The following is a 57671-nucleotide window of genomic DNA, read 5'->3' as shown; positions in this document are numbered from 1 at the left end:
GAAGCTGGAAGCTGTAGGTGAATGAAAAAAGCCAGTGATCCCTGACGTAACGAAGACTTCCGGCGAAAAGAAATAGGGTCAGTAAAACAGAAAAAATGCAGGTTAGCCGTGTTTTCATCAATCATTCCGAGCCGCAGCGACAAGCGACTGTTGTTAACATGGGGTATGCATGGGCACAATCACGGGCGGAGGAAGTGAAGCGTCTGATTCGTCAGCTGAAGACCCGATGTCATGGCATGAGAACGACAGTGGCCTAAATAATGCTCTGTGAGGGTGGAATTACGGCCGTATTGTGGTGTTCCCTCTTGCCAAAGGTTGGGATATTTTGCGATCAAACAATTATGCGTGAATTCGATTGGCGCATATTGGCCAGGACTTTTTGGGATGGAGTTGTCTTGGATCAAATAGCAGTGGGAGGAATCATGCGATTTTCGGCACATTTAGCGCAGAGGATGGTGTAGCGGTGAGCGAACACGTAACAAATAATCATGCGTCGGGTGAACCCACTCGTCGCGATTTTCTTTATCTAGCAACTGGTATGGCGGGTGTTGTCGGGGCTGCGGCTGTTGCATGGCCGTTCATCGACCAGATGCGTCCAGATGCATCGACGTTGGCTCTTGCTTCTATTGATGTTGATGTTTCCAGCCTCGAACCCGGCATGTCGCTCACTGTAAAGTGGCGTGGCAAGCCTGTGTTCATCCGTAACCGTACAGAAAAGGAAATCGAAGAGGCAAAGGCCGTTGCGCTTGCTGACCTCAAGGATCCTGTTGCGCGTAATGCCAACGTTGCTGCCGACGCGCAGGCAACGGATGTTGACCGCTCTGCTGGTGAAGGAAAGGAAAACTGGATCGTGATGATCGGTTCCTGTACCCATCTTGGTTGCGTTCCGCTCGGTCAGGCTGGCGATTTCGGCGGGTGGTTCTGTCCCTGCCATGGTTCTCATTACGATACGGCGGGCCGTATTCGTAAAGGCCCAGCGCCTGAGAACCTGCATATTCCGACGTTTGCTTTTGCATCCGATACCGTCATCAAGATCGGATAAAGGGACAGAATATTATGAGTGGTCATTCCAGTTATCAGCCGTCCACCGGCTTAGAAAGATGGATCGATTCCCGGCTGCCGCTGCCGCGCTTGATCTATGACAGCTTTGTCGCCTATCCGGTTCCGCGCAACCTGAACTATGCCTACACTTTCGGTGCTATGCTTTCGGTTATGCTGATCGTGCAGATCCTGACCGGCGTTGTGCTGGCCATGCATTATGCCGCCGAAACAACGGTTGCCTTTAACTCCGTCGAGAAGATCATGCGTGACGTCAACCACGGTTGGCTGTTGCGTTACATGCACGCCAACGGCGCGTCGTTCTTCTTCATTGCCGTTTATCTCCATATTGCCCGTGGTCTCTACTACGGCTCCTACAAGGCGCCACGCGAAATCCTCTGGATCCTCGGCTGTGTCATCTACCTCCTGATGATGGCAACCGGCTTCATGGGTTACGTTCTGCCTTGGGGTCAGATGTCCTTCTGGGGCGCTACGGTTATCACCGGCTTCTTCACAGCCTTCCCGCTGATCGGTGAATGGTTGCAGCAGTTCCTGCTTGGCGGCTTTGCCGTTGACCAGCCAACGCTGAACCGCTTCTTTGCGCTGCACTATCTGCTGCCGTTCATGATTGCAGGTGTTGTCATTCTGCACGTATGGGCACTGCACGTCACCGGCCAGACCAACCCGACCGGTGTTGAAGTCAAGAGCAAGACCGATACGGTTCCGTTTACACCTTATGCAACGCTCAAGGATGCATTCGGCGTTTCCGTCTTCCTGATCGTCTATGCCTGGTTCATCTTCTACATGCCGAACTATCTCGGCCATCCGGACAACTACATTCCCGCTGATGCCCTGAAGACCCCGGCACACATCGTTCCAGAATGGTACTACCTACCGTTCTACGCCATGCTGCGTGCTATCACCTTCAATGTCGGCCCGATCGATTCCAAGCTCGGTGGCGTTCTGGTGATGTTCGGTGCGATCATCGTTCTGTTCTTCCTGCCCTGGTTGGATACATCGAAGGTTCGTTCGGCTGTGTACCGTCCATGGTACAAGATGCTTTTCTGGGTCTTCGTCGTAAACGCAATCTTCCTTGGCTGGCTCGGTTCGCAGCCTGCTGAAGGCAGCGGCTTGATCGGTCTGATCTTCGGTGGCGATCTGAAGGGCAACTATGTTGGCTTCTCTCAGCTGGGTACCCTTTATTATTTCGGTTTCTTCCTGGTGATCATGCCGGTTCTGGGCCTCGTGGAAAAACCACGGCGTATTCCGAATTCGATTACGGAAGCAGTGTTGGAAAAGAGTGGCAAAACCGCTTCCGCTCCAGCGTCTGCCCAGGCGTAACGGTGGCGACAGAGAGGAATTGAAATTATGAAAAAGCTTGTATCAAGCGTTCTGTCGTTGACCTTGGCTATCGGACTTGGCGTCGGTGCAGCATTTGCTGCAGAAGAAGGTCATGAAGAGGGTGGAACTCCGCATTACCCGATCCATAAGCCGAAGAATCTCGAGTGGAGCTTTGCCGGTCCATTCGGCAAATACGACAAGGGGCAGCTTCAGCGTGGCCTCAAGGTTTACAAGGAAGTCTGTTCGGCCTGTCATTCGATGAGCCTCGTTTCCTTCCGCACACTGGAAGATCTGGGCTACTCGGATGATCAGATAAAGGCATTTGCTGCCGAGTATGAAGTGCAGGACGGGCCTAACGGTGACGGTGAAATGTTCACCCGCAAGGCTGTTCCATCCGACCACTTCCCATCGCCATACCCGAACCACGAAGCTGCTGCTGCATCGAACAATGGTGCCGCACCGCCTGATATGTCGCTGCTTGCCAAGGCACGCGGTATAACTCGTGGCTTCCCGCTGTTCGTGTTCGACATTTTCACGCAGTATCAGGAAGGTGGCCCGGATTACATCTACTCGCTGCTGACTGGATATGTTGACCCGCCGGAAGGCGTGGAAGTGGCTGAAGGCACCCACTACAACCCATACTTTGCCAATGCTGCTGCCCTTGCCATGGCGCCACCGATCTCTGACGATCAGGTGACCTACGATGATGGTTCGCCGCAGACGCTCGACCAGTATTCCAAGGATGTTTCGGCCTTCCTGATGTGGGCTGCAGAGCCGCATCTGGAAGAACGCAAGCGCACCGGCTTTATGGTCATGGTGTTCCTGGCGATCTTTACCGCGCTGATTTACCTGACGAAGAAGTCGGTCTACGCACGCAAAGAACACTAAGCTGCAATAGCTGAGGTTTGGAAATCAAAGCCCCCACGGTCACGCAGACTGCGGGGGCTTTTTGTATTCACCGTTAGTTCATTGGATTTTCATCCGGAATCGGGCAGGGCTTTGCGGGACGATTTTCGAGGAGGTTCAACATGGCAATAACGTTTCTTGGCGGTTGTCTTTGTGGTGCGGTTCGGTTTGAAGCGCTGGGAGAACCACAAAACCCGCACACATGCTCCTGCGAGTGGTGCCAGCGTCAATCCGGCGCAACGAGCCTGACATGGGTGGAGTTTGCCAAGAACGATGTCCGCTGGACAGGTGAGGCGGGCGAGCCAGTCCTTTACCGTTCTTCGGATTATTCTTCCCGTGCATTTTGCGGCCAATGTGGCAGCACTCTTGGTGCCATTGATGATGCGCCGACCGTGGCACTGGTGTTCGGCGTCTTCGATAACAAGAGCGATCCTGTCTTGCAGCCGACTGCACATTCCTTTGAAGATCTTTGTCCTGCTTGGGCCAAGGTGCAGGGCATGGCTGCTGAATGAACCGTCTGCAGGGTACCGCTGCTGTTGCAACCCTTTTTAGTTGGTTCAGCCGTTCTGACTTGATAATGTACGAAAAGCTTTTCGATCAATCTCCCATTCAATTGGACATATCATGACTGCTATCGCTTCGGAGCTTTCCGCTGCCATTCGTTCCATTCCCGACTATCCGAAGCCGGGCATCATTTTCCGCGACATTACCACGCTCTTGGGCAATCCGCGGGCTTTCCGTCGTGCTGTAGACGAACTGGTTCAGCCTTATGCCGGCACAAAGATCGACAAGATTGCCGGCATGGAAGCACGCGGTTTTATTCTGGGTGGTGCCGTTGCCCACCAACTGTCTGCCGGGTTCGTGCCGATCCGTAAAAAGGGTAAGCTGCCGCACACGACTGTGCGTGTGGCCTACAGCCTGGAATACGGCGTCGATGAAATGGAAATGCACGTGGATGCAGTGCAGCCCGGCGAAAAGGTCATTCTGGTGGATGATCTGATTGCCACCGGCGGTACGGCTGAAGGCGCGGTCAAGCTGCTGCGCCAAATGGGTGCTGAAATTGTCTCGGCCTGCTTCGTGATCGACCTGCCGGATCTCGGTGGTCGCAAGAAACTCGAAGACCTCGGCGTTGATGTTCGCACACTGGTCGAGTTTTCGGGACACTGATACTCTTGCTGCGACTGACCCGTTATATTGATGGGTCAGTCATTTGGAAGGCGAGCCATGTCCAGTTTACACCGAGCGCCCTGTTGCCGACCTGAATGGACCCCGTCTCAACACGCCTCAACAGGCTGAACCCGCACTGCTTGGCTCGCTCAATCGTTTCATCCGGGCAGATAGAAAACACCGGCCGATCTAGAGGCGCTGGTCCATGGCGAAGTGACATGACCATCTTGCCACCTGAGGCGGCCATCCTGCCAAGGCTTTGCATGGCAAGCTGACGATCGCGGTCTTCAATATGCTGCCAGACGCCACATAGAGTTATCAGGTCAAAACGCCCATAGTTCTGCGCCTTTTTCAGCGTTGGCATTTTATCGTCAAGCCACTCTATGTTGGGTGAAATGTGTCCGCGCATACCGGACTCGCGCAGTTCTTTCACGGGCTCGACGGCAAGCACTCTATGTCCTGCCGCCGCAAACCATGCGGCGTCTCGTCCTGTGCCTGCACCAATATCTGCAATACGGACAGGCGTTTGCGGCAGAAGGTCAAGCAAGGGTGCATAGACCTCCGCACAATCCAGCTCATTGTAACGTGCGATGAACTCCGGCGTCGCGGACTTTGCGTAACCTTCCAAAATGTCGCTCATCTGTCCATGTCGCTGATGTTGCCCGGCGCGGTGGTTCTTCTATCAATAAACCTGCCGCTATTCGAACTCCAGTACATTGCTCTCAAACGATATGACTGTTTCGCCCTTCTGGTTCACGCCTTCATTGAAGGTGGTGTTGAGCAAAAGTCCGGGCCGCGAGGCAAGGGGGCGGGTTTCCAGCAATGTGACATAATAGGTTATGTCGTCGCCAGCATAGACCGGGCGTATCCATTTCAGCTTTCGGAAGCCCGGTGAGGGGCCGAGTTTTGGGGGGGCTATTCCCTCTGACTTAAGGCGAATGGTTTCCTTCATCCAGAATGACAGGAATGACTTCATCCAGCTGGAGCCGGTGTGCCAACCCGATGCACAAAGACCTCCAAGCACGGAGTGGTGTGCGGCTTCCGCATCCAGATGAAACGGCTGCGGATCGAATTTCGATGCAAAGCGAATAATATCGTCGGCGGAAAAGTGTAACGTTTCAAGGGTGATGCGCGTGCCGATGGGGGAAAGTTCAGCCAGCCTCATGCCACAATGCTCCCTTGATCGCGCATGGCAAACATCACGACATGTTCACCCTGACAGACGATTTCGCCACGCTGGTTGGTCAGCTCATTGCGGAATTTGACAAGACCAATGCCCGGGCGAGATGCCAGCGGTCGGTTTTCAACCACCTTGGAATGGCCGGACAGGGTATCTCCCGCCAGAACCGGACGCTTCCAGTCCAGAAACTCGATGCCGGGTGAACCCTGTGATGTGGAGTTGGAAATATAGCTGTCGCACATCATGCGCATCGACAAGGCGCAGGTATGCCATCCGGAGGCGGCAAGCCCGCCAAGAATGCTGGCACGCCCGGCTTCTTCCGATAGGTGCATGGGCTGTGGATCAAATTCTGACGCGAATTCGATAATGTCCTCGGCAGTCACCGTAACCGGGGCAAAGGGGAAAACGCGCTGCGGTGTAAAATCTTCGTAAGTGTAGATCACCTTTAAAACCTCCCATTCTCGCTTCGATCATAAAGATATTATTCCGTTTACGTAAAGGTGAATTTGTCGCCTTTGGAGATGGGGCGGGATGCTCTGGATTGTCACAGGCGAATGCAATAGAGCTTGCAACACTAGGGGAGGGTAAAAATGGGAATCAGCCTAGAAGGCTGATGCTCATTGTTCGATCCCACTCGATATACAAACATTCAGGGTGTACAGTGAACGAGCAAGTTCTCTCAGGTCTCAAGCAGGCCGCAAGCGATGGCATTATCTCTGATGCACAGGCCGATAAGCTTTTGCAATATCTCGTGGCAAAACCCGATGTCAGTACGGTCTTCCGTGATGGTGGCGAGGCTGATAGTCCAGCACATTCGGATACTGAAACACCACGGTTCGTGCGTGGTTTCCACGATATCCTGATTACAATCGGTGTTGTGGTTGTTCTGGCTGGTCTGTGGGGCGTGGCAACGGTCTTTGCCGTGTTGCCTGCGATCATTGTGCTTGCCGAAATTCTCGTGCGTCGCCAACGGCTTGCCCTGCCAGCCGTGACACTGACCATAGCGACAGCGATCGCCATGGGTGGCGTGAATGAGTATATCTACAATGCCTTCGTGGCCAATATTCCTGGAGAGGCTGCGCAAGTCTTTCTGATGGTGTTTTTGCTGCCACCGGTCATGGCGATATTCTACTGGCGATACAGGGTGCCGCTGGCACTGGCTGGTCTGTTTGTGGCTGCGGCACTGCTTGCATTGACGGGCATCTTTGTGGTGATGGAGCAGATTACTGGCTCGGCAGATGTGTTGGTTGAATATCGCCTGCTGTCGCTGATGATTTTCCTGATTGCGGCGCTCAGCCTGTTTGCCCTTGCAATGCGCTACGACCTGTCGGACCGCTACCGCGTGACGCGGCGCTCAGACATCGCCTTCTGGCTTCATCTGGCGACGGCGCCTGCCTTGCTCTATGCGCTGCTGGCATTTGTGTTCATCGGCGCCGGCGGCAGTCTATTCAGTGCAGAGGAAAGCGGGCTCTACGGCAGTGCCGTTCTGGTCATCTGCGTTGTGGTGATGCTGATGTTGATCGGCATCATTATTGATCGCAGAGCCTTCGTTACCTCGGGTCTTGTGTCGCTGATTGCCACTGTGGTGGCTGTGTTGCGGCAGGGTGAGATCAGTGGCGGTAATGCTGTGTTTGTCGCATTGTTGGCCGTTGGTGTCTTTGTCCTGATCATCGGTATTGGCTGGTCTTCGTTGCGACGTGTCGTCGTCGCGCAATTGCCAGTGGGCCTGCAGGAAAAATTGCCGCCGGTCATCTGATCCAATATCAGCGACATGAAAAAAGCCCGGACCTGTGAGGTACCTGGCTTTCTATTTATGGGACCGAATTCTGTGTTGCCTCAGGTGTTGAAGCGGAAGTGAATCACGTCGCCGTCGTTGACGACATATTCCTTGCCTTCGTCACGGCCCTTGCCAGCTTCCTTGGCGCCGACTTCGCCCTTGAATGCGACATAGTCGTCATAAGCAATGGTGAAGGCGCGGATAAAGCCACGTTCGAAATCCGTGTGAATGACGCCCGCTGCCTGTGGAGCCTTGGTGCCACGAACGATTGTCCAGGCGCGGCATTCCTTCGGACCAACGGTGAAGTAGGTGATCAGGTCGAGCAGGTGGTAACCGGCGCGGATCAGGCGGTCGAGGCCGGCTTCTTCAAGACCAAGTGCCGAGAGGAATTCGTTGGCTTCTTCTTCTGGAAGCTGTGCGACTTCGGATTCGATTGCGGCGGAAATGATGACGCATTCTGCGCCCTGTGCCTTTGCCATTTCGGCAACTGCCTTGGTGTGCTCGTTGCCGTCAACCGCGTCGGATTCAGCGACGTTGCAGACGTAGAGAACCGGATGCGAGGTCAGCAGGTTGAGGCTCTTCAACACTTCGATTTCATCAGCGGCAAGTGTCTTGAGCAGCAGACGGGCAGGCTTGCCGTCGGTCAAAAGCTTGATGACAGCTTCCATGACCGGCAGCTGCGCCAGCGAATCCTTGTCCTTCAGCGTGGCGCGTTTGCGTGTCTGCTCAACGCGGCGCTCAAGGCTTTCAAGGTCAGCCAGCATGAGTTCGGTTTCAATCGTGTCGGCATCGCCAACCGGATTGATACGGCCTTCAACGTGGGTGATGTCGTCGTCTTCGAAACAACGCAGAACATGCACCACAGCATCCACTTCGCGGATGTTGGCCAGGAACTTGTTGCCAAGGCCTTCGCCCTTCGAGGCGCCACGCACCAGACCGGCAATGTCTACGAAAGAGATACGGGTGGGGATGATTTCCTTGGAGCCGGCAATATCAGCCAGTACCTTCATGCGTGCATCCGGTACAGCAACTTCACCGGTGTTCGGCTCGATGGTGCAGAAAGGATAGTTGGCTGCCTGAGCGGCGGCTGTTTTTGTCAGAGCATTGAAGAGGGTGGACTTACCGACATTTGGCAATCCAACAATACCGCATTTAAAGCCCATGGCTTGAACCTGTCTCTTTAAGAATTCCGTTGTCAGCCTTTTGCTGAAACGACAGCGCAAGGTCAAGCCTTGTTGCCGCAAACAGGTGAAAGGGCGCTGAATTAGGTTGCGTTAGCAGAGGTTGAGCATCACTGCCGCACCATATGTCGGCAAGTTAGTCTTTCTTGCCGCCGAACATCTTTTTCAGCATTTCCGCCATCGGGCCGGTTTCCGGCAGCTTCATCGGTTGGGCGTGGTTGCGCGCCTGACGAATGTGCGATTTGGCGGCAGGCTTTGCCGGTTTAACTTGTTTCTCTGGTTCTGCCTTGGCTCCGGTTGCCAAGGCCAGCTTGTTCATCAACTGCGAATCTTCGCCTTTGACCAGCATGCTGGCATTGTCGGCAATGGCTTCGATGAGGGGCTCGAGCCAAACCTTGTCAGTCTTGGCAAAATCCCCCAGCACGTGACCATGCACACGGTCCTTGTCGCCGGGATGACCAATGCCAAGCCGCAGGCGTCGGTAATCCTTGCCGCAATGGGCATCAAGTGACTTCAGGCCGTTGTGGCCGCCATGGCCGCCCGCAGTTTTGATGCGCACGCGACCGGCCGGCAGATCGAGTTCATCATGAATGGCGATGATGTTGGATGCGCCAAGCTTGTAAAAGCGCATGGCTTCGCCAACTGCTTCGCCCGACAGGTTCATATAGGTCAGCGGCTTCATCAGCAGGACTTTTTCGCCGGCAATTTCACCTTCGGAAATTTCCGATTTGAATTTTCTGGACCAGGGCGAAAAGGACGGCAGGCGCTGTAATGCGTCGACAGCCATGAAGCCGATATTGTGCCGGTTTCCAGCATATTGGCTGCCGGGGTTACCAAGGCCAGCGATGATAATCATTGTCGTCTCATATTCCGATGATCACAGGCGACATTTGTGGCCTGAGAAATTAACGCGCTGCGCAACGTCTTAGGGCGTATGCGCAGGAAGATGAAGATCGTTATGAATAATCAGGCCATATTTTTCAAATATCTTGCGCTGCGTCCCATCGGCGATCAGATCATCCAGCCGTTTTTGCATGCGGGCGATGATACTATCAGGTACGGATTTGTTACAGGCTACGCCGAGGATCTGGTCAGACAGCGTGAACACTTTTTCGAAATTTGTCGTGCCCTTGGCGATTTTGATGAATGTGCTTTCCGACATGGGCATCATGTCGATGCGTCCGGCAAACAGCTTGTTGAGCGTTAGATTGAAATCGGCGCTCAGTTCGATATTGGGAAAACCGATCTGGCGAAGAACGGTTTCGGTGTAATCGTTGCGTTGCGTACCGATGGTGTATCCGAAACTGTCAGTGATTTTTCCGATACGGATTTTTTTGGCTTTTAGGGCAATCAACACATTACGGTCGGTGTGTAGAGGCACGACCCATTTAAACTTGTGCTCACGTTCTGCGGTTCTGGCCGTGGCGAACACGCAGTGCATGGACTGGGTTTCCGCAAGGGCCAAGGCCCGCGCCCATGGCATGACCGTAACCTTGTAATCCAGTTTTTCCTTTTCCATCATGATTTCCAGCTGTTCCATATATACGCCTCTGGCGTTGCCACTGGCGTCGGTAAAGCTGTAAGGCGGATAGTCTTCGGTGGAAAAGGTGAGGGTATGTGCGTGGGCGTACGTGGAAGAGACGATTAAAAACAAACTGACAAGGATATGTTTCATACCGTTTCCCCCATGCTGATTTTCAGGCCTCAGCACCAATTGCTGGCTTCATAAACGCGTTCTGCGCTGCGAACATCGGCATCAACTGGGCAATTGGCTGCGGTTTGGCAAACAGGTAACCCTGTCCGCAATCCACGCCGATTTCCATCAATAACTCCTGCTGTTCCAGTGTCTCAATGCCCTCGGCGATGACAGAACAGCTCATCTTGTGTGAGATTGCACTGATGCCCTCGATCAGCATGTGGCTCTTCTGGCTGATGTCGGACACCGGATCCATGATCGACTTGGTAAACGACTGGTCGATCTTGACGATGTCTACCGGGAAGCGGTTCAGGTAGCTTAGCGACGAATAACCGGTTCCAAAGTCGTCGAGCGCAATACGGCAGCCGAAGTCGTGGATGGTGTTGAGAATGGTTCTGATCTGCGGGTCGTCATTCATTAACACGGCCTCGGTGATTTCAATCACCAGACGGCTGGCCTGAATATTGTAACGGTAGAGAAGGCCGGCAATCCGCGTCGGCAAGCCGGGCTCAAACTGCTGGGCCGAGAAGTTCACCGCGACATAACAATTCGACAGATGCGGAAGCGCGGAAATCTCTGCCAGATTGGCAAGCGAGTGCTCCAGGATCAGGTTGCCAATACGATTTATGGTGCCGGTTTCCTCTGCCACATTGATGATATTGGCGGGAGGAAGAATGCCCTTTGTCGGGTGGTTGAGGCGCATCAACGCTTCAAAGCCGATGGTCTCGCCGCTTTCCAGCCGGACGATTGGCTGCAGATAGGCATCGAACCAGTCATTGGCGATTGCCTGTTCGATATCACTTTCCGTCTCGGCGCGTTCGCGTGCCTTGTCGGTGATGGAAGGGTCAAACATCTGTGCGCCGTTTTTGCCGCCACGCTTGCGCGTATACATCGCCATGTCCGAGTTTTGCAGCAGCTCTGCCGCATTCGAGGCATGGGTTGGATATAGCGCAAGGCCGATGCTGGCGCTAAGGCGCACGATATTGCCGTGGGTGACAAATGGCTGATTGAAGATGTCACTGATCTTTTCACAGAACACTGTCGCACGTTGTTCGGTGTTGTCGCCGGCCAGCAGGATGGCAAACTCGTCGCCACCAAGACGCGAAGCACTGTCGCTGCCTTCCAGCAGCGGCTTGATGCGGTCCACAAACTCCTGCAGCACCTCGTCGCCAGCGGCGTGGCCCAGACTGTCATTAATGGTCTTGAAGCGATCAAGGTCGATGAACAGGCAGGCGAGTTCCGTCCGATTTTCATCGGCTTCGCGGATTTTTTCATCGAGCATGGCTTCAAAGCCCTGGCGATTGAGAAGGCCGGTAAGGTGGTCGGAAATAGCCTGATGTTTGTTGCGCTTTTCTGATTGGCGCAGTTCGGTCACATCGGTCATAACGCTGAGCGATGCCGTGTGACGGCCAGCCTCAATGGAGCTGAGTGCCTTTTCCTGAATGAGCACGTCCATCGTTTTTCCATCCGCACATTTGAAGCGGATGGTAATGTCGGAGGCGCTCTCAGTGCTTGAACCGGAGAATTTGCGCAGGATGAAGGTCTTGCGGTCCTCATCGGCAACAAGATCGGAAAAATGCGTGCCGATGATGTTTTCACGGTCGTAACCGGTTCTCTGGCTCCAGTAGTCACTGACTGCCGAGATACGGTCTGCCTTGTCGAGTGAAAATAGCATGGCGGGCGTCAGATTGTAGATTTCCGTCGTCCGTTTATGCGCCTTCTTGATCTCGCGCTCTTCCCGCTCAAGCTGGATCTGCATTTCGTTGAAGCTTTTTGCAAGCCGGCCCATTTCATCGCTGGACCGCCAGTCGACGTGGTGACGGGAGCCAAGCTGGCGTGTTGCCTCAATGGCCGCCGTCAGCCGCAACAACGGTTTTATGATCATCAAACGGTTGCCAACGATTGCGGTGACAAAGACCGTGAAGATGGCAAGAATGAAGATCGAGATGAAGGCGACTTCGATGCGGCTGAGCGACGAGAAGATGTTAATCGACGCGTAATAGATCGTGACGCTGCCAACCGTCTCCATGCCGTTCAGCGTTTTATAGCTAATGGTGCGGGTAACGGTCTGTGGCTCTTCGGGAACCCCGGTGCCTGCTGTCTGCACCAGATCAAGTTGTCCCGACGTGTCCTTGACGCGTACCATGCGGATAACAGGATCGGAGACCAGTGTTCCGGTGATCTGGTTGATGGTGTCGTCATCCATGTCCCATAATGGACGGCTGAGCGCCTGGGAATTGGCGGCCAGCAGGATTTCAATATGATCACGCTGGTTTTTTATCGCTTCCTGATAGGAAAGGGCGAGCAGTAAAGTAAAAAGCGGCGCGACGACAGCGAGCAACGCTCCCGATACAATCGCGATAAAACGACTTTCTACCGAATGGGTCATGTCAATATATCCAGCCCCCGCAACCCCTTGTAAAACCAGCGTCCCCCACGCCGATCGTTCGTAAGATATAAATAGTCACCAAGCATATGCTTAAAAAAGTCTTTCCATCCTCAAGCAATCGCTATGGTGGTCAATTAGTATCTCCAAATATTCAATCATAATTCCACATAATCATTAAATGATGCTGAAATAACTATATTAAAGGTTGATTGAACGCGCTCTGATTGTTTGTTTTTTTATGAGCAATATTGGCGTGTATTAGTATTGGGCGCATACGAAAACACCCTGCCTTCGAGTGAAAGCAGGGTGTTCAATCTGTCAGAAACAGATGCGGCCGATTATTCTTCGGATGCAGCTTCTTCTTCAGCAATGCCAGCAGCAGGAGCAACGATCGTTGCAATCGTGAAGTCACGATCAGCAATAACCGTAGTTGCGCCCTTTGGAAGCTTCACAGCAGAGATGTGCAGGCTGTCGCCAACCTTGGCGCCAGCGAGGTCAACCGTGAGGAATTCCGGAATGTCGTTGGCAGGAACGTGCAGTTCAACTTCGTGACGAACGATGTTGAGAACAGCGCCGGTCTTGATCGCGGACTTGTCTTCGTTGATGAAGTGAACCGGAACCTGAACGTTGACGGCAGTGTTGCCAGAAACGCGCAGGAAGTCGACATGCATGGTGAAGTCGCGGACCGGATCAAGCTGGTAAACCTTAGGGAGAACCTTGATCTTCTTGCCATCGACGTCGATGGTTGCAATCGTCGTCATGAAGCCGCCAGCGTGAATACGCTTGGTTACTTCGTTGGTCGAGAGCGCGATAGAAATTGGGGCCTGCTTGTCACCATAGATGACAGCTGGGATCAAACCGTTGCGGCGAAGTTCACGGGAGGACCCCTTACCGACCCGTTCGCGCGCCTCGGCCTTGAGCTCGTAAGTTTCCTTGCTCATGGCTATTCCTTTCGAGGTTGTATGGAGAGTTTCAGTCCACCATTGCAGTCTGAAACTGGAAACATCATAAATGTTTCATCCGCGTTGCCTCCAAGGGTGTCTACACGGACAGCGCGCCTATAGTACAAAGCATGGGGAAACGCAAGCGAAGTGCGGGTTTATTGCGGATTGCCACATATGTTCGCACAGTACAGATGACGTTTGTGTTATAAGATGTATTTTAGCGTTGAAACATAGTTTCCCTGCATGCACCATTCAAAAAAGCTTTGGGAGGAGCGGACAATGCAAAATGCCACAGCTCACGCAGACAGGGTTTATGAAAGTGCGCGCCAGCGTTCTGCGGCGGCAAGTTCACCCATCGTCGCCTCCTGGCGCCGGTGCATGACCATGCACCGGTTAGCGCCGGAAGAAGCCCATAAACCACTGTTCCTTATGGATTCGGAATTTCAGCAAGCGCGTCTGACCTCTGCCGATCTGTTGGTGGAAAGCGCTGACGAGCTCGATCGGATCTTCCAGGCGGTCGGCAAGGCGGGCTGCTGCCTGATGTTAACAGATGCTAAGGGCGTTGCCCTAGAGCGGCGCGGTGCAGCCGGTGACGACAAGGAGTTTCGTGAACTGGGCCTGTGGTCCGGTGCGATCTGGAGCGAAGCCAGTGTTGGCACCAACGGTATAGGTACTGCGCTGGCCGATGAGCGTGCGGTTGTCGTTTACCGCGACCAGCATTTCTTCACGTCAAATATCGGCCTTTCCTGCACAACGGCGCCCATTCGCGACCATATGGGGCATATTGCCGGTGCCCTTGATATCTCGACCTGCCGGGATGACGTCAATGAACTGACGGTGTCCATTCTGACGCAGACCGTTCGCGACGCCGCGCAGCGTATCGAGGGTAATCTTTTTCGCCGTGCATTCCCGGAAGCGAGAATCATCATGGTGCCAAATGCCGGTTCGGCGGCGCTTTCACTGATTGCCGTCGATCATGACGACATCATTCTCGGTGCCACTCGTGCGGCACGGCAAATCTTGCGGCTTGATGATGCGCTGATTGCGCAGGGTGTTCCAGCTGTTGATGCTTTGCAGGAACAACGCGGCGATATGCGGTCAGATTTGCTGGAGGCGGAGAGGGCGGCTGTGCGCCGTGTTCTGTCGCGCGCCAATGGTAATGTGTCTCATGCAGCCAATCTGCTTGGTATCAGCCGCGCCACCTTGCATCGCAAGCTGAAGAAGCTTGAAATTCACTGAGGCATTCGTCTTGCACAGGCGCTAGTTTTTGGTTGTCTGGTGTTGGGCGGGAGGTCGCTGTTTGTATCTTTCTAAGGCTCGTGTGTTTGTGAGCCGTTGAATAACTTTGGCCAGCACCGGCTTTGTTTGCCGGGTTCAAACCGGTTTGAATGGCATGAATGCCGTCGCTGCCAACCATTCGATTTCCGAACACATTTGGTACAATCCAGCATCTGCTATTGTAGCAGATATGAAACAGTGTGCGGTGCCATACGCCGCCTGCACCCTATCGTGCTATGATTTTCAGGCCCATTCTCTCCGCATCGGTTTGTGAGAACCGCTTTCATCAGGGAGGATGAACTCAATGAATATTCAGATTCAAAAGATCGCCGACAGCCCGTTTAAAGCAAAATACGGCAACTACGTCGGTGGAAAATGGGTTGAACCCCAATCCGGAAAATACATGGACAATCTCTCGCCCGTCACAGGGCAGAAGATTTGCGAGGTTGCCCGCTCGAATGCTGCGGATATTGAAGTGGCACTTGATGCGGCCCATAAGGCGCGTGCCGCCTGGGGCCGGACAAGTGTTGCCGAGCGTTCCAACATTCTGCTGAAAATTGCACAGCGCATTGAAGACAATCTCGACAAGATTGCTCGCGCTGAAACTTGGGACAACGGCAAGCCGCTTCGTGAAACGATGAATGCCGATATTCCACTGACCATCGACCATTTCCGCTATTTTGCGGGCTGCATTCGGGCGCAGGAAGGCTCAATCGGCCAGATCGACAATGACACGGTTGCCTATCATTTCCATGAGCCACTTGGCGTGGTTGGCCAGATCATTCCATGGAACTTCCCTATCCTGATGGCGGCATGGAAACTTGCTCCGGCATTGGCCGCAGGTAACTGCGTGGTGCTCAAGCCAGCAGAGCAGACACCAGCTTCTATTCTGGTGGTGATGGAGCTCATCGAAGATCTGCTGCCACCGGGTGTGATCAACATCGTCAATGGCCTGGGTACGGAAGCTGGCAAGCCGCTGGCCCAAAGCAATCGCATCGCCAAAATCGCATTTACCGGTTCCACCTCGGTGGGCAAGGAAATCATGCGTTATGCGGCTGACAACGTCACCAACATCACACTCGAACTGGGTGGCAAGTCACCAAATATCTTCTTCGCCGATGTGATGAATGAAGACGATGCGTTCCTCGACAAGGCGCTGGAAGGTTTTGCGTTCTTCGCGCTCAATCAGGGCGAAGTCTGCACATGCCCATCCCGCGCTCTGGTGCATGAATCAATCTATGACCGCTTCATGGAAAAAGCCGTCAAACGCGTTGAGGCCATCAGCCAGAACGACCCGCTTGACCCATCGACGATGATCGGTGCGCAGGCGTCTCAGGAGCAGTTCGACAAGATCATGAGTTATCTCGAGATCGGCCGTAAGGAAGGCGCCAAGGTGCTGACCGGTGGTGACAAGAAGTCTCTGCCTGGCAACCTCAAGGATGGCTATTACATTCAGCCAACGATCTTTGAAGGCAACAACAAGATGCGGGTGTTCCAGGAAGAAATCTTCGGACCGGTCGTATCGGTGACCACCTTCAAGACTGTGGAAGAGGCAATCGAGATTGCCAATGACACAGTCTATGGTCTGGGTGCCGGTGTGTGGAGCCGTGATACCAATCTCGCATACCGCGCTGGCCGTGGCATCGAGGCTGGCCGCGTCTGGACCAATTGCTACCATGCCTATCCGGCAGGTGCGGCATTTGGTGGCTACAAGCAATCCGGTATCGGTCGTGAAACCCACAAGATGATGCTCGACCACTATCAGCAGACCAAGAACCTTCTGGTCTCCTACAGCCCGAACAAGCTTGGGTTCTTCTAAGACCCGAAGACCAGAAGCACGTTGCGTCGCCTTAAGGTTACGCAACCTGCAGAATATCCTCCCCGGAAGCCGGTGGTGTCCCTGCCGGCGTGCTGCCGGAGATTGCGGTCTCCGGCAGCCCGGTCCAGAAGACGTTTCGCCCTTTGCAAGGCGCGATCTGGAATGAGGGCAAAAATGACGCCTGAAACAAAAAGGCCGGAGTGGAAGCTCCGGCCTTTCTCATTCTTGATCTTTGTTATTGCTTACGCAGCGTAGCGGTTTTCCGCCTGTATCTGGCGACGCACCGAGAACTGGCTGATCTGGGCGTTGAGGCTGTCTGCCTCACTGGCCAGAGCAAAGGCGGCGGCAGTGGTTTCCTCGACCATTGCCGCGTTCTGTTGGGTGACCTGGTCCAGCGAGTTGACCGATGCATTGATCTCACCAAGACGCAGCGACTGGTCACGTGATGCGGTGGCAATGGCGCCAATATGATCGTTGACGGAGCGAATGCGGCCCTGAATGTGCTCCAGGCTTTCACCGGTTTTCAGAACCAGCGCTACACCACCTTCAACGTCCTGCGCGGAGGCTGCAATTAATTGCGAGATATCGCGTGCTGCAGCCGCTGATTTCTGCGCCAGTTCACGCACTTCTTGGGCAACGACCGCAAAGCCCTTGCCCGCTTCACCGGCGCGCGCGGCCTCCACACCGGCATTGAGGGCCAGAAGGTTGGTCTGGAAAGCGATCTGGTCGATCACATCAATGATCTGACGGATCTTAGACGACGAGGATTCGATGCGTTCCATCGCGACGATGGCTTCACGGACCACCTCGGTCGACTTCTGCGCGCCATCCATCGTTTCTGCGGTTGCCTGAACGGCAATGTTGCAACGGCTCAGCGCGTCATTGACGGTCTGGGTCATATCACCCAGTGCAGCAGCGGCTTCTTCCAGGGCTGCTGCCTGACGTTCTGTTCTGTGCGACAAGTCCTGTGAAGCGCTTTTCAACTCGCCGGAACCTGCGTGAATGGTGTTTGCGCTGCTGCCGATATTGGCAATGGTCGCTTCCAGCCCTGCAACCGAGTTGTTGAAGTCAACACGCAGGTGGTCGAGAGACGGAACGAACGGGCGGTCGATACGCAGATCGAGTTTGCCGTTGGAGAGGTTTGCAAGACCGGTGGCCAGAGCCGACACCGCGTCTTCCAATTCCTTGGCGCTGCGTGCCTTTTCCGTTTCGCGCTGCTGGCGCTCTTCATCCAGCTCTTCGCTCTTGCGCGCGGAATCTTCTTCCATGCGTTCTTTTTCGATCAGGCCCTGGCGGAAAGATTCCAGTGCTTTGGCCATGACGCCGATTTCATCGCCACGGGAAACCGCTTTGATGTCAATGGACTTGTCGCCTTCGTTCAGGCGGTTCATCAGCTTTGCCAGTTCCGTTAGCGGCTTGGTCAGGCCCGAGGACACTAGAATGCCGATCAGGGTCATGATGCCGAGCACGGCAAGCGTGGCAATGAACGCTGAGAAGGCGAGGTTGTTGGCAGATGCCAGTACCTTGCTTTCAGCCTGGCCGGTGGCAAGCAGATGCTTCTCACCAAAAATCGTAACCGGAGCGTATGCAAAGAAGGTGCGGTTGCTGCCGCTGTCGGCAAAAACTGAACCGGTCTGGCCACTTGCGGCGGCGGCGATTAGTTCCTGTGGCACCGGCGCGTTTGCACCACCGGAGACAACGCCGGAGCGGAAGGCGCCCTTTTCATTCAGCAGGAATGCATCGTCAATCGATGTGCCGATGCCCTCTGGCGTGACGACAGAGGCAACGCGGTCTGCCGATACGCGGATGATGATGACGCCTTTGCGCAGCACCTGGCCCCAGGACGAAATGGCAAGTGGCATCCCGATGTAAGTGGAGGCCTCTGCACCTGTGCCGTTGAATGTGCCTCTGTGGACAACACCGTCCTGTCCGGCAGCGATACGGTCATGCAATTCCTTAATCGCTTCATTCCCTGGTTCGGAAATATTGGTCAGAAAGTTGCTTTCCTTGGCGACGGAGTAGATGATGAGGCCATTCTTGTCGACGACGTAGATGTCGCTGACACGGGCATTGCGCCAGTTGCTGGCAATTGTTCCGTTGATGGTGGCGTGCTGAATGCCGTAGAGCAGCTTCAGCTTTTCACCATCGAATGCGACGCGCTGTTCGACAGGAATATCGGTGCGGCGGAAGGATTTGATGACTTCATCACGCTCGGTGGCGATGATGTTGGTCATTGTTTCTGTTGCCTGGGCAAGGGCACTGTTCTGTGCAATCTCGGCCAGGGTCTGCTCCACGCGGTCTGTGTAGGCCGAAAGCTGCTTTGCCTGATTTTGCTCAACGGTTTCAAGGCGCAATTTGCTTGCGTCAATCAGACCGGCCTTGCCTGTTTGATAGGACAACAGGCCGACAGAAAGGCATGAAACCAGCGTTGCTCCCGTTACCAAAGCCGCAAATTTTGTCTTGATAGACAAGGAACTGCGCTTGGCAACCTCCCGCGATGTGCCAACAGGCATGAACTTACCCCCTCCAGTGAGAACACGATTGGGGAAAGTCTTCGCAGCAATTGCTTTCGAGGGCGTTAAATATCGCTATATTGTATGATAATTATTCGCTTTTTACGGGAAGGTGCGCGTATTACGCGCACCTTCCTGAGGTCGGATAGACCAACCGCTTTTGCGAATATCAGTCAAACAGACCGGATACGGACTGTTCCTGTGCGGTTCTGTTGATAGCTTCACCCAACAGGTTGGCCGTCGACACAACACGAATGTTGTGAGCGGACTGCACGGACGTGGTTGGCTGAATGCTATCAGTTATGACGAGCTCACGCAGTTTGGAAGATGCGATACGCGCCACTGCGCCGCCTGATAGAACGCCGTGCGTGATGTAAGCTGTAACGCTTGTTGCACCGTTCTTGAGAAGAGCTTCAGCGGCGTTGCACAGCGTGCCGCCGGAATCAACGATGTCGTCGATGAGGATGCAATCCTTGCCATTGACGTCACCAATAACGTTCATGACTTCGGATTCACCTGGACGGTCACGGCGCTTGTCAACGATTGCCAGCAGACAGTCGAGACGTTTGGCCAGAGAGCGGGCACGAACAACGCCGCCAACGTCTGGAGATACGACCATGACGTTTTTCAGGTCATAGTGTTCTTTCACATCGCGAGCGAGGATTGGAACAGCAAACAGATTGTCCGTCGGTATATCGAAGAAGCCCTGAATCTGACCAGCGTGCAGGTCCAGCGTCAAAACGCGGTCGGCGCCAGCCTCGGTGATGAGGTTTGCCACCAGCTTTGCCGAGATCGGTGTGCGGGGCCCCGCTTTACGATCCTGACGCGCATAGCCGAAGTAGGGGAGAACGGCAGTGATGCGCTTTGCGGAGGACCGGCGCATCGCGTCGATCATGATCAGCAGTTCCATCAGGTGATCGTTCGCCGGGAACGATGTCGACTGAACGATGAACACGTCTTCACCGCGAACATTCTCGCTGATTTCGACGAAAATTTCCTGGTCAGCAAACCGCCTTACAGTGGCATTTCCGAGAGGAACATTAAGATACTTGCAGATCGCTTCGGCGAGATGCCGGTTCGAATTGCCTGCGAAAACCTTCATTGCGGCCCGCCTGTTACCATGCCATCGCGTGAGAGATCATAAGGATATACCTCGTGACCGGTGCGTTATTCAAGGGAAGGGACACCCGGCTCTAAAACGCCGCCGGACATGCCTTATTGCCATGCGCGCCTTAATAGCGCCGTTGGTCGTGAATGCAAGGGGTGAAGCGGATTTGCTCACGTTTTTCATGAATTCTTTTTGACAAAACTCACCCAGCGTTCGCATTGCGCCATGCCATGTACTCGTTAAGCGTTCTATTGGCGATGGATTCCATCGCGGCTGGTGTTACCGCCGCCCAAGGATCACTGCCTCTGCCAGACACACTTTCCTGTCCCTGCAGACGGTGCAGACGCGCGCCATTGTTATCCAGCACATCCCACACAAAGACGATCGTCACTTTGCCGCCATCCGGGAAGGCGGAGAAGTAACCTTTGAGAATATGGTCGCTTGCCGTGTCGTTGGAACTGCGGATCGTCAAGCCTTTGGCGCGGGCTTCTGCACCGAGTTGCCGTGACAGCGGTGTGACGGCCTGAACTGGCGCGCCGATGATGGGCAAAAATCGAATGCTGCCGGACGATGACGCGGGTGCCAGCGACGCGCTCTGCTGCTGTTGCTCCTGTTGTGGTGGTGGTGGTTGCAACTGCTGTTGTTGCTGAACAGGCGGCTGTGACGCTACCGGCTGCTGATAGTCCTGATATTGCCCGGCACCGTTAGACAGGGCTTGCGCCTGCGCATCCAGCGTGTTTTGTGGACGGTAGGTCTGCCGTTGCGGCGGCTGGTAAGCCGTCTGGGTGTCTGCGGCAGCAGAGGCGCGATCAAGATCGTTTTGCGTCAAGGGAGTGGACGATGGCTGCAGGCCTTCGCCAATACCAACTTGTGGCGTGAGTGCATCGGACGTGTTGCAGGCTGCAAGAGCGAATGTAAGGCCGGGAATGGCCAACATGGTCGTCAGCCGCCTCATACGCGGTTTTTCCTCATCGTCAGTCTCCGTCATCTTTGCCTTGCCGGATATCGGTGAGGATATCGTAACGAAGCACATCTGCCCGGCGGCAATGTATGGGCGTCAAGCCGGTTATGTCAAATCAACGGTTCTCTCATACTGCAATCAGATCCAGCGCATGGCGCGACAGCGAGACGGGGGCATCCGTTGTCGTCAGATAGGTCTGGCCGAGGGTCATGGCGATGCCGCTATCGGAATCCATGATGATCATATGCACGAACAGGGTCATGTCAGGCAGGATTTCCTGGGTGTTGCCGGCATGGAACATCTGGTGTTCCATCCACGAGGGCGAAAAACGTGCGCCGAGCGAATAACCGCAAGCGTTGAGGCGGTGCCGTGTCAGTCCACGCTCATCCATGATCCGGGCATGAGTATCGAACACATCGCCAAATGTCTTGCCCGGCCTCAGGACCTCTTCGATGGCAATGATATTCTCGTGGGAGGCGTTGTAGAGCTCCTTCTGTCGGAAGTCTGGTGTGCCGATGACGACGGTGCGCATCATCGCTGCGTGGTAATGTGCGCTTACTCCGGCCCATTCCAGTGTCAGCTGGTCTTTTTCCTCCAGAGTACGGCGGCCGGCCTTGTAACGGCAAAGAAGGGCGTCCTGTCCGGACCCGATAATGAACTCGTTGGCGGGGTAATCGCCGCCGCCGGCAAAGACGGCACCCTGCATGGCAGCCAGAATATCGGCCTCGCTACCACCGGCGCGGATCAGCGGAAGGGCAGCATCCAGCGCATCATCCGCCAGTTCGCCAGCGCGTTTGGCGTACACAATTTCCTCGGCGCTTTTGACAAGACGCAGTGCGCTGACCAGATAGGACGCGTCGCTGATCTGGCAGAAGGTGGCCAGCTGGTTATCAAGCAGCTTTGCGACGCGGCCGGTCATGCCATGGGTGTCATATTCAATGCCAACCTTGGCGCCGAGCAGATCCATTTCGCTCAGCAGGTTTTTCAGGTCCAGCGTCGGATCGGCGTTCAGCCTGTCCACCCATATGGTAATGTTCTCAATATTGGAGGTTTGACGGGCCTGCCGCAGATCCGCAGAGCGCGTCAACAGCGTCATGGTTCCATCGGACTTCACAATCAGTGTCTGGAAAAAGCAGTAGCCGAATGTGTCATAGCCGGTCAGCCAATACATGCTTTCCTGCGCAAACAACAAAAGCGCATCGAGATTTTCCGCTTTCATCCGCTCGATCAGGCGGGTGCGGCGGCTTTCGAATTCTCCTGTCGTGAAGTGCAGTGCCATGATTAGCTCTCCGTGATTGCAATTGCGGAAATCTGCCGACCGTAATCCGGCTCGGCGGCATGTGTTGTGCGGCGATAGGAGAAGAACAGCTCCGTATCGGGGTAGGTGCAGATGCCGAGGGAGTGCGCCTTTACGCCAGCGTTCAACAACCGGTCTACCGTCAGTCGCTGCAGGTCGAACATCGCGTGGCCGGGTTTGTCGGAGGCGTTGAAATAGGTCTGGTAGGCGGGATCGTAGCTCAGGAAACGATCAATGAATTCTGGCCCGACCTCATAGTTTTTCTGGCTGATCGACGGGCCAAGGCAGGCGATGATGTGTTCACGCCGTGCACCAAGGTCGACCATGGCTTCGATGGTGTTTTCCAGCACGCCGCCAAGTGCACCTTTCCAGCCAGCGTGAGCCGCGCCGATAACGCCAGCTTCGGGATCGGAAAACAGGATAGGGCCACAATCGGCGCTCAATACACCAAGCACGATACCAGGTGTTCTGGTTACCAGCGCGTCGCATTGCGGACGTTCGCCATCGAAATGGCTGTCGACGGTTGTCACATCTGGGGAGTGAACCTGATGGACGGTTGCAAGCCGTTCCAGTGGCAGGCCAAACCAGTTTGCGACACGAGTACGGTTTTCAATCACGGCTTCCTGATCGTCCTGCGAGCCGAGTCCGACATTCAATCCGCGATAGATACCGTGTGAAACCCCGCCTTGCCGGGTGAAAAAACCATGGCGTATGGCGCCATTTGAACCTGATGAGAGCAGGGTGCTTTCTATCGGCAGAGGCATGTGCTCATCCTGCATGATATCGGGTTTCCTTGATTGAATGCGATTGAAACGGGACGGGATGACCCCGTGATGACAAAACTCCCTGAATTCACCCTGGCGGGTGCCCGTGCAGTTTTACTGCTTCGTTTTGACGATGTTGAACAGCGTGAGCGTTCCCTGTCAATCCACCGCGCGGAATGGAAGCAGATGAAGGTTCGGACTTGAAATGGCAAGCACCTTGAACAGTTCCCCCATTCGTCCTGCACCTTCACCGGCCAGACGCGATACGGATTCCGTGATTGCCTTGGCCTGTTCGGGTGTTGCATTGCGGGCGAGGGCCGAGGCGCGTTCCGCTAATCCAAGCCCGTACAGAAAGTCACCCTGGTGCAGGCAGCCATTGATATGTACGCCGAGATCGCGCGCCGTTTGTGCAAGATGCTGGAAATCGACATGGCTTGTCAGGTCGGCTTCGCCAGGGTGATCAAGCGGCGGATCGAACTCATGCATGCGCAGCGCCTGCAATGTGTCGCCAAAACCGGTCACAAGGTGGCCGTAGTCGATGATCAGTGCAGTGCCGTTTTCGCTTTTTAACCGCTCGCAGATGGTAATCATCACGCTTTCGCGCGCAGGCGAGTATTCGAAAATCGTGCCGACAGGCTCTTTCTCCGGTGCAGGCGGTAGCAGGTCCGGATCAATGCCCGCTGCACCTGTGGTGAATGCCAGATTGTCGTCAGCATCCAGCCCGACAAGTCTTTCGCGGAAGCCGTGGCCTGTCTTAATGAACTGTCGGATCGGAATGGCGTCGAACAATTCATTAGCTGCAATCAACGTGAAGCCCGCCGGTACTTCATCAAAACTGCTGTGCCAGCTGACCTTGCCACCATGGGCCTGCAACGTCTGTTGCTGGATTTCGGTCAGCCTTGGGCTGGTTTCCACCAGGTGCACGGTGCAGGTTTCGTAAAGCGGCGGGGCGATGCGGGAGATCACGCGCAACATATCTGCCATCATGGTGCCGCGTCCGGGACCGATTTCAATCAGCCGCGTATTGGCAGGTGTTCCATGCCGCTGCCAGGCATGCACCATAAAGACGCCGAGCATTTCTCCAAAAAGCTGGCTGATCTCCGGGGCGGTGACGAAGTCGCCGGTCGGACCAAACGGCTCACGGGTCTTGTAATAGCCGTACTGCGGGTCGGCCAGGCACAGCGAAAAATAATCCGTTACACTCAACGGGCCGCTTATGCGGATCATGGACTTCAGGCGCTCTGCGAGTTGCGTCATCAGTTATGCCTTTCCGCTTCACACGTTGGCCGGTGCCAGACGTGCGCGCAAGATGGCCCAGATGCCGAGTGCCACCATGGGTGTGGAAAGAACCATGCCCATGGTCAACCAGTTCCCTGCGAGATAACCGAGTTGTGCATCTGGCTCGCGGAAGAACTCCACGAGGATACGCGATAGGCCGTAACCGGTGACAAAGATGCCTGTGACAATGCCAGGTCGTTTAAGGGCTTTGAAAACGTGGATGGCAACCACCAGCACGATAAACAGCACCAGCCCCTCCAGCGCCGCTTCATAAAGCTGGCTTGGATGGCGTGCAAAGGGTCCGCCGGTTGGGAAAACGACGGCCCAGGGAGCGTCGCTCAACCGGCCCCACAATTCGCCATTGATAAAGTTAGCGATGCGTCCGAAGAACAGTCCGATCGGTGCCGCAGCTGCAATAATGTCAAACATGCTCCAGACCGGGATTTTGTTGCGCCGTGCAAACAGGAACATGGCAATGGTTGTGCCGGTCAGGCCGCCATGGAAGGACATGCCGCCATTCCATATCTCGAAAGCGCGTAAGGGATTGGCTGCAACTGACGGAAAATCATAGACCAATATGTATCCGAGGCGTCCGCCAAGCACGATGCCCGCCGTTGCCCAGACGATGAAGTCATCAAGGTGGGCGACGGTGATGGGCGAGGTTTCGCCGGGCCACAAGGTGTTTTTCCGGGTGAGGTGACGCGCATAAAGCCAGCCAAGCATGATGCCGACGACATAAGCCAGTCCATACCAATGAATGGCCAAAGGCCCGAGGGAGATGGCAATCGGATCGATTTGCGGAAAAGGCATGATCGAAAGTGATGTCGCGGCTGGATACAAACTCATGTCCCATCAATTTGTTATTGTGCGGCAGATTTCCTGCATAGAAGTGCATTTATCCGCCGGGAGCCGGAAGATGGCGATTGAATAGGAACGGGTCAAGGCGATTTTTGGGCACAATTTTTCCCTGATATGCAACCGTGCCGCTGCTTTCGATTTTACTTGCATAGAGGCATGGGAGTGCCTACCTGAAATTCATGGTTTTTGCTGGCCGTTACGGCCCGGAAGGAAGGATGTTTCGTCATGAGTACAGGACCGAATCGTATTGTGGATGAATTCGCCAAGCTGGTGACGGATGCGGCAGGTGCCGCACAGAGCGTGCGCAAGGAAGTCGAGACCGCGTTTCACGCACAGGCAGACCGCTGGTTGAGTGGTCTTGATCTGGTCAAGCGCGAAGAGTTTGAGGTCGTGCGCGAGATGGCGATCAAGGCGCGCGACGAAAATGACGCTTTGCAGGCGCGCATCGAGGCGCTTGAGGCGAAAATCGCAGAGCTGTCCAAATAATCCTGTCGGGTCATTACCCGTTGATTCTGTTGAATGCCGGGCCGGTTTGGTCCGGCATTTTTGATTCCTGGGCCTCGTGCGGAGATGTCCACAGGCCGGTTTGGGCATTCGAATCTGTTATTTGGCGTCAATAGATAAAAAAATCTGAAAATTTTCCGGTCTGTGGACATTGGCGAAAAGTTCAATCGCCAGAGTCGGTTATGACTCTGAACTGATATCGCGTCACAACTTCTATCCACTGCCTATTCCGCAAATTAGCAAAGGAGGGGGTGGCAGCCGGACTCGGTCGTTATACACTGATTTTAAATGATGATTCGAAACGAACCTGGTAAGCTCCAGACAGGGTGACTGCGTTATTCTGGCGGCTCGGGCAATCGTCCCAAATGTTGTGTCGGGTGTATGTGTGAGTTTTGTTCCTTGTGTACGAAACTGCGCAATCCATTCCGGTTGAGAAGGTGCCGTATGAGCCTAGTGGAAATTGAAGCTGAACGTCAGACGAACCCGGTTGATATGATCGAGTTCGTCGCCTCCTTGAACGACTGGTCGTTCGAGCGATCCGGTGAAGACGAGATTGCCATGACGGTGGAAGGACGCTGGACTGATTATCACGTCTCGTTCTCGTGGATGGAACAGTTTGAAGCGCTGCATCTTGCCTGCGCTTTCGACATCAAGGTGCCAGAGAGACGGATCAACGAAGTCATTCGTTTGCTGTCGCTCGTCAACGGACAAACGTTGATGGGGCACTTTGATCTGTGGCGTCAGGAAGATGTCGTGATCTTCCGTCAGTCACTGTTGCTTGCCGGCGGTGCAGAGCCAACCAACCAGCAGGTTGAAGTGCTGCTTTCCAGCGCACTCGACGCTTGCGAAGCCTACTTCCAGGCATTCCAGTTTGTTGTGTGGTCCGGCATGGACGCAAAACAGGCCATGGATGTTGCGCTGTTCGAGACGGTTGGAGAAGCCTGATATGGTCACGACGGCAGGCAGGCCTCTCGTTCTTGTTGGAGCTGGCAACATGGGTGGCGCTATGCTGTCCGGCTGGCTCAAGAAGGGTGTCGCTGGCGCGTCCGTCGTTGTTCTCGATCCCAACCCATCCGACGCCATGAAACGGATGATTGCCGAGGCGGGTGCGACCCACTCGGTTACCCCACCGGATGGCATGACGGCTGGTATCGTGTTTCTTGCTGTCAAGCCGCAGCTGATGGATACGGTTCTGCCATCGATCAAGAAGCTGGTTGGCAGCGACACGGTTATCGTGTCGATCGCGGCCGGTAAAACTCTGAGCTATCTTGAGACGCAACTGGGTGCCGCCGCCATGGTGCGTGCCATGCCCAATACACCAGCCATGGTTGGTCGCGGCGTCACAGGCGCTTATGCCAACGCCGCCGTCAGCGAAGAGCAGCGCACTCAGGTTCACAATCTTCTCAAAGTCAGTGGCCCTGTTGAATGGGTTGCTGGCGAGGGCGATATCGATGCCGTCACCGCCGTCTCCGGCAGTGGTCCGGCCTATGTCTTTTATCTCGTGGAATGCATGGCGGAGGCTGGTCGAAAACTTGGCCTGCCTGCGGACCTCGCTATGCGACTTGCGCGAGAGACTGTCGCGGGGGCTGGTGAACTGCTTCATCAGTCCCCCGAAGACGCGTCTCGCCTAAGACAGAATGTGACATCGCCCGGCGGTACGACCGCCGCCGCCTTGTCGGTGCTGATGGCGCCGGAGGGCATGCAGCCGCTTTTTGACGAAGCTATCGCTGCGGCCCGTAAACGGGCAGAAGAACTGGCCAACTGAAGCGGGGCCCTTGCCCTGTCATTTTCGGGTTGGGGTTGCTTCATTTCACTGCGCAGAATTGTGGGTAGGATTTCATGTCTCAAGAGATAAACTACGCTGACTTTGAAAAGGTCGATATCCGCGTTGGAACGATCATTGAGGCAGAGCCTTTCCCTGAAGCACGCAAACCAGCTTTCAAACTCAAGATAGATTTTGGTGCCGAGATCGGCGTCAAGAAATCATCGGCACAGATCACCGTGCATTATACTCTTGAGAACCTTGTCGGCCGACAGGTGTTGGCGGTTGTGAATTTCCCACCGCGTCAGATCGGTCCTGTGCGTTCCGAAGTTCTGACGCTCGGCTTTGCCGATGCCAATGGGGACATCGTTCTGGCGGCGGTTGAGCAGCCTGTGTCGAATGGCCAGAAGATGTGCTGAGACGCACGTCTGACCTGACAAAGCTCTTATCCGTCCCGTGCCCAAGATCGCATACTGCTGTGTGTGTTAAGCTGGGATTCTGACGACAACACGAAGTCCGCCGAGCGGGCTGTTATCCAGCGTCACCTCACCACCATGGCTGATGGCAATATCCTTGACGATTGACAGACCAAGGCCGGTTCCTGATGAATTGAGGTTGCGGGCCTCATCCAGCCGGAAGAAGGGCTTGAACACGTCTTCGCGCAGTTCTTCCGGAATACCGGGACCATCATCATCAAATGTCAGAATAACGGATTTGGGTGCGTGGCGCACATCGACATGTAGCGTATTGGCATAACGCTGGGCATTGCCGGCAATGTTGCCGATAAGCCTTGCAAAGGCGTTGGGCCGGGCTGCGATCACATCACTTCCGTAGATATTGTAGGTCATGACCTTGTCGTGCAAATCGAAATCAATACGCAGTTTTTCCAGAACCTGTGAGATGGCCAGTTTGCCTATATCTTCTTCTGCGCCATCCCGGGCGAAGGTGAGGTAGGCTTCCAGCATCGACTGCATGTCATCGACATCACGGTCCAGTTCTTCGAGCCCGGCACTTTCGCCTGCCAGCGCCAATTGCAGCTTAAAGCGCGTCAGAATGGTGCGAAGGTCATGACTGACGCCATTCAGCATCGCCGTTCGTTGCTCAAGCTGTCTTTCAATACGTTCCCGCATCAGAATGAAGGCCAGACCGGCGCGGCGTACCTCATCGGCACCGCGTGGTGTGTACTGCATGATCTTCTGCCCCTTGCCGAAGCTTTCTGCAGCCTGCGCCAGCGACAGGATCGGCCGAATTTGACCACGCAGGAACAGGACGGAAATGCCGACCAGAACCAGGGAGGCGCCAACCATCCAGACAATGAAGATATGGGTGTTGGAGGCGTAGGCCTGGTTGCGGCGGGTGAAGACACGCAAGGTGTGGTCTTCAAGCTGGATACGGATTTCGACCAGTGAGCCGTTGCCATAGGTGTCGATCCAGAACGGCTTGCCGATCTGCAATGTGATCTGGTCTTCCAGAATATTGTCGAGAATGGAGAAGTATTGCCGGGGAAGCGGGGCGGGTAGTTCCTGTTTCGGTTCGATGTAGATGCTGAGATCCAGCTTCTCACGGGCAATCCGCACGATGCGTGCCTCATCGGCCTCGTCTTCTTCCGTCTCCAGAATTTCGATAATGGCGGCGATGTCGCGCGTGACCCCGGCAGACAGGCGCTCGGTTACCATTTGCCAGTGACGTTCCATCACAAGGGTGACGACAACAGCCTGCAGCAAGATCATTGGCAAGATGATGATCAGCAGAGAACGGGTGTAAAGCCCTGTCGGTAGCCAGTGCCGCAGCCAGCGGGCTGCAAAACGCCACCACGACCAGATGTTGCTGTTCTGAATCTTGTTCATGAAATCAAGGCTCGCCATGGTCGTCATAACCTTTCCGGCGTTCAGATAGTGCCTGCGTTTTGGGCTGGCTGGTTATATCAATCGATGCTCAAACGGTAACCAATGCCGCGTACCGTCTGCAAATAGACAGGATTTGCCGGGTCATCCTCGATCTTGCGGCGCAGACGGTTGATCTGCACGTCGATCGTGCGTTCCCCAACATCGGCATCGGTGTCTACCAACTCGTGGCGTGGAATGGTTTCTCCAGACCGCAGGGCAAACAGCAGCATGATGTCCTGCTCACGATCGGTAAGCCTTATCGTCTCAGGTCCCTTGCGCAGTTCCTTTCGCGGAATGGAGAAGCTGTAAGGACCAAACATCACCTGTTCGATTTTGGGTGTGTCTGGCGATGCATTGCGGCGCAGGATGTTGTTGATACGCAGCACCAGTTCGCGCGGGTCAAATGGCTTTGCAAGGTAATCGTCCGCGCCGGCCTCAAGTCCGGCAATACGAGCGTCCGCCTCAGACCGTGCGGTAAGAAGGATTACCGGCACGGATTTGTTTTCGTTGAGCGAGCGGGTGAGGGACAGGCCGTTTTCACCCGGCATCATCACGTCGAGGATCAACAGGTCGAAACGAATGCCTTCCATCTTGCGACGGGCTTCGGCCGCATCCGCCGCAACGGTGACGCGGTATCCCTTTTCGCCAAGGAAACGCTGGAGCAGTTCACGAATGCGGGCGTCATCATCGACAATCAGCAAATGTGCTGCATCGTCGGCTGCTGGTTGCTGCTTCTGCTCAGCCTTCGGCATGTCATTCCTCCGCTGCTGTCGGCGCTGGTGTCCGCATGCGTTTTAGAAACTCACGTATGAAGGTGCGTGCTTCCGGTTTCATACCATCAAGCGCATGGTCAATGCGACGGGATTGTGGTTCGCTGAGTGCCAGGGCAAGTTCGCGCCCGGTCAGTGTCGGATAAAGCCTGCGCTGGCGACGGTCTTCCGGACCCGTCATCTGACGAATGTAACCATCATCGATCAATTGCTTGAGAACACGCGCCAGGCTCTGTTTGGTGATTTGCAAGGTGTCGAGAAGGTCTGCCACGGTCATGCCCGGATGGCGGCTGACGAAATATACGACACGGTGATGGGCGCGTCCGTAATCCAGCTTTTCCAGAATAGCGTCAGGGTCAGACACGAAGTCCCTGTAGGCAAAAAACAAAGCCTCGATTGTTTCAAAATCGATTTTGCCTTCATCCACACTTGGAAGTTTATGAAGTTCCTTGGCGGCTTTTTTCAGCGACTGCGGTGGCACCGTATTTCCTTACATGTCCGGTCTTTCGAATCCCGGCAGATACTAACTGAAATTCGATGTTTGCGGGAGGATGCAATCAATCATTTTGTGTTGCCGTGCATAATATGCGGTAGCAACCACATCAATCTGTAAAGACAACTTTCAGTGACGGTTTCTGTGAGATGCCAGCCTTCTAGGTCCTATGGTTAAATGGAAAAAAGAGCGCGATCTCTCGCGCTCCATTTCCAGCCAGAAATGCCGTGGCGTTTATTGATAAATATAAACGATGCGGCGGCTTTCAGGCTCTACCAGTACGGGTACATTGTTTACGCGCACATAACGGTACTGGTAATCCGGGATGGCGATCAGCGGTGCTTCGGCCGGAACCGCGCTGCCGATGACAACGTCACCTTGGACCTCAACTTCCTGCGCAGGGTTCTGGTCGATGTAGGTGATGATGTTTTCTGGTGGTGTTATCGCATCGATATCCTCGACGCGACCCAGCTTCTCGTCACCTGGACCTGGCTGTGGCACGTTAATGCTGCTAGTTTTCTCAAAAGCGACAACTGGAACATCCAGTTCGGACATATGCTGCTCCAGAACGACTGGTGAACCTTCGTACATTACGTTGAGCTGTTCAGCGTATACCCAGCCGCGCATGCCGTTAATGTCCATGCGGCACCAGCTACTGCCTTCGAGGCATCCGTCAAGAACGCCGCTGCTGCCACGGGTGGCAAGGCCAACTTCTTCATATTCTTCGCCGGGGCCGGAACGCACCGAAATATCATCGGCGGTGGTGGCAACCATTGCGGCACTGGCTCCACCTGCCATCAGCGCCAAAAAGCTGCCGGCGATGAGTAGTTTGAGCTTATGCGTCATCATTATCACTCCGTTTATGACTGGGAATAGAACGCCTTTCCGCTGGGCCTGTTCCTGAAACTCGCGCATTTTTTCAGTAAGTTTCTGTTTTAGCGGCATTCTTTTTGTCTACTCAAAAGAGCTTGATGGTGGTTGTTGCAGCTACTGGATTGTGTGCTGGAGCGACCCTCCGTATACAAAGGCACCACCTGACCCAGAACCTTTGGAGATGATCATGGGAAAACTTCAGGCCGGGATTATTCCGGTGACGCCGTTTCAGCAAAACTGCACCATTCTGTTTGATGAGGACACCAAAGAGGGCGTGATTGTCGATCCGGGTGGTGATGTTGACGTTATTGTTCAGACCATCGAAGAAAACGGCATCAAGCTCAAGGAAATCTGGCTGACACATGGTCATCTCGATCATGCTGGTGGTGCCAAGGAGCTGAAAGAAAAACTGTCGCTCGATATTGTCGGTCCCCACAAGGACGATCTTCCGCTGCTCGAGCGCATTGAAACGCAGGCCGAGAAATACGGCATTGAAGGCCTGCAGAATGTCATCCCTGATCGCTGGCTGGAAGAGGGGCAGACTGTTTCGTTCGGCGAGCATGTATTTGAGGTCTACCACACGCCGGGCCACGCGCCGGGGCATGTGATTTATTACAACCGTGCGCAGGGCTTTGCCCATGTGGGTGATGTGCTGTTTGCCGGTTCTGTCGGACGCACCGATTTGCCCGGTGGCAACCATGATCAGTTGATGGCATCCATTCGTGACAAGCTGTTTCCGCTGGGCGATGAGGTCGGCTTTATCTGTGGCCACGGACCAGGTGGCCGTATCGGTGAAGAGCGCCGTACAAACCCTTACCTGCGCGGTCTTTGAAACACCCCATCACGCTTTCCGAAAACCGGTTGCGGTTTTCGGAAAGCGGCTGCTGAACAGGGGCGTTATAGGACACTGATGTCTGCGTAGAGGTTAAAGCGCAGGTCGCCAAATGCTCGCATAAAAAAACCCGGCATTCCTGCCGGGCTTCAACTGGACGGGAAAGTCGTCCTTTGGCTCAGCCAGCAATCTGAAGATTGACTGCTTTTGGGCCTTTGCCGCGACGATCAGGTTCCGTGTCGAAGCTCACTTTCTGGTTTTCTGAAAGACCGGACAGGCCGGAAGCCTGTACAGCAGAGATGTGTACAAAGATATCAGCGCCACCATTGTCTGGCTTGATGAAGCCGAAGCCTTTGTCTGTGTTGAAGAATTTTACGGTGCCAGTCTCGGCCATGCATCAGGTCCTTTTCGCTCTGCCTGTGTTCAGCGTCAGGCAGCATTTCAGTTTTGCCCAAAGGGCGTACGGCAGGCAGTTCTTGAATGGTGAGAAAAGGGACCTCCTTACTCACGAGAAATATATTTGAAGGTTTTCGTCCTTTAATTATTCCCCGTCCGGAGTTTTGGCGCCTCCGGTTCGCATATTATTTAGGTCTTCCCATGCTCGCAAATTGCCCGAACCGCAACAGAGTGCTGTGTTTATAGAAAATTGGCAAGCAAAAGTTTTTATCCGTTGTTTATTCGGATAGCTGTCATCTTATGGCTATGAATCACCGTGTGAGGCTTTTTTTCTATGTTTACGCTAACATCGGAAAAAGCATCGCGCCGTTCGGGATTTTTTATTATTTTACGCGCAAAAAGCGTAGTTTTTGGCGAAAAATCGAAAAAAATTAAAAATACACTTTTATTGCGTGTATACCGCCGACCTTTGTCGGGTGAACTCCGGTACAAGCTCCACAAGCAGTATGGTTACGAAGATCAGCGCGCATCCAATGTAACCAATGCCGCTCAAGGTTTCACCCAAAAACGCTGCTGCAAACATGGCGGCAAACAGTGCTTCTGATGACAGGAAGATCGCGGCCTGCGGAGCCGTCGTATAACGCTGTCCGATAACCTGCAGCACAAAGGCAAGGCCTGACGATACCAGGCCGACATAGAGGATTTCACGCCATGCGTTGGAAATGGCGTTGAGCGAGAAGGGCTCCATAACGGTTGCCATCAAGCAGCATAATATGGAGCACACGGCAAACTGGACGCAGGAGAGGGCAAGCGGTCGATTGCTCGTAGTGACGAACCGTCCTGCCAGCGTGATCTGGATTGCCCAGAAGAAGGCGCAGATAATCGAGAAGATATCGCCGCCATTCAACTTGCTGAAGGTGCCGCCGGATAACAGGAAAATCCCGCCCAACATCATCAGCGCGCCGGGCCAGACAATCCAGTGCGGAAAACGGCGATAGACAACAACAGCGATCACCGGAACGAAGATCACGTAAAGACCGGTCAGAAAGCCACTATTGGTAACCGTTGTTGTCACAAGGCCAATCTGCTGTGTAATGGCGCCACCGAGCAATGCGAGACCGACCAGGCCGAAGCCGGAAAGCTCCTTGCCGGTTGGCAGGCTTTTCATCTTGCGAGCTTCCATCAACGCAAACGGCAGCACAGCCAGCGCCGCAATGCCAAACCGCAGGCCGACGAACCAGAAAGGTCCGATATTCTGCATGGCAGTTGATTGTGCAACAAAACCGCCACCCCAGATGGCAGCCGCAAGAAGCAGAATAAGATTGGCCTGAACGCGCGTCATGATTGCCCAAACGATCCATAAGTGCGGGGAACCTGATAACGGTATTCAGCACATATATATTGCAGATCTGTGATTGTGATGGCTTGGCTCTATCAGGTCACAGAACGTCCGGCAAGCTGCCCTGATCGCTTTGATTTGGGGGCTTTCAACACGTTGCGTTTAATTGTGACACGCAACGTGCTGATTATTCTCAAAGCTCAGGAGGCGTTGGCGCGTGATACTCTTAAAAGAGAACCGTTGCTGTCATCGGTTAAGATGAGAAGCGCGCCATCGGGGGCAACGATAACGTCTCGCATACGGCCGTAATCGCCTTTCAGCATACGTTCTTCCGAGGCTACCTTGCCGCTGTCATCTCGCTCCAGCCGCACAAGCAATTGATATTTCAATGCGGTGACAAACAGGCTGCCATCCCATTCCGGGAACATGGCGCCGTGATAAACGGCAATGGCGCCGGGTGCGATCGAGGGATCCCAATAATAGTCAGGCTGTATCATACCTTCCTGTGAGGTCCCTCCAGGGAAGTCCTGACCGGAATAATGTTTGCCATAGGAAATGACAGGCCAACCGAAATTGCCACCGGGTTGCGGTATGTTGATTTCATCGCCGCCGCGGGCGCCGTGTTCTACCGTGAACAGTGTGCCGTCTTTGCTGTCCAAAGCCAATCCTTGCGGGTTGCGATGGCCAATGGACCAGACCTCCGGCGCACCTTCACCATTTACAGCATAAGGGTTGTCTGCGGGGACCTTACCATCTGTCTCGATGCGCAAGATCTTGCCAGCATGGTCCTTGGGGTCCTGAGCGCGATCACCATCACCCCGGTCGCCAATGCCGAAGAACAATTTGCCATCGCTGGAGATTGCGATCCGTGAACCAAAATGCTGGCCGGTGCCGGTAAAGCGGTTCATTGCAAATAGACGTTCAGCGCCTTCAAGGCGTGAATTGTCTGGCGACAGTTTTGCGCGGAACACAGCCGTGCCGCGTCCGCCATCACCATTGATGGAGGCTGTGAAATAAAGCGTTCTGTTTTCAGCAAATTTCGGATCAAGCGCGATGTCGAGCAATCCACCTTGGCCGCCAGCCGATATCGCCGGCAGGCCAGCAAGTGGTGCAGACGGTTTGCCGTCCTTGATGATCCTCATGCGACCGGCACGTTCAGTGACGATATAAGAGCCATCCGGCAACACTTCGACCGACCAGGGATTTTCCAGACCGGATGCCACAATCTGTACCGCAATGTCGGCTTTTTCGGTTTTTTCCTGTCTTACATCGTCAGCCGCATAAGAAAAGATGGGCAGCAGCAGGGAGGCGCTCGCAATCAGAGCAGCCAGAGGGAGGTGGTGCGCTGCGAATTTACCCAGTGTCGCGGAGGGGCGATGGCGGCTTTCCGTCATGGATTATCTCCGTTCAGAGCGTAACCCGTGGCAGGCATATAAGGACCGGCCAAGATTATGCATCAAAGTAAAATCTGGAGCGCCGGTCTTTCGTTCGATAATTCGAATTGCGCCCTGTGGTGTGGTGCCGGGCTAAATGTGCATTGCTTGTAAAAGGTTTCAACCTTTTGGTGTTCACGACTTGCTGATCGACAGAGTTTTTAGATCAGGTGCGGCCATTGACATGGTCTTTGGCAACGTCCTTCAGGCTTCTGCGTGCCAAGGCTGCCGTTCCGCTCATCATCAGCAGGAAAGAAGCAACAAGACATGCCATCAGCACAACACGGTCATTGAGGCCCTCAGACAGCGCCACTGCGCTTGATGGAACGGACTGCATGACCATCGATATTTCGGAGGCGTGGGCAGAGGTGGCAAGGCCAGCTGCCATGGTGACGATAACCGTCAGGGCTGCAATTGCCATCCACAACGAAAACAATGTTCTGCGTGTTCTTACGCGCTGTGCTGTCTGTTGATCTTCAATGAACATGTTTCGATTCCCTCTGTCTTATGAAGGGAATAAAGGCTGTGATGTGGACTGCTTGGCGACCGAATTTGGACTTTAACCCGCAATTATCATGGTCATATTGTGGCAAGCGGATTTTGCCCGCAAAATGCGGTCAATTCTTGCGTTTTCCAAAGGCCCTGGTAGGTCGCAGAATGCGACTTTCCACAGGTGTAACGTCCCGGTAGAGGTGCTGCTGAACCTGGTCGACACCGGAGTAGATGATCCGGCCGTGTTCATCGAGTTCGGGGAAACGCTCGTCAAAGGTGGTTGGTGCGAGTTCGGGGCGGGCCAGTGCATATCCCTGCATTAAGTTTACGCCGAGATCACCACAGAGTTCGACTTGCCAGTTTTCTTCCAATGCTTCGAAAACCGGCTCTATGCCGTCGTCCATGAACTGTCTGACGATGACCCGCAGCAGTGCGGCACCCGCCGAGTTGCTCATGAAGTCGCGCACCCAACTGGCTTCAAACTTCACATAGTCCGGCTTGACCAGTTTCACGCGCTCAATATCGGAATCGCCAGCGCCATAATCATCAATGGCAACGCGAAAACCAATAGCATGCATATGACTGGCGAAATCGGCGATCAGCTGGGTGTCCTCAGCCTTCTTGTCGGAGAACTCGCACACGATGCGATCAGGCGTCATGCCAGCCTCATGGGCGGCAAGGCGCATGCGTTCTACTTCCTGACGCATCTTTCCCGGTGTGCGGAAAAGGCCGGGATGAAAGTTGACGAAGATACGCGCCTTGCTGCGATCAAGATATCCTGTGTTGAGGATGTGCAGGGTCCGCAGCAGACTGTCGATCGCTTCAATATCAACCGGGTTCACCGAGGGGAAAAACTCGGCAGGCGATACCGCTTCGTCAGCCTTGTAGGGACGCACAAGACCCTCAAAGGAATCGATGTTCAATCGCCCGTTCCCCAACCGCCGGAAAATTGGCTGGAGCGCGGATTTCAGCACGAAGGGACCGTAGACTGTTGTCCAGGTGCCATCCGGTTCTTTGGCAAGATTCGAGAAAATGCTCTTTGGGGTCATCGGCCGCTACAATATCAGTTAATATTCGCTTCCGCGCTGGATCGTATATACGATATCGCTAAAGCGTTACCTGGCCGTTAAGCATCCAAAAAACAGCGATGCCATTATGGGCCAAGGGACCGAAAAATGACGTCAACCTGTCATATTGCGGTGCTTTTGCGCTTGAAAGCAGGGCAGTCTTTCGACATAGAACATGCCGCAGACGGTGACTTGAAGAGCCTCTGCCGATGTCAACTTCAATAGGACCGATAAAAATGGCCTTCCTTGCCGACATTCTCTCCCGTGTAAAGCCATCCGCAACCATCGCAGTTTCTCAGAAAGCCCGTGAGCTTAAAGCTCAGGGTCGCGACGTTATTGGTCTTGGCGCAGGCGAGCCGGATTTCGATACGCCCGACAATATCAAGGAAGCTGCCATCGACGCGATTAAACGCGGCGAAACCAAATACACGCCAGTTTCGGGTATTCCTGAACTGCGCAAGGCAATTGCCGAAAAGTTCAAGCGCGAAAACGGTCTTGACTACAAGCCAGAGCAGACAATCGTTGGTACCGGTGGAAAGCAGATTCTTTTCAACGCATTCATGGCGACGCTTAACGCTGGTGATGAAGTTGTTATCCCTGCACCTTACTGGGTCAGCTACCCGGAAATGGTTTCCATTTGCGGCGGTACACCGGTTTTCGTCAGCACCACGCTGGAAGACAATTTCAAGCTGAAGCCTGAAGCACTGGAAAAGGCGATCACGCCAAAGACCAAGTGGTTCATTTTCAACTCACCATCCAACCCTTCGGGCGCTGCTTACAGCCAGGCTGAGCTGAAGGCTCTGACCGACGTGCTGGTCAAGCATCCGCATGTCTGGGTTTTGACCGACGACATGTATGAGCACTTGACCTATGGTGACTTCAAGTTCGTCACACCGGTTGAAGTTGAGCCTTCGCTCTACGACCGCACTCTGACCATGAACGGCGTTTCCAAGGCCTATGCCATGACCGGCTGGCGCATTGGTTACGCTGCAGGTCCACTGCAGCTGATCAAGGCCATGGACATGATCCAGGGCCAGCAGACCTCCGGTGCGACATCGATTGCACAGTGGGCGGCTGTTGAGGCGCTCAACGGTACGCAGGATTTCATTCCGGCCAACAAGAAGATTTTCGAAGGCCGTCGTGATCTCGTGGTTTCGATGCTCAACCAGGCCCAGGGTATCAATTGCCCGTCGCCGGAAGGTGCGTTCTACGTTTACCCATCCTGCGCTGGCCTGATTGGCAAGACTGCACCGTCGGGCAAGGTTCTTGAGACCGATGAGGATTTCGTGTCCGAACTTCTGGAAACGGAAGGCGTTGCCGTGGTTCACGGTTCGGCCTTTGGTCTTGGCCCGAACTTCCGCATTTCCTACGCGACGTCGGAAGCTCTTCTTGAAGAGGCGTGCAAGCGCATTCAGCGTTTCTGCGCAGCCTGCAAGTAATTCTGTCTGATACCAAGGAAAAGCCCGGCCTTCGTGCCGGGCTTTTTCGTTTGTGATGTGATGTACATCAAGCGATGTTTGCACTTTTTGCTTTTTAATAGGATAGTACCGTCCCAAGGACACATGCCGCCATGCCGCGACGCCATGTCCTTTGTATCATCCTCGCGGCCAGCGACATGTCCTTCAAAAAACAGGAGGAAATGCGCATGACAAAAGTGGTGTACGAGATTGTGCCGCATGATGGCGGTTGGGCTTACAGGATGAATGGTGCCTGGTCTGAAGCCTTTCCAAGCCATGCCGATGCGTTGGCTGCCGTCAACATTGTGGTGCAGGAGCAGCAGGTTGGGGGCGAAGATGAAGAAATCAGCTACCAGGATGAGCGCGGACGCTGGCATGAGGAATACAGCAATGGCGGCGACCGGCCAGAGGCTGTCATTGTGGACGAAACCGTACCCACTATGCCCAATTCTTGATATTGCCTGCCTTGTGATAGCAGGGTGGCGTAAGTCTGCCGTGTTGTTCAGGGCTTATGTGTTAGTGCCTCTGGGTCCATTTGTTTGAGATGGCCCTTCAAGCCGTCGACAAGCGCGCTGAAAACCGCGCGACACTTGGGTGATGTCCTCAGGTTCTCGTGCATGGCAACCCAGGTGTACAGCGGAATTTCGATGGCAGGCAAAATGCGCACCAGATTGTCCTCCCTGTTGGCAATGCCGATCTGACAGACGCCAATGCCTGCACCTGCACGGATCATCGACAGCTGCGCCAGATTGCTGTCCGCCCTTATTGAAAAGCCGATTGCCTCCGCATCGGGAATACTGGGATTGTCCTTGCGCATCTTTTGCAGCAAGCCGCGGATGAAAGGCGTTTTCCGGTCAAAACCAATCAGATGATGACTGTTGAGATCCTGTTTTTCTTGCGGTGTACCCGCCTTGGCAAGATAGGATTTGTGGGCGTGAAAACCCAGCCGCATATTGCCGACATAACGGATGACAAGTGCTTCCTGCAGCGGTTCAGTCATGCGAACGGCAATATCCGCCTCGCGACGCAGCAGGTCTTCTATTGTGTCGGAAAGCGATAGTTCGATTTCCAGCTTCGGATATTTTTCCTGAAGGCCCGCGATGATATCGGGCAAAATTTCAACGCCGATAATATCGGCGGCGCTGATACGGACTGAACCCTCAACCTTGCCGACCTCACCTGATGCTGCGCGCAACAGTGCCGATGCGGTCGCCGCAAGGTTTTCGGCGTAAGGTCGAAGGGCCAGCGCTGCTTCCGTCGGCATCAGGCCGTGGGGAGAGCGGATAAAAAGCTGGTAACCGAGCGTTTCTTCGAGCGCGCCAATATGGCGACCGGCGGTTGGCTGGGTGATGCCCAGTTCACGGGCGGCAGCGGACAAAGAACCGTCACGCAAGACACTCAGGAATGTGCGGTAAAAATCCCAACTTGGCTCGATGCTGTTCATAAAAATCCGTATGGAGATGCAAAGAAATTAGTCAATTTCGTATAGCCGGATTTCTACAATCATTCCAGTTTCGAAACGGAATTGTGATCGGATGGTGCTTTGGCTGGGTTGGCGTAATGCGGAGATTGATTCAAAGACACTGCGCAATCGGTTGATTGCGCAGTGGGATTTATGTACCGCTCAGGCGAGGGCAGGGTAGTCGGTGTAACCTTCAGCGCCACCGCCGTAAAGTTTTTCTGGCTGCAAGGCGTTGAGCTCAGCATTCTCCTTGAGGCGACGCACCAAGTCCGGGTTGGCGATGAACGGACGGCCAAAGGCGATGGCATCTGCCTTGCCGTTGGCAACCGCGTCAATTGCGGTTTCGCGGGTGTAACCGTTGTTGGCTATCCAAAGACCCTTGCCACCAGCGTTGACGTAGGCGGCTCTCAGCGCGTCATAGTCAAATGGGTTGCCGCTATCGGACAGATCGCGTGGACCGCCTGTAGCGCCTTCCACGACGTGAATAAAGGACAGGCCGCGGCCGCCAAGCTGCTTTACGACATATTCATAGAGCGGTTGTGGGGCAGGTTCGGCGATGTCGTTTGCCGGGGTGACTGGTGACAGGCGAATGCCAGTGCGTCCAGCACCGATTTCCTTGGCAACCGTATCAACTACCTCGAGGAGGAAGCGGCTGCGGTTCTCAATCGAGCCGCCGTACTCGTCGGTGCGCTGATTGGTACTGGATTTCAGGAACTGTTCGATGAGGTAGCCGTTGGCTGCATGGATTTCGACGCCGTCAAAACCTGCGTCAATAGCAAAGCGGGCAGCCTTGCGGTAATCCTCGAGGATGGCTGTTATGTCGGATTTGTCCAACTCCCGGGGGGCGGACGTCTCGGCAAAGGCGCCGGTGCCATCTTCATTGATGATGTAAGTTTTGGACTTGGCGATAATGGCGGAAGGGGCGACCGGCTGGCCTTCCTGCGGCTGCAGCGAGGTGTGCGAGATGCGGCCGACATGCCAGATCTGGGCAACAATCTTGCCGCCTTCTTCATGCACGGCATCCGTTACCTTTTTCCAGCCTGCCAAGGCTTCCGGCTTGTAGAGGCCTGGAACGTGGGCATAACCCTGACCCTGCTGGGTAATTGCGGTACCTTCGCTGACAATCAGGCCGGCTGTAGCGCGCTGGCGATAATAGGTGACATTGAGATCATTCGGGAATTCACCCGGCGAACGGTTGCGTGTCAGTGGTGCCATCACGACACGGTTTGCGAGGGTAATATCTCCGGCCTGTGCTGGATCAAACAGATTGCTCATGTTGCTCAACTTTCTACAAATTTTCATTCAGATATTGTTGAAATGCCGCAATGGTCTCTTCATTGCGCTCGTAAAAAATCCACTGCCCAACCTTGCGGGATTTGATGAGTTCTGCCGCCTGCAGGGTGGCAAGGTGGGTTGATACAGTTGATTGCGACAGGCCGCTGACTTCGAACTGTCTGGCGCAAACGCCCATGCTAAACGGATGCTCCTGGCCACAAAAATGGTTTTCCGGGTCTTTAAGCCAGATCAGAAACTTCAACCGCACAGGATGCGATAGAGCTTTCAGCACATCCTCATGGTTCATGGGTCTATCCTCATATTTGCGCTGATCGATATGTGTATCGACGTTTATCGATATTCAAGATCGACGCCGTAAAAAATTCACGCGGAAAAACGCGCAAAAAAATAGGCCGCCAGATTTCTCCGCGGCCGTAAGTTTGAAGGTTAAAAAACCTCCAGAGGGGAACAGCTAGTGCACTGGAAAATTCATCAGCGCATCAGCTAATCCACATATGGGAGTTGTGTTGCTCAATCACAAGGGATGATTTTCTAATAAAACGCGATTTTTTCGAAAATGGGTAAAAAAAGAGGGCCGCCGGATTGCTCCAGGGCCCTTATAAGTGTGAAGGTTAAAAAACCTCCAGAGGGGAACAGCTAATGCGGTGGAACTGGGAGGAAAGCCACCGTGTGCACTAGCTGTGAGCGATATGGTGCTTTTTTGTGCATACAGCAACTCTTTTTTGTGCAGGTCAGGCATGCGTCTAGCGCATCGCTTAAGAACTTTGTCTTATTTCTGTGCAAATCTCGCCTGTCAGAAGACAGGCGATTCTCTTGATTTGCGATATAACTAGTTGTTTTTGTTGAGTTTAGGCAGGCGGTGCGGATTTTGGGCAGAATCAGAAATTCCAGTTGCGCGCCTTGGCGACAATGAAATCACGGAAAGCCTTAAGCTTTGCGGCATTCTTCATTTCGTCCGGATAGCAAAAGTAGGTATCGAAAGATGGAATGTCTGCGCTGATCGGTAGCTGGATCAGACCGGGGTCACGGCCAACAATGTAGTCGGGCAAGCATGCAATGCCGATGCCGAGTAGGCATGCACGTTTGATCGACGTCTGGCTGTTGATCTGCAGGTGCGGTGTGCGGGCATTGTCAGACGAGCGTCCGGCATATTCCAGCCAGTTGACGTCCAGCAGGTAGTTTGGTGCCGGTTCACCAAACGAAATGATGTGGTGGTTGTCCAGATCCTCGATCGACTGTGGCTCGCCATAGCGGTTGATATAGGACGGGGCTGCGTACACATGCATGTGCACGGTGAACAGCTTGCGTTGGATAAGGTCAGACTGCTGTGGTTGGCGAAGGCGAATTGCGCAGTCAGCATGGCGCATATTCACGTCCAGCTCCTCGTTGTCGAGGATAAGCTGGATGGACATTTCAGGGTAGAGTTGCAGAAATTCCTGAATTTTGTCGGTCAACCAACCCTGGCCAAGGCCCACTGTCGTTGTGACACGCAGTTTGCCGCTTGGCTTCTCGGTTGTCTCCGTCAGCTGCATCTTGACGGTTTCAAGCTTCAACAGAACATCATGGGCGGTGCGGTAGAGCAATTCGCCTTGCTCTGTCAGGATAAGACCACGCGCATGGCGGTGGAACAGCTTGACACCGACATCCTGCTCCAGCGCGCTGACTTGCCGGCTGATGGCCGACTGGGACAGGTGAAGTTTATCGGCCGCGTGTGTGAACGAGCCAGCTTCCGCTGCCGCATGGAAAATGCGCAGTTTATCCCAGTCTAATGGCATGCCCATGCTGTTCCCTTATCGTTGTTATCTTATTCGGCCGCTATTGCTGCGGGTTGGTGTCCTGCCAGGAAACGTTCGGCCTCCAGTGCTGCCATGCATCCCATGCCAGCTGCGGTGATTGCCTGTCTGTAGGTATCGTCGGTGACGTCGCCTGCAGCAAAAATGCCGTCAACATTGGTCGCTGTGGAATCCGGTGCAGTCCACATGTAGCCATTTGGCTTGAGACGCAGCTTGTCCTTGAACAGTTCAACCGCTGGCGCATGGCCAATCGCCACGAAGACGCCATGCGTTTCGACTTCGGTGATCGCGCCGGTGCGTGTGTCCTTGAGCTTTGCGCCTGTCACAGATGGTGGCATTGGCGGCTTTGCTGGTGTGCCAACGATTTCCTCAACGGCAGTGTTCCAGAGAACCTTGACGTTTTCCTTGGCAAACAAGCGTTCCTGCAGAATCTTTTCAGACCGGAAGGAATCGCGGCGATGAACGACCGTGACGGTCTTGGCAATGTTGGACAGATAAAGCGCTTCTTCAACGGCAGAGTTGCCGCCGCCGACCACGATCACGTCCTTGTTGCGGTAGAAGAAACCGTCGCAGGTGGCGCATGCGGAAACGCCGAAGCCCTGGAAGTGCTGTTCGCTCTCCAAACCAAGCCATTTTGCCTTGGCGCCGGTGGCAATGATCAGCGTGTCAGCGGTCCACACGGTGCCGGAATCTGTCTTCACAACAAATGGGCGGGTGTTGGTTTCTACTTCAGTCACCAGATCGTTGACGATTTCTGCGCCGACATGGGTTGCCTGCTTCAGCATCTGGTCCATCAGCCATGGACCCTGAATCGGATCGGCGTAACCGGGATAGTTTTCCACATCGGTGGTGATCATCAGCTGGCCACCCTGTTCCATACCGGCAATAAGGACAGGCTCGAGCATGGCACGCGCTGCATAAATGGCAGCTGTGTAACCTGCTGGGCCGGAACCGATGATAAGAACTTTGCTGTGGCGCGCGGACATTATTTGACTTCCTTTCGATGCGGTTCGGGATGAAGCAGGTGCAATGGACGCAAATGCTAAAACGCCGCCGCCTGTTTTGCCCCGTATTTAAGGGCGTACAGTACCGATATTCAAGGGCAGCCGTGCTTTACCAACAGGGCAGTTATGCAGTTATGTAATTTTATGACTTGTTTGCCTCACATTCTTGCGAATCTTGCCGTCAGGAGTAGAAGGAATGAAAACCATTACCACGGGAGATAGCCGGTGACTCGCGTAGAACTCGATGCCATCGATCTTAAAATTCTGCGAGAGTTGCAGCGAGACGGTCGTATGACCAATGTCGATCTGGCCGAGAAGGTCGGAATCTCTGCGCCGCCATGCCTGCGTCGCGTCAGAAAGCTGGAAGAGGGCGGCGTGATCGAAGGGTATCACGCCATGCTCAATGCCCCCAAGCTCGGCTTTGATCTTGTTGCTTTCTGCATGGTTGGCCTGAAGCGCCAGTCGGAAGCCAACCTCAAGGCGTTTGCTGCGGCGACAGATCGCTGGCAGCTTGTACGTCAGGCCTGGATGGTCTCTGGCGAAAGTGATTTTCTGCTGCACTGTGTGGCGGAGAACCTGACACAGTTTCAAGACTTCGTAATCGAAGTGCTGACGGCTGACGAAAATGTCGACACGGTCAGAACCATGCTGACCATTCGTCAGGTCAAGCGTATCGGTCTGGTCGAAGTCTAAGACAGGTTAAACTCTCCCGATAGCGGTTGTCGTTGTCGGGAGATGTTTTTTCAGAGCGTGCTAAGGCTGGATTGTTGCAGGCCGTTATATTCGGCCAGCAGACGCGAATGTGTGTCTTCGCCACGGCCCCGTTTTCTGATTCTCTCGATCAGATCAGCGTCGACAGCCTTGAAGCTGCCAGGCAGCAGGAAAACATTATAGACATAACGCAGGAACAATTGTCTGAGCGTCTCATTGGGCTGCCATTCATTGAGCGCCGTTATAGCCTGCTGCAAACGTTCAAGCGATCTCGCCGAGATGACCAGCTCCGCCATCTCATAGGGCGCATCACCCAACACGATGACCTTTTTGCCGACAGCCAGACCTTCAAGTCCGACGGTCGAATTGATGGTGATGACGGCTGATGAACCCTCAATCAATTTGCGGGTTTCGTTGTGGTTGGCAAAAATAATACGCGGATGCGGCTCGATGTGCTTCTGGATGGAAAGCGGGAAGCTTGGGTGTTCCTTGATGACGAAATGCCTGTCGGGCATTCTTTCAGCCAGTTGATACAGCACCTCATAAAAGTGCTTCATGTCCCTTATCCACGGCGAATAAGCCAGGATCTGCATGTCGCTTGGCACCTGAAACGGCACGAATATGTAATCTGCCGGCAGGTTGGTAAGTTCCTCACCCTTTTGTTTGCTGCTGCGTTTCACCAGCGTCTGCGGCAAATCCCCGGTGATATGGCTTGCAGCCCAGTAATAAAAGGCAGGATCTCTTGGCAATGTGCTGCCGAAATTGATGCCTTTGGTGTCGCACTGGATGGTATCGGGGAAAAAGCCGTTTTCCATCATCACCATCGGACGTGACCGCTGGATGGCTGCTTCCATCAATAGGGACGCCGGCATCATGAAGCCGTTGAAGATCAGCGCACTTGCGTCGGGGTAGGCGTTCAGCCGGTCTTCAATCAAAATGGCCGACAGGCGTGATCTGATGGCAGTGGTTGCCCGGTAAAAGGCAACGGACAGCGGGTTTGAATACAGCAAGGGCAGCCGAATCTGGCGTCGTAACAGATTATGCTCGATGCTGGGGCGGATATCGATCGAACATCCCTTGTCGCTGAACAGGCGGCCCAGTTCACCAACGCCATGGCTGCGGATAAACTCCTTCAAACCGTCTGTCAGTTTGAAGGGGGCGCAGTCCATGCCCGAGCCGAGGACGGCCTTGAGGGGTTCGTAATTGTTTCGCTGAGAATATATGAACTCAACGTCTGTCATTGGGATGTCCGCCTTGTTGGGCTACGCGCTCGTAAATCTTTTGCAGCGCACGTGCCTCACCCTGAAGTTCGAAAGTGTTAAGCATGTGGCTACGTCCTGTCTCTCCCCATTCCAGGGTTTCGGCAGGGTTCTCAAGACGATTTTTTATAGCGTTGCGAAGGGCATCGCCATCACCGGCGGCAACAACAGTGCCTGTTTCACCCGCCAGCACCATTTCAGCATAGGCACCGGCATCGCTGGTGACCACTGCTGTTTGCGATGACATCGCTTCAAGTGGCGTTAGGCCAAAACCTTCATTGCGGGAAGGGGCGACATACAGTGTCAACCGACGGTACCACGGCTTGATGTCATCGACCTCACCGAGAAAGACGATGCGTTTTGAAAGTCCGGCAGCATCGATATCTGCTTTCAGCTTGTCGGCAAAGGACTTGTGTTCCGGGGTGACACGGCCGCTAATGACCGCAGTCCAATCTGGATAGGACGGAAGCAGCGCAATCATCGCCTGCACGAAAAGATCGGTGCCTTTTTGATGACGTACGCGGCCAAAACAGCCCACGAGATATTTTCCAGGCAGGCCGGTTGCTTTTATCGTGTCGTCGTTGCTTTTCGGCGGATGGAAAAGTTCGGTATCCACGCCATGCATGATGACAGTATGCGGCACTTCAAGGAACGAGCCGGACTTGGCGCTCGTTGCAACAACCTCATCCATCTGGGCAATGAGCTTGCGAGTATAGGCTGAATGCTTGCGTTGTGCAGCAGAGGTGAAAACCAGTTTCACCTTCATACGCAGGACATCACGCATGAAAATGCCCGGCAGCATTTCCAGATTGCGCCGCGCATGCCAGACGCGCGGGCCACCACCGGGAGCCTGTTGCCACAGGCGCCACAAATCTCGAAACCGGATATGCGGCAGGTTGTCTGGCAGACCGGGGCCTAAGGTTGCCACCTTTTGCCCCAGCCTGTTTTGAACCGGTACCAGTTGAATGATCGTCGACGTGACGCCCGATAAACGTTTTTTGAAATTCGGGGCAATGACCCGAATGTCCTTTAATTCGACTTGTGTCACGTCTTGCTCCGAAAAAAATGAATGTAGTTATTACATCCAGTTTACGGAGAGGATTTCATAACCCTTGGCGCCGCCGGGTGCGTTGACTTCGATGCTGTCGCCAACTTCCTTGCCGATCAGCGCGCGCGCAATCGGGGAGGAGATGGAGATACGGCCGGCCTTGACGTCCGCTTCCTGGTCGCCAACGATCTGGTATGTTCTTTCTTCGTCGGTGTCCTCGTCAATCAGCTTGACGGTCGCGCCGAACTTGATCTTGGAACCTGACATTTTGGACAGATCGATGATCTCAGCACGAGCTGTCAGGTCTTCCAGTTCGGAAATGCGACCTTCATTGTGGCTCTGTGCTTCCTTGGCAGCATGGTACTCGGCGTTTTCGGACAAATCGCCATGGGCACGTGCTTCCGAGATAGCCTCGATGATGCGTGGGCGTTCTTCCTGTTGACGCCAGCGCAGCTCCTCCTGCAACTTGGTGTAACCGCCTTGAGTCATCGGTACTTTCTCTACCATTTTTTATTCCTTCGCATTCCATCTGCTTCACGCAGACACAAAAAGAAACAGGTTCCGAAGTAAAACTTCGGAACCATGCCCAAAAACAACAATTCCGACCACTATATCAGAAGACCACCTCAAATTGCCAGAAGATTTGACGCTTACATATTTTGTGAGGATTTCGAGCAGTTTCCGATGTGGAAATTGACAAATCCAAAAAGAACATATAGTGAACATTGTATGGGAAAGTCAATTAAAGAACGACTCGCGGTTCTCTCCGATGCTGCGAAATATGACGCGTCGTGTGCTTCCAGCGGAACCACAAAACGAAACTCGGCAGCGGGTGGCGGGTTGGGTTCTACTGAGGGGTCGGGCATTTGTCATGCCTATGCGCCGGACGGTCGCTGCATCTCGCTGTTGAAAATCCTGCTGACCAATTTCTGCATCTATGACTGCGCCTATTGCATCAACCGCTCATCCAGCAATGTCGAGCGCGCCCGCTTTACTGTGGAGGAAGTGGTATGGCTAACGCTGGAATTTTACCGACGCAACTACATAGAAGGTCTTTTTCTATCCTCAGGCATTATCCGGTCTTCCGATCACACGATGGAGGAACTGGTTCGGGTGGCGAGGGAGCTGCGCGTAACGCACGGCTTTCGCGGTTACATTCATCTCAAATCCATTCCCGAAGCGTCCGCCCATCTGGTGGAGGAGGCGGGGCTTTATGCCGATCGCCTTTCGATCAATATCGAATTGCCAACCGATAGCGGTATCGGCCGTTTTGCCCCGGAAAAACAGCCCGGCAATATCAGGAGATCGATGGCCGATATCCGCCTGAAAATTGAGGAAGCGGGCGAGCCGACACTGAAGACAAAGCGCGTGAAAAAATTCGCGCCAGCCGGTCAAAGCACGCAGATGATAGTCGGTGCAGACGGCGCAAATGACAGCACGATCCTGTCCACCAGCGCACGGCTCTACGGCAGCTACGGTTTGAGGCGTGTCTATTATTCCGCCTTCAGCCCGATACCGGATTCGTCAAAAAATCTGCCGTTGATCAAACCGCCGTTGATGCGGGAGCATCGGCTTTATCAGGCTGACTGGCTTTATCGCTTTTATGGTTTTGATATCGGCGAGATAACCTCCACACAAAAGGACGGCATGCTGGATCTCGATATCGATCCGAAGCTCGCCTGGGCACTGGCCAACCGGCAGAGCTTTCCTGTGAATGTGAATACTGCAGACAGGGAAATGCTGCTGCGTGTTCCGGGTTTTGGAACCAAGACGGTCAATTCCGTGCTGTCATCGCGCCGTTTCCGGCGGCTGCGTCTGGAGGATCTTGCCCGGTTTGGCGTGTCGATTAAAAAGGTCAAAGCCTTTGTAGTGACCGAGGGTTGGACGCCGGGCAAATTGACGGAACGGCCGGATTTACGCGCCATGTTTGCACCGCAGCCAGAACAGCTGACGTTGCTGTAATGTACCGGATTTCGCTGGAGGGCCGGGGAGATTTTGGCGAGTGGCGAGATGCGGCACGGGCCTGCCTTGCGGCAAAAATTCCTCCGCATGACATAGACTGGCGCTTACGCAATGAGAGCGCTGGCCTGTTTGGTTTTGAAGACGACTCTGCGCTGCCCTCAGCAAAAGGTGATGCTTCGGTCAGCGTTCCCGCAGCCTTCATGCCATTGGCGCAAGCGATAATCTGTCACAGTGACCCGTCTCGTTTTGCCTTGCTTTATCGGCTGTTGTGGCGGCTGTCCGATGACCGAACATTGTTGCAACTCAAGGCCGACCCGGATGTGACCCGCGCCCGCAACATGGAAAAATCGGTGCGCCGCGACAGCCACAAGATGACGGCCTTTGTTCGGTTCAAGGAAGTACCTTTGCCGGAGGGCATTGCGGGACGGCGGCGGTTTATTGCCTGGTTCGAGCCAGATCATTTCATTGTCGAGCGCAAGGCGGATTTTTTTCAGCGGCGATTTACAGATATGGATTGGGTGATTGCTACACCGAAAGGTTCTGCGCGTTGGGATGGAGAGACGCTCGAGACGTCGCGAATTGCAGCGGAAAAGCCGGATCTAACCGACGAAACCGATGAGCTTTGGCGGACCTATTATGCCAATATTTTCAATCCGGCACGGTTGAAGATAAAGGCGATGACGGCGGAAATGCCGAAAAAATACTGGAAGAACCTGCCGGAAGCCGACCTTATTCCGGAGCTTATTTTGGGTGCAGAGGCGCGTGTACTGGAAATGGCGGCAAAGGCCGCAACCGAACCGCAGCTGTTTCATCATCGCATTCAGGCCATGGCGGAAAACCGACCGGCACCTGCTTTGCCTGATGCCGATACGCTCGAGGGTTTGAAACATGAAGCGCGCAGTTGCACGCTCTGTCCGTTGCACTGCACTGCCACGCAGACGGTGTTTGGTGAGGGGCCATCCCGTGCGGATGTGATGATCGTTGGTGAACAGCCGGGTGATCAGGAAGATCTGGCTGGTCGGCCGTTTGTCGGTCCGGCTGGCAAGGTGTTTAATGAGGTCGTGTCGCAGACCGGAATGGATCGCTCTAAATTTTACGTCACCAACGCCGTCAAACATTTCAAATATGAACCGCGTGGCAAGCTCCGTATTCATAAACGGCCAGATGTTATGGAGATTGAACATTGCCGATGGTGGCTGACCCGCGAGATCGATCTGGTTCAGCCGAAACTGATCGTTGCCATGGGGGCGACAGCGGTTTTTGCGCTGACAGGTATCAAAGGTAAATTGTCTGAGCTACGCGGCAAACCTATGCCGATGCAGGGCGACAGGCTGTTATTCGTCACGGTGCATCCATCCTACCTGCTGCGTATTCCCGATGAAGGTAAAAAGGCCGAGGAAATGCGCCTGTTTCGTGAAGATATGGCGACGGTCAGGAAAATGGCTGAGGAAATGTGCGTGACCTGAGGTTGCTTAATGCGAACCGACAGCACTTTCATCGATATGGGCCTTGGCGTAGACCTTGCGCGCAATGACGGCTAGCAGGAGCAGGATTACGGACGCGAGAAGACAGCATGCGGCAAAGCCGGTTGAGAAACCCTGCTTGGCGGGTTCGAGCCAAGACGGATCGGCTGTGCCGCCGAGAGCCTTTGCCGTTTCCACGGCTCCTGCCAGTGTTGCCGACACGGCTGTCGCCTGTGTTTGGTCAAGTCCGGTCAGATCAGCGTCTGACATTGTCATGCGGTAAAACACGGTGCCGAGACTGCCAAGCAATGCAACGCCTAAAGCACCACCAAATTCAGAGCTGGTTTCGGAAATGGCCGATGCTGACCCGGCACGCTCCGGCGGCGCTGTGCCAACGATCAACCCGGTGGTGGTGAGAATGACAGGCACGAAACCGAGGCCGATCAACATGCTGGCAAACAGGATGCCGAGCAGACTTTCATAATAGGCGGCAATAGCCATGACTGTGGTGCCGACAACATTGACCATTAGACCCATCAACACGGTTTTGACCGGGCCGAAATGGTTGGTGAAGCGATACGCCTGAAACGACATGATGGTGAAAACTGATGCCGAAGGAATAGACCACAGCGCGGCCTGCAACGGCGTGAGGCCGATCACCAGCTGCAGGAACAGATTCTGATAGAGGAAAGTGCCGAATACAAAGAATACGCCGGCCAGATTGACCATTAACGATGCTGTAAACGCCGGAATGCGGAACAGTTTGAGATCAATCAGCGGGTGGCTAAGGCGTTGTTGACGGCGGATAAAAAACACACCAACCAACAGGCCAATTGCGACGGGCAACAACTGGATGAGTGCAAAACCATCTGCCGCCATGTGTTTGAAACCGTAGATGATTGGCAGCACGGTTGCGAGTGATAAAAGAACGCTAGGAAGATCAATGCCTTCCGCCTCATCGTTCTTGTATTCCGGTAAAATGAACGGTGCGATGATCAGTAGAAACAACATCACCGGGATGTTGATCAGAAATACTGATCCCCAATGAAAATACTCCAACAACAAACCGCCGATTAGCGGGCCTATCAGGCCGCCAAGTGCAAATGCAGATCCCCAGATGCTGATGGCGCGGTTTCGCTCGGCCTCGTTCTTGAAGATATTGACGATGAGCGACAGGGTGGATGGCGCAACGGTGGCACCGGCAATGCCCTGCAGCGCCCGCGATATGATCAACTGTTGGGCTGTGTCGGAAAAGGCGGCCAGCGCTGAGGCCACACCAAATGCAAATGCGCCGATCAGCAGCAGTTTGCGACGACCGATCCGGTCGCCCAATGTGCCCATGGTCACCAGAAAACCAGCGACCATGAAGCCATAGATATCGTTGATCCACAGCAGCTCAGTGGCATTCGGATCAAGGTCTGCGACGATTGCCGGCATTGCCAGAAACAGCACCGACAGATCCATGGAATAGATCAGGCAGGCAATCGATAGGACACAGAGGCCGATCCATTCACGCTTGCTGGCGTGATCCTGCACTGATGGTGTGTCCGTCATGTCGTTCCTCCCGCATTGGCGAGAGATTTTCCTGAAATTGCAAAATTGGCAAGTATCAAACTCGGGCTAGACCTTCGCCCGTTCAATCCGGCTGCAAGGCTGTGACGATATCATGGAGATTATTGATCTTGCGAAATCTGCAGCAAAAGATTTTCCAGCCGGTCGAAATTCTGTTCATTGGCAGCGGCAATGAACTTCTTCAGCTCGAGGTTTTCTTCTGTCGCATCGAACAACATACGCCAGTTGAGCTGGGTGCCGCCAACCTGCTCTGTGAAGTCTATTTCCATGGTGTAGACGTGGATCGGTTCGTGATGTTCAAAGACAATACGCTCGGGCACCGTGATTTCCCGGAACGTCGATATATTGTGGAAGTCGGTACCGTTGGAGGCCGTCATGGTAATCTGCCATGTGCCACCGGGTCTGAAATCGAATTTGCCGATGCGGTTGGTAAAACCATCTGGTCCCCACCAAAGCGACAACAACTCGGTGTCTGCGAAGGCGCGAAACAGGGTGTCGCGATCCACGCTGAACAGGCGTTCGTTCAGAACTTCCATCTTGTTGGTCATGTCGATCCTCGCACTCATCGGTTTTCAAATTGCGGGCAAAAGAAAACCGGCCGACATTGCTGTTGGCCGGTTGATGGGTATTACAAAGGATCAAAAGTAGCTTTGCAGCGGTCTGACTTCGAGGTTGCCGGCCTTCAGCGCCTTGATGGCGAGGGCTGCGGCCTCTGCACCAGCCATAGTGGTGTAGTAAGGCACCTTCTGCATCAGCGTTGCGCGACGCAGCGACTTCGAGTCGGAGATCGCCTTGTTGCTGTCGGTGGTGTTGATGACCAGCTGGACCTGACGGTTACGGATGGCGTCTTCGATGTGCGGACGACCTTCCTGAACCTTGTTGATCTTTTCGGCTTCAATACCCTGTTCTGCGAGGAAACGCTGGGTGCCGCCGGTTGCGAGAACCTTGAAGCCAATTTCCACGAGAATGCGGATGGCTGGCAGAACACGTTCCTTGTCTTCGTCACGAACCGATACGAACACGGCGCCTGAGCGAGGCAGATCCACACCAGCACCAAGCTGCGCCTTGGCAAAGGCCAGTGCGAAGTCGGTGTCGAGGCCGATGACTTCACCGGTCGAGCGCATTTCAGGTCCGAGCAGGATGTCGACGCCAGGGAAACGAGCAAACGGGAAGACGGCTTCCTTAACGGCAATGTGCTTCAGGTTGCGTGGATCTGGCTTTTCGCCGTAGGCCGCAATCGCTGCATCAAGCTTTTCGCCGGTCATGACACGGGCCGCGATCTTGGCAATCGGTGCGCCGATGGTCTTGGCAACGAATGGCACGGTACGCGATGCACGCGGATTGACTTCAAGAACGTAGATCGTGCCGTCCTTGATGGCGTACTGCACATTCATCAGGCCGCCAACATTCAGTGCCTTGGCAAGAGCCGTGGTCTGACGTTCCAGCTCGTCAACGATTTCGTTCGACAGCGAACGAACTGGCAGCGAGCAGGCGGAGTCACCGGAGTGGATGCCGGCTTCTTCGATATGCTCCATGATGCCCGATACGAAGACGTTTTCGCCATCGCACAATGCATCAACGTCCACTTCAACCGCGTTGGTCAGGTAGCTATCGAACAATAGCGGGTTCTTGCCGAGCAGCGTGTTGATCTGGCCGGTCTTGTCGTTCGGGTAACGCTGCTTGATGTCTTCAGGTACGAGGCCAGGAACCGTGTCGAGCAGGTAAGCCTGCAACTGGCTTTCCGAATGAATGATCTGCATGGCGCGGCCACCCAGAACGTAGGATGGACGAACAACCAGCGGGAAGCCGATTTCAGAGGCAACCAGACGCGCCTGCTCAACCGAGTAGGCGATACCGTTGTTTGGCTGGGCGAGGTCCAGCTTCATCAACAGCTTCTGGAAGCGGTCACGGTCTTCTGCAAGGTCGATCATGTCAGGCGCTGTGCCGAGGATCGGGATACCATTCTTTTCAAGCGCTTCAGCCAGCTTCAGCGGCGTCTGGCCGCCGAACTGCACGATAACGCCAACCAACTCACCCTTTTCCTGCTCGGCGCGCATGATTTCGATCACGTCTTCCGCCGTCAGCGGCTCGAAATACAGGCGGTCGGAGGTGTCATAGTCGGTCGACACGGTTTCCGGGTTGCAGTTGATCATGATGGCTTCAAAGCCTGCATCCTTCAGTGCGAAGGCGGCATGGCAGCAGCAATAGTCGAATTCAATGCCCTGACCGATACGGTTAGGACCGCCACCGAGGATGACGACCTTCTTGCGGTCGGACACTTCTGCTTCCGAGCGCAGTGCACCAACGAATGGCGCTTCGTAGGTCGAATACATGTATGCGGTTGGCGAAGCGAATTCAGCAGCGCAGGTGTCGATGCGCTTGAAGACCGGGCGTACGTTGAGGCTGTTGCGAAGCTCGGCAACTTCCTTTGGACGCTTGTTGGTCAGGCTGGCAAGACGCGCGTCGGAGAAGCCCATGGCCTTCACCGCGCGCAGGTTTTCAGCGTCGGTCGGCAGACCATGTTCGCGGATGCGGGCCTCGGTGTCGACGATCGCCTTGAACTGCGCGATGAACCATGGGTCGATCTTGCTGTTTTCGTGCACTTCTTCTTCGGACATGCCCATACGCAGAGCCTGGGCAACCATGCGCAGACGATCCGGTGTCGGTGTGCCAATAGCGGCGCGAATAGCGTTCTTGGAGCCTTCGCCTTCTTCGTAGCCCGGAATTTCGATTTCATCGAGACCCGTCAGGCCGGTTTCCATGCCGCGCAGCGCCTTCTGCAGCGATTCTGCAAATGTACGGCCGATCGCCATGACTTCACCAACCGACTTCATGGCCGTGGTGAGGATTGGCGACGCGCCTGGGAACTTTTCAAAGGCAAAGCGCGGGATCTTGGTGACGACGTAGTCGATCGATGGTTCGAACGAGGCCGGGGTCGCACCACCGGTGATGTCGTTGTCCAGTTCGTCCAGCGTGTAACCGATGGCGAGCTTTGCAGCGACCTTGGCGATCGGGAAGCCGGTGGCCTTGGAGGCCAGCGCAGACGAACGCGACACGCGTGGGTTCATTTCGATGACGACGAGGCGGCCATCCTTCGGGTTAACCGCGAACTGAACGTTAGAGCCGCCTGTTTCCACACCGATTTCGCGCAATACCGCGATCGATGCATTGCGCATCATCTGGTATTCCTTGTCCGTCAGCGTCAGGGCTGGAGCCACGGTGATGCTATCGCCGGTGTGAACGCCCATCGGGTCGATGTTTTCAATCGAGCAGATGATGATGCAATTGTCCGCCTTGTCGCGGACCACTTCCATTTCATATTCTTTCCAACCAAGTACGGATTCTTCGATCAGCACTTCGGTGGTTGGCGATGCATCGAGACCGCCGCCGATGATCTCAAAGAACTCCGAGCGGTTATAAGCAATACCGCCGCCGGTGCCGCCCATGGTGAAGGATGGGCGAATGATGGCGGGCAGGCCAACAACATCAATTGCCTGTGCGGCAATGGCCATTGCGTGGCTGATGTAGCGCTGCTTGCGATCTGTTTCACCCAGGTTCCACTGGTTTTCCAGCTCGTCGAGTGCCTTGTCCAGATCAGAACCGGAAAGCTTGGCCTTCAGTTCTGCACGGGCAGCTTCGTGTTTCTTGCGGTCGGCATCCTTGATCTCGGTGGCGTTGGCCAGCATCGAGCGCGGTGTTTCAAGGCCGATCTTTGCCATGGCTTCGCGGAACAGGGCGCGGTCTTCAGCCTTGTCGATTGCCTCAGGCTTTGCGCCGATCATTTCGACGTTGTAGCGGTCCAGAACACCCATGCGCTTGAGAGAGAGCGCGGTGTTGAGAGCCGTTTGACCACCCATGGTCGGCAGAAGCGCGTCGGGGCGCTCCTTGGCGATGATCTTGGCCACGACTTCGGGAGTGATTGGCTCAACGTAAGTGGCGTCTGCAAGACCCGGATCCGTCATGATCGTGGCCGGGTTGGAGTTGACGAGGATGACGCGGTAGCCTTCCTCTTTCAGCGCCTTACACGCTTGCGTGCCGGAATAGTCAAATTCGCAAGCCTGACCGATAACAATCGGTCCCGCGCCGATAATTAGGATGGACTTGATATCTTGGCGCTTCGGCATGGCTCTCGTTCCGCTTCTCGTGTTGCGCAAAAAACGGCCATGGTGAAGGTTCACCGGCCGGGGCGCGCAATTTCAAATATTTTCAGGCTAGAAGCGGCTTATAGGCAAATGTTTTAACGAACGGAACCCCGAAAGTTTAAAAATCGACAGGAAATATGCATTCACATATCTGACATGCATTTCATGGAGCAACTTCATTTCCATGATCTCAATTCGCTGATACAACATAAGGCATATATTAGCGTTATTTTCTGTCGGGAGATAAACGACCATGGAATGGAAAGGGCGCCGTCAGTCTGACAACGTCGAAGACAAACGTGATATGTCAGCAGGTCGGGGTGGTTTGGGCAATGATCCTTTCAGCCGCACCGGGTTTCGAATTCCTTCGGGCGGCAGGCGCACTGGTGGTGGAATCGGTATAGGCGGCCTTCTGGTCATCCTTCTCGTCAGCTGGTTTCTCGGCATCAACCCGCTTACCCTGCTGTCTGGCGGTGAGGGCATGATGGGGGATAGCTCATCGCAGCAAACCGGGACCCTTCCGCAGGGCAATTCCACCGACGATACCACGGCTTTTGTTCGTGTTGTGCTGGCTGAAACTGAAAATACCTGGAGCGGCATTTTCAAGTCTGCGGGTCAGACCTATCAGGAACCGACACTGGTGCTGTTTTCCGGTCAGGTGTCCTCGGCTTGCGGTTACGCATCGGCAGCAACAGGCCCGTTCTATTGCCCGGGGGATCGCAAGGTCTATCTCGATACGACGTTTTTCCGTGAACTGGACCAGCGTTTTGGCGCTGCCGGCGACTTTGCGCAGGCCTATGTGATTGCACATGAAGTTGGCCATCACGTGCAGAACCTTACCGGTGTTTTGCCGGAGTTCAACCGCCGTCGCCAGTCGATGAGCCAAGCGGATGCCAACCGCATGTCAGTTCGGGTGGAACTGCAAGCGGATTGTTATGCAGGTATCTGGGCGAAGTTCACCGAACAGGAGGGCATTCTCGATACGGGCGACCTCGAAGAAGCGCTTAATGCTGCCCATCAGATCGGTGACGATACGCTGCAAAAGCAGTCGCAAGGTTATGTTGTGCCCGACAGTTTCAACCACGGCACGTCGCAACAGCGCATGACATGGTTCAAGCGTGGTCACGACACTGGTCGCGTTGCTGATTGCGATACGTTCA

Annotated in this window: 55 protein-coding genes (2 of these 55 running past the window's edge); 19 read left to right on the top strand and 36 right to left on the bottom strand. The window is 54.4% G+C overall.

The genetic code is table 11. The features are described 5' to 3' along the window. Window positions 1–118, bottom strand: partial view of an endonuclease/exonuclease/phosphatase family protein gene (locus tag HGO37_RS02320; protein WP_250981959.1) — the start only. The gene continues 818 nt to the left of window position 1, outside the view; only the first 118 of its 936 coding nucleotides appear in the window; its start codon is at window positions 116–118; its stop codon lies off the left edge, out of view. Between the two features lie 345 nt (window positions 119–463). Between HGO37_RS02320 and petA the strand changes: the two genes are divergently transcribed. The 5 genes from petA to HGO37_RS02295 all read left to right on the top strand — a co-directional run bounded on the left by petA (window position 464) and on the right by HGO37_RS02295 (window position 4452). Beyond that, window positions 464–1042, top strand: coding sequence for a ubiquinol-cytochrome c reductase iron-sulfur subunit (petA, locus tag HGO37_RS02315; protein ID WP_192488408.1), 579 nt, complete (start codon window positions 464–466; stop codon window positions 1040–1042). Window positions 1043–1056: 14 nt separating this feature from the next. After that, the gene (locus HGO37_RS02310; RefSeq protein WP_250981958.1) at window positions 1057–2379 is read left to right on the top strand and encodes a cytochrome b; all 1323 of its coding nucleotides are present in this window, start codon (window positions 1057–1059) and stop codon (window positions 2377–2379) included. Between the two features lie 27 nt (window positions 2380–2406). Next, window positions 2407–3267 carry a cytochrome c1 gene (locus HGO37_RS02305; RefSeq protein WP_192488410.1) on the top strand — a complete coding sequence of 287 codons (861 nt, stop codon included), beginning with the start codon at window positions 2407–2409 and terminating at the stop codon, window positions 3265–3267. Window positions 3268–3407: 140 nt separating this feature from the next. Beyond that, complete coding sequence (locus tag HGO37_RS02300; protein ID WP_250981957.1) at window positions 3408–3797, top strand: GFA family protein; 390 nt, start codon at window positions 3408–3410, stop codon at window positions 3795–3797. Between the two features lie 112 nt (window positions 3798–3909). Further along, window positions 3910–4452, top strand: a complete 543-nt coding sequence (locus tag HGO37_RS02295; RefSeq protein ID WP_192488412.1) for an adenine phosphoribosyltransferase — start codon at window positions 3910–3912, stop codon at window positions 4450–4452. Window positions 4453–4474: 22 nt separating this feature from the next. Here the strand turns inward: HGO37_RS02295 and HGO37_RS02290 are convergent, their stop codons facing one another. From HGO37_RS02290 to HGO37_RS02280, 3 genes are read right to left on the bottom strand one after another with little or no spacing between them, the layout of a single operon-like run. After that, a complete protein-coding gene (locus HGO37_RS02290; protein ID WP_250981956.1) occupies window positions 4475–5092 on the bottom strand; it encodes a class I SAM-dependent methyltransferase in 618 nt (205 codons plus the stop codon). Window positions 5093–5149: 57 nt separating this feature from the next. Further along, the gene (locus HGO37_RS02285) at window positions 5150–5617 is read right to left on the bottom strand and encodes a MaoC family dehydratase (protein WP_250981955.1); all 468 of its coding nucleotides are present in this window, start codon (window positions 5615–5617) and stop codon (window positions 5150–5152) included. After that, window positions 5614–6075, bottom strand: coding sequence for a MaoC family dehydratase (locus HGO37_RS02280; protein ID WP_250981954.1), 462 nt, complete (start codon window positions 6073–6075; stop codon window positions 5614–5616). Before HGO37_RS02280 ends, HGO37_RS02285 begins: the two co-directional genes overlap by 4 nt. Before the next feature lie 218 nt (window positions 6076–6293). Here HGO37_RS02280 and HGO37_RS02275 point away from each other — a divergent pair, with 218 nt between their 5' ends. Beyond that, window positions 6294–7388 carry a hypothetical protein gene (locus HGO37_RS02275; RefSeq protein WP_250981953.1) on the top strand — a complete coding sequence of 365 codons (1095 nt, stop codon included), beginning with the start codon at window positions 6294–6296 and terminating at the stop codon, window positions 7386–7388. 80 nt (window positions 7389–7468) lie between these two features. On the opposite strand, the gene ychF is transcribed toward HGO37_RS02275, so the two are convergent. From ychF to HGO37_RS02250, 5 genes are all read right to left on the bottom strand, one after another. Next, entirely contained in the window at window positions 7469–8572 is a 1104-nt protein-coding gene (gene ychF / locus HGO37_RS02270; protein ID WP_192488417.1) for a redox-regulated ATPase YchF, read from the bottom strand. A 154-nt stretch (window positions 8573–8726) separates the two neighbouring features. Continuing rightward, complete coding sequence (gene pth / locus HGO37_RS02265) at window positions 8727–9446, bottom strand: aminoacyl-tRNA hydrolase (protein WP_250981952.1); 720 nt, start codon at window positions 9444–9446, stop codon at window positions 8727–8729. Between the two features lie 69 nt (window positions 9447–9515). Continuing rightward, window positions 9516–10265, bottom strand: a complete 750-nt coding sequence (locus tag HGO37_RS02260) for a substrate-binding periplasmic protein (protein WP_250981951.1) — start codon at window positions 10263–10265, stop codon at window positions 9516–9518. Window positions 10266–10287: 22 nt separating this feature from the next. Next, window positions 10288–12675 carry an EAL domain-containing protein gene (locus HGO37_RS02255; RefSeq protein WP_250981950.1) on the bottom strand — a complete coding sequence of 796 codons (2388 nt, stop codon included), beginning with the start codon at window positions 12673–12675 and terminating at the stop codon, window positions 10288–10290. A 338-nt stretch (window positions 12676–13013) separates the two neighbouring features. Continuing rightward, complete coding sequence (locus tag HGO37_RS02250) at window positions 13014–13616, bottom strand: 50S ribosomal protein L25/general stress protein Ctc (protein WP_192488420.1); 603 nt, start codon at window positions 13614–13616, stop codon at window positions 13014–13016. 282 nt (window positions 13617–13898) lie between these two features. On the opposite strand from HGO37_RS02250, the gene HGO37_RS02245 reads away from it, so the two are divergent. Beyond that, entirely contained in the window at window positions 13899–14858 is a 960-nt protein-coding gene (locus tag HGO37_RS02245) for a helix-turn-helix domain-containing protein (protein WP_192488421.1), read from the top strand. Between the two features lie 343 nt (window positions 14859–15201). Continuing rightward, window positions 15202–16716, top strand: a complete 1515-nt coding sequence (gene adh, locus HGO37_RS02240; RefSeq protein WP_250981949.1) for an aldehyde dehydrogenase — start codon at window positions 15202–15204, stop codon at window positions 16714–16716. Between the two features lie 242 nt (window positions 16717–16958). On the opposite strand, the gene HGO37_RS02235 is transcribed toward adh, so the two are convergent. The 7 genes from HGO37_RS02235 to lgt form a co-directional block, all read right to left on the bottom strand. Next, entirely contained in the window at window positions 16959–19229 is a 2271-nt protein-coding gene (locus tag HGO37_RS02235; protein WP_250981948.1) for a methyl-accepting chemotaxis protein, read from the bottom strand. 169 nt (window positions 19230–19398) lie between these two features. Continuing rightward, the gene (locus tag HGO37_RS02230) at window positions 19399–20331 is read right to left on the bottom strand and encodes a ribose-phosphate pyrophosphokinase (protein ID WP_192488423.1); all 933 of its coding nucleotides are present in this window, start codon (window positions 20329–20331) and stop codon (window positions 19399–19401) included. 208 nt (window positions 20332–20539) lie between these two features. Beyond that, window positions 20540–21325, bottom strand: coding sequence for a hypothetical protein (locus HGO37_RS02225; RefSeq protein ID WP_250981947.1), 786 nt, complete (start codon window positions 21323–21325; stop codon window positions 20540–20542). Between the two features lie 100 nt (window positions 21326–21425). Further along, a complete protein-coding gene (locus HGO37_RS02220; protein WP_250981946.1) occupies window positions 21426–22577 on the bottom strand; it encodes a M24 family metallopeptidase in 1152 nt (383 codons plus the stop codon). A gap of 2 nt (window positions 22578–22579) precedes the next feature. Continuing rightward, window positions 22580–23374 carry a peptidoglycan editing factor PgeF gene (gene pgeF / locus HGO37_RS02215; protein WP_250981945.1) on the bottom strand — a complete coding sequence of 265 codons (795 nt, stop codon included), beginning with the start codon at window positions 23372–23374 and terminating at the stop codon, window positions 22580–22582. A 144-nt stretch (window positions 23375–23518) separates the two neighbouring features. Then, complete coding sequence (locus HGO37_RS02210; protein WP_250982394.1) at window positions 23519–24619, bottom strand: class I SAM-dependent methyltransferase; 1101 nt, start codon at window positions 24617–24619, stop codon at window positions 23519–23521. 15 nt (window positions 24620–24634) lie between these two features. Beyond that, a complete protein-coding gene (gene lgt / locus HGO37_RS02205; protein WP_502941366.1) occupies window positions 24635–25483 on the bottom strand; it encodes a prolipoprotein diacylglyceryl transferase in 849 nt (282 codons plus the stop codon). A gap of 237 nt (window positions 25484–25720) precedes the next feature. Here lgt and HGO37_RS02200 point away from each other — a divergent pair, with 237 nt between their 5' ends. From HGO37_RS02200 to HGO37_RS02185, 4 genes are all read left to right on the top strand, one after another. Next, window positions 25721–25981: an accessory factor UbiK family protein gene (locus HGO37_RS02200; RefSeq protein ID WP_192488426.1), complete on the top strand. Its 261-nt coding sequence runs from the start codon at window positions 25721–25723 to the stop codon at window positions 25979–25981. A 462-nt stretch (window positions 25982–26443) separates the two neighbouring features. Continuing rightward, entirely contained in the window at window positions 26444–26944 is a 501-nt protein-coding gene (locus HGO37_RS02195) for a type III secretion system chaperone family protein (RefSeq protein ID WP_192488427.1), read from the top strand. A 1-nt stretch (window position 26945) separates the two neighbouring features. Next, complete coding sequence (gene proC / locus HGO37_RS02190; protein ID WP_250981944.1) at window positions 26946–27764, top strand: pyrroline-5-carboxylate reductase; 819 nt, start codon at window positions 26946–26948, stop codon at window positions 27762–27764. A gap of 74 nt (window positions 27765–27838) precedes the next feature. Then, window positions 27839–28180, top strand: a complete 342-nt coding sequence (locus HGO37_RS02185) for a tRNA-binding protein (protein WP_250981943.1) — start codon at window positions 27839–27841, stop codon at window positions 28178–28180. Window positions 28181–28246: 66 nt separating this feature from the next. Here HGO37_RS02185 and HGO37_RS02180 read toward each other — a convergent pair whose 3' ends face one another. The 4 genes from HGO37_RS02180 to HGO37_RS02165 all read right to left on the bottom strand — a co-directional run bounded on the left by HGO37_RS02180 (window position 28247) and on the right by HGO37_RS02165 (window position 31756). Continuing rightward, the gene (locus tag HGO37_RS02180) at window positions 28247–29626 is read right to left on the bottom strand and encodes an ATP-binding protein (RefSeq protein WP_250982392.1); all 1380 of its coding nucleotides are present in this window, start codon (window positions 29624–29626) and stop codon (window positions 28247–28249) included. A gap of 59 nt (window positions 29627–29685) precedes the next feature. Further along, window positions 29686–30399, bottom strand: coding sequence for a response regulator (locus tag HGO37_RS02175; protein ID WP_192488430.1), 714 nt, complete (start codon window positions 30397–30399; stop codon window positions 29686–29688). A 1-nt stretch (window position 30400) separates the two neighbouring features. After that, window positions 30401–30898 (bottom strand): MarR family winged helix-turn-helix transcriptional regulator, encoded by a 498-nt coding sequence (locus HGO37_RS02170; RefSeq protein WP_192488431.1) that lies wholly within the window; start codon window positions 30896–30898, stop codon window positions 30401–30403. A 246-nt stretch (window positions 30899–31144) separates the two neighbouring features. Continuing rightward, a complete protein-coding gene (locus HGO37_RS02165) occupies window positions 31145–31756 on the bottom strand; it encodes a DUF1236 domain-containing protein (protein WP_250982391.1) in 612 nt (203 codons plus the stop codon). A 214-nt stretch (window positions 31757–31970) separates the two neighbouring features. Here HGO37_RS02165 and HGO37_RS02160 point away from each other — a divergent pair, with 214 nt between their 5' ends. Next, window positions 31971–32615: an MBL fold metallo-hydrolase gene (locus HGO37_RS02160; protein ID WP_250981942.1), complete on the top strand. Its 645-nt coding sequence runs from the start codon at window positions 31971–31973 to the stop codon at window positions 32613–32615. 178 nt (window positions 32616–32793) lie between these two features. On the opposite strand, the gene HGO37_RS02155 is transcribed toward HGO37_RS02160, so the two are convergent. The 5 genes from HGO37_RS02155 to HGO37_RS02135 all read right to left on the bottom strand — a co-directional run bounded on the left by HGO37_RS02155 (window position 32794) and on the right by HGO37_RS02135 (window position 37324). Further along, window positions 32794–33009 (bottom strand): cold-shock protein, encoded by a 216-nt coding sequence (locus tag HGO37_RS02155; protein WP_003494703.1) that lies wholly within the window; start codon window positions 33007–33009, stop codon window positions 32794–32796. A gap of 447 nt (window positions 33010–33456) precedes the next feature. Further along, entirely contained in the window at window positions 33457–34353 is an 897-nt protein-coding gene (locus HGO37_RS02150; protein ID WP_250981941.1) for a DMT family transporter, read from the bottom strand. Window positions 34354–34550: 197 nt separating this feature from the next. After that, window positions 34551–35744: a PQQ-dependent sugar dehydrogenase gene (locus HGO37_RS02145; RefSeq protein WP_250981940.1), complete on the bottom strand. Its 1194-nt coding sequence runs from the start codon at window positions 35742–35744 to the stop codon at window positions 34551–34553. 205 nt (window positions 35745–35949) lie between these two features. Beyond that, window positions 35950–36270 carry a hypothetical protein gene (locus HGO37_RS02140; protein ID WP_250981939.1) on the bottom strand — a complete coding sequence of 107 codons (321 nt, stop codon included), beginning with the start codon at window positions 36268–36270 and terminating at the stop codon, window positions 35950–35952. Between the two features lie 130 nt (window positions 36271–36400). After that, window positions 36401–37324 (bottom strand): EAL domain-containing protein, encoded by a 924-nt coding sequence (locus HGO37_RS02135; protein ID WP_275641676.1) that lies wholly within the window; start codon window positions 37322–37324, stop codon window positions 36401–36403. A gap of 254 nt (window positions 37325–37578) precedes the next feature. Between HGO37_RS02135 and HGO37_RS02130 the strand changes: the two genes are divergently transcribed. Continuing rightward, complete coding sequence (locus HGO37_RS02130) at window positions 37579–38781, top strand: pyridoxal phosphate-dependent aminotransferase (RefSeq protein ID WP_250981937.1); 1203 nt, start codon at window positions 37579–37581, stop codon at window positions 38779–38781. Between the two features lie 206 nt (window positions 38782–38987). After that, entirely contained in the window at window positions 38988–39254 is a 267-nt protein-coding gene (locus HGO37_RS02125) for a DUF2188 domain-containing protein (protein WP_192488437.1), read from the top strand. Window positions 39255–39301: 47 nt separating this feature from the next. Here HGO37_RS02125 and HGO37_RS02120 read toward each other — a convergent pair whose 3' ends face one another. The 5 genes from HGO37_RS02120 to trxB all read right to left on the bottom strand — a co-directional run bounded on the left by HGO37_RS02120 (window position 39302) and on the right by trxB (window position 44336). Further along, window positions 39302–40243 (bottom strand): LysR family transcriptional regulator, encoded by a 942-nt coding sequence (locus tag HGO37_RS02120; protein WP_250981936.1) that lies wholly within the window; start codon window positions 40241–40243, stop codon window positions 39302–39304. Window positions 40244–40423: 180 nt separating this feature from the next. After that, on the bottom strand, window positions 40424–41536 hold the full coding sequence (locus tag HGO37_RS02115) for an alkene reductase (RefSeq protein ID WP_250981935.1): 1113 nt from the start codon (window positions 41534–41536) through the stop codon (window positions 40424–40426). A 13-nt stretch (window positions 41537–41549) separates the two neighbouring features. Continuing rightward, entirely contained in the window at window positions 41550–41843 is a 294-nt protein-coding gene (locus tag HGO37_RS02110; protein WP_192488440.1) for an ArsR/SmtB family transcription factor, read from the bottom strand. 592 nt (window positions 41844–42435) lie between these two features. Then, window positions 42436–43332: a LysR family transcriptional regulator VtlR gene (locus tag HGO37_RS02105; protein ID WP_352230544.1), complete on the bottom strand. Its 897-nt coding sequence runs from the start codon at window positions 43330–43332 to the stop codon at window positions 42436–42438. 29 nt (window positions 43333–43361) lie between these two features. Further along, window positions 43362–44336 (bottom strand): thioredoxin-disulfide reductase, encoded by a 975-nt coding sequence (gene trxB, locus HGO37_RS02100; RefSeq protein ID WP_250981934.1) that lies wholly within the window; start codon window positions 44334–44336, stop codon window positions 43362–43364. A gap of 243 nt (window positions 44337–44579) precedes the next feature. Between trxB and HGO37_RS02095 the strand changes: the two genes are divergently transcribed. Beyond that, window positions 44580–45047, top strand: coding sequence for an Lrp/AsnC family transcriptional regulator (locus HGO37_RS02095; RefSeq protein WP_192488443.1), 468 nt, complete (start codon window positions 44580–44582; stop codon window positions 45045–45047). A gap of 50 nt (window positions 45048–45097) precedes the next feature. Here HGO37_RS02095 and HGO37_RS02090 read toward each other — a convergent pair whose 3' ends face one another. From HGO37_RS02090 to greA, 3 genes are read right to left on the bottom strand one after another with little or no spacing between them, the layout of a single operon-like run. After that, window positions 45098–46306 (bottom strand): capsular polysaccharide export protein, LipB/KpsS family, encoded by a 1209-nt coding sequence (locus tag HGO37_RS02090; RefSeq protein WP_250981933.1) that lies wholly within the window; start codon window positions 46304–46306, stop codon window positions 45098–45100. Beyond that, a complete protein-coding gene (locus HGO37_RS02085; protein ID WP_250981932.1) occupies window positions 46293–47372 on the bottom strand; it encodes a glycosyltransferase family 4 protein in 1080 nt (359 codons plus the stop codon). The genes HGO37_RS02090 and HGO37_RS02085 overlap by 14 nt, the downstream gene beginning before the upstream one ends. A gap of 30 nt (window positions 47373–47402) precedes the next feature. Continuing rightward, window positions 47403–47879, bottom strand: coding sequence for a transcription elongation factor GreA (gene greA, locus HGO37_RS02080; protein ID WP_192488446.1), 477 nt, complete (start codon window positions 47877–47879; stop codon window positions 47403–47405). 222 nt (window positions 47880–48101) lie between these two features. Between greA and HGO37_RS02075 the strand changes: the two genes are divergently transcribed. Together HGO37_RS02075 and HGO37_RS02070 are read left to right on the top strand one after the other, a co-directional pair. Continuing rightward, window positions 48102–49334, top strand: coding sequence for a putative DNA modification/repair radical SAM protein (locus tag HGO37_RS02075; protein WP_192488447.1), 1233 nt, complete (start codon window positions 48102–48104; stop codon window positions 49332–49334). Beyond that, window positions 49334–50800 (top strand): UdgX family uracil-DNA binding protein, encoded by a 1467-nt coding sequence (locus HGO37_RS02070; protein WP_250981931.1) that lies wholly within the window; start codon window positions 49334–49336, stop codon window positions 50798–50800. Before HGO37_RS02075 ends, HGO37_RS02070 begins: the two co-directional genes overlap by 1 nt. A 6-nt stretch (window positions 50801–50806) precedes the next feature. Here the strand turns inward: HGO37_RS02070 and HGO37_RS02065 are convergent, their stop codons facing one another. From HGO37_RS02065 to carB, 3 genes are all read right to left on the bottom strand, one after another. Continuing rightward, entirely contained in the window at window positions 50807–52351 is a 1545-nt protein-coding gene (locus tag HGO37_RS02065) for an MFS transporter (RefSeq protein WP_250981930.1), read from the bottom strand. 119 nt (window positions 52352–52470) lie between these two features. Further along, complete coding sequence (locus tag HGO37_RS02060; RefSeq protein ID WP_250981929.1) at window positions 52471–52935, bottom strand: SRPBCC domain-containing protein; 465 nt, start codon at window positions 52933–52935, stop codon at window positions 52471–52473. A 72-nt stretch (window positions 52936–53007) separates the two neighbouring features. Beyond that, a complete protein-coding gene (gene carB, locus HGO37_RS02055; RefSeq protein ID WP_250981928.1) occupies window positions 53008–56493 on the bottom strand; it encodes a carbamoyl-phosphate synthase large subunit in 3486 nt (1161 codons plus the stop codon). A 271-nt stretch (window positions 56494–56764) separates the two neighbouring features. Between carB and ypfJ the strand changes: the two genes are divergently transcribed. After that, a protein-coding gene (gene ypfJ / locus HGO37_RS02050; protein ID WP_250981927.1) for a KPN_02809 family neutral zinc metallopeptidase crosses the window boundary here: on the top strand, window positions 56765–57671 show its 5' portion. 14 nt of this gene lie beyond the right edge of the window; the window shows 907 of its 921 coding nt (coding positions 1–907); the start codon lies at window positions 56765–56767; its stop codon lies off the right edge, out of view.

This window comes from Rhizobium sp. CG4 (genome assembly GCF_023701965.1).
GTDB lineage: Bacteria > Pseudomonadota > Alphaproteobacteria > Rhizobiales > Rhizobiaceae > Agrobacterium.
Note: the sequence above shows the minus strand (reverse complement) of the source record. Positions and strands in the feature narration are given on the sequence as shown.

Excerpts from the sequence above, each read along its gene's own strand:
- HGO37_RS02125 (WP_192488437.1), top strand. The coding sequence starts at position 38,988 with ATGACAAAAGTGGTGTACGAGATTGTGCCGCATGATGGCGGTTGGGCT.
- HGO37_RS02155 (WP_003494703.1), bottom strand. The coding sequence starts at position 33,009 with ATGGCCGAGACTGGCACCGTAAAATTCTTCAACACAGACAAAGGCTTC.
- HGO37_RS02245 (WP_192488421.1), top strand. The coding sequence starts at position 13,899 with ATGCAAAATGCCACAGCTCACGCAGACAGGGTTTATGAAAGTGCGCGC.
- pgeF (WP_250981945.1), bottom strand. The coding sequence starts at position 23,374 with ATGCAGGATGAGCACATGCCTCTGCCGATAGAAAGCACCCTGCTCTCA.
- HGO37_RS02305 (WP_192488410.1), top strand. The coding sequence starts at position 2,407 with ATGAAAAAGCTTGTATCAAGCGTTCTGTCGTTGACCTTGGCTATCGGA.
- HGO37_RS02090 (WP_250981933.1), bottom strand. The coding sequence starts at position 46,306 with ATGACAGACGTTGAGTTCATATATTCTCAGCGAAACAATTACGAACCC.
- HGO37_RS02135 (WP_275641676.1), bottom strand. The coding sequence starts at position 37,324 with ATGACCCCAAAGAGCATTTTCTCGAATCTTGCCAAAGAACCGGATGGC.
- HGO37_RS02110 (WP_192488440.1), bottom strand. The coding sequence starts at position 41,843 with ATGAACCATGAGGATGTGCTGAAAGCTCTATCGCATCCTGTGCGGTTG.
- HGO37_RS02175 (WP_192488430.1), bottom strand. The coding sequence starts at position 30,399 with ATGCCGAAGGCTGAGCAGAAGCAGCAACCAGCAGCCGACGATGCAGCA.
- HGO37_RS02195 (WP_192488427.1), top strand. The coding sequence starts at position 26,444 with ATGAGCCTAGTGGAAATTGAAGCTGAACGTCAGACGAACCCGGTTGAT.
- HGO37_RS02075 (WP_192488447.1), top strand. The coding sequence starts at position 48,102 with ATGGGAAAGTCAATTAAAGAACGACTCGCGGTTCTCTCCGATGCTGCG.
- HGO37_RS02260 (WP_250981951.1), bottom strand. The coding sequence starts at position 10,265 with ATGAAACATATCCTTGTCAGTTTGTTTTTAATCGTCTCTTCCACGTAC.
- HGO37_RS02235 (WP_250981948.1), bottom strand. The coding sequence starts at position 19,229 with ATGCCTGTTGGCACATCGCGGGAGGTTGCCAAGCGCAGTTCCTTGTCT.
- HGO37_RS02225 (WP_250981947.1), bottom strand. The coding sequence starts at position 21,325 with ATGACGGAGACTGACGATGAGGAAAAACCGCGTATGAGGCGGCTGACG.
- HGO37_RS02300 (WP_250981957.1), top strand. The coding sequence starts at position 3,408 with ATGGCAATAACGTTTCTTGGCGGTTGTCTTTGTGGTGCGGTTCGGTTT.
- HGO37_RS02140 (WP_250981939.1), bottom strand. The coding sequence starts at position 36,270 with ATGTTCATTGAAGATCAACAGACAGCACAGCGCGTAAGAACACGCAGA.
- HGO37_RS02180 (WP_250982392.1), bottom strand. The coding sequence starts at position 29,626 with ATGGCGAGCCTTGATTTCATGAACAAGATTCAGAACAGCAACATCTGG.
- adh (WP_250981949.1), top strand. The coding sequence starts at position 15,202 with ATGAATATTCAGATTCAAAAGATCGCCGACAGCCCGTTTAAAGCAAAA.
- HGO37_RS02220 (WP_250981946.1), bottom strand. The coding sequence starts at position 22,577 with ATGGCACTGCACTTCACGACAGGAGAATTCGAAAGCCGCCGCACCCGC.
- carB (WP_250981928.1), bottom strand. The coding sequence starts at position 56,493 with ATGCCGAAGCGCCAAGATATCAAGTCCATCCTAATTATCGGCGCGGGA.
- HGO37_RS02285 (WP_250981955.1), bottom strand. The coding sequence starts at position 5,617 with ATGAGGCTGGCTGAACTTTCCCCCATCGGCACGCGCATCACCCTTGAA.
- HGO37_RS02070 (WP_250981931.1), top strand. The coding sequence starts at position 49,334 with ATGTACCGGATTTCGCTGGAGGGCCGGGGAGATTTTGGCGAGTGGCGA.
- HGO37_RS02060 (WP_250981929.1), bottom strand. The coding sequence starts at position 52,935 with ATGAGTGCGAGGATCGACATGACCAACAAGATGGAAGTTCTGAACGAA.
- HGO37_RS02310 (WP_250981958.1), top strand. The coding sequence starts at position 1,057 with ATGAGTGGTCATTCCAGTTATCAGCCGTCCACCGGCTTAGAAAGATGG.
- HGO37_RS02200 (WP_192488426.1), top strand. The coding sequence starts at position 25,721 with ATGAGTACAGGACCGAATCGTATTGTGGATGAATTCGCCAAGCTGGTG.
- HGO37_RS02145 (WP_250981940.1), bottom strand. The coding sequence starts at position 35,744 with ATGACGGAAAGCCGCCATCGCCCCTCCGCGACACTGGGTAAATTCGCA.
- HGO37_RS02160 (WP_250981942.1), top strand. The coding sequence starts at position 31,971 with ATGGGAAAACTTCAGGCCGGGATTATTCCGGTGACGCCGTTTCAGCAA.
- greA (WP_192488446.1), bottom strand. The coding sequence starts at position 47,879 with ATGGTAGAGAAAGTACCGATGACTCAAGGCGGTTACACCAAGTTGCAG.
- HGO37_RS02230 (WP_192488423.1), bottom strand. The coding sequence starts at position 20,331 with ATGAAGGTTTTCGCAGGCAATTCGAACCGGCATCTCGCCGAAGCGATC.
- HGO37_RS02150 (WP_250981941.1), bottom strand. The coding sequence starts at position 34,353 with ATGACGCGCGTTCAGGCCAATCTTATTCTGCTTCTTGCGGCTGCCATC.
- proC (WP_250981944.1), top strand. The coding sequence starts at position 26,946 with ATGGTCACGACGGCAGGCAGGCCTCTCGTTCTTGTTGGAGCTGGCAAC.
- HGO37_RS02290 (WP_250981956.1), bottom strand. The coding sequence starts at position 5,092 with ATGAGCGACATTTTGGAAGGTTACGCAAAGTCCGCGACGCCGGAGTTC.
- HGO37_RS02065 (WP_250981930.1), bottom strand. The coding sequence starts at position 52,351 with ATGACGGACACACCATCAGTGCAGGATCACGCCAGCAAGCGTGAATGG.
- HGO37_RS02130 (WP_250981937.1), top strand. The coding sequence starts at position 37,579 with ATGGCCTTCCTTGCCGACATTCTCTCCCGTGTAAAGCCATCCGCAACC.
- HGO37_RS02255 (WP_250981950.1), bottom strand. The coding sequence starts at position 12,675 with ATGACCCATTCGGTAGAAAGTCGTTTTATCGCGATTGTATCGGGAGCG.
- lgt (WP_502941366.1), bottom strand. The coding sequence starts at position 25,483 with ATGAGTTTGTATCCAGCCGCGACATCACTTTCGATCATGCCTTTTCCG.
- HGO37_RS02165 (WP_250982391.1), bottom strand. The coding sequence starts at position 31,756 with ATGACGCATAAGCTCAAACTACTCATCGCCGGCAGCTTTTTGGCGCTG.
- ychF (WP_192488417.1), bottom strand. The coding sequence starts at position 8,572 with ATGGGCTTTAAATGCGGTATTGTTGGATTGCCAAATGTCGGTAAGTCC.
- HGO37_RS02105 (WP_352230544.1), bottom strand. The coding sequence starts at position 43,332 with ATGCCATTAGACTGGGATAAACTGCGCATTTTCCATGCGGCAGCGGAA.
- trxB (WP_250981934.1), bottom strand. The coding sequence starts at position 44,336 with ATGTCCGCGCGCCACAGCAAAGTTCTTATCATCGGTTCCGGCCCAGCA.
- HGO37_RS02120 (WP_250981936.1), bottom strand. The coding sequence starts at position 40,243 with ATGAACAGCATCGAGCCAAGTTGGGATTTTTACCGCACATTCCTGAGT.
- pth (WP_250981952.1), bottom strand. The coding sequence starts at position 9,446 with ATGATTATCATCGCTGGCCTTGGTAACCCCGGCAGCCAATATGCTGGA.
- HGO37_RS02295 (WP_192488412.1), top strand. The coding sequence starts at position 3,910 with ATGACTGCTATCGCTTCGGAGCTTTCCGCTGCCATTCGTTCCATTCCC.
- HGO37_RS02115 (WP_250981935.1), bottom strand. The coding sequence starts at position 41,536 with ATGAGCAATCTGTTTGATCCAGCACAGGCCGGAGATATTACCCTCGCA.
- HGO37_RS02250 (WP_192488420.1), bottom strand. The coding sequence starts at position 13,616 with ATGAGCAAGGAAACTTACGAGCTCAAGGCCGAGGCGCGCGAACGGGTC.
- HGO37_RS02185 (WP_250981943.1), top strand. The coding sequence starts at position 27,839 with ATGTCTCAAGAGATAAACTACGCTGACTTTGAAAAGGTCGATATCCGC.